Here is a 52588-nt window from a genome sequence, read left to right as displayed (position 1 = left end):
TGGTCTTGAGCGGTCCCTCGATCCGGGCGTGGGGCTTGCCGATCACCGTCTCGCGGTCGATCGGGTTGGTGCCTGCGGGGGTGTCGAACTTCATGGCCTCAACCCTTCTTCTGCGCCGGCGTGCCCGCCTGGTCGAGCACCGCGGCGAGCGCGCGCGTCGCCAGCGGCAGCTTGAACGCATTGTCCTTGGTCGGTGTGGCGCCCTGGAAGGCGCGCGCGGTCACCGCCGCGGCGCCCTGCGGCAGCAGTGCCTCTGCCGCCTCAACCCGCCACGGCTTGGGCGCGACGCCGCCGAACGCCACCCGACCGCTGCCGTCGCGCTGCATCACCGCCGCGACCGACACCAGCGCGTAGGCGTAGGACGCACGGTCGCGCACCTTCTCGTAGAAATGCTGGCCGCCGAGCGGCTTGGGCAGCACCACTGCGGTGATCAGCTCGCCCGGGCGCAGCGTCGTGTCCTGCTCGGGATGGTCGCCCCACAGCCGGTGGAAGTCGGCGATCGGGATGCTTCTGCGCTGGCCGTTCGCGTCGACCGTCTCCACCACCGCGTCGAGCACACGCATCGCCACCGCCATGTCGCCGGGGAAGGTGGCGATGCACGACGAGCTCACGCCGATCACGCCGAGCTGGCGCGAATAGCCGCCGATCGCGGCGCAGCCGTCGCCCGGCTTGCGCTTGTTGCACGCCATGTTGGTGTCGTAAAAATACGGGCAGCGCGTGCGCTGGAGCAGGTTGCCCGCGGTCGAGGCCTTGTTGCGCAGCTGGCCCGAGGCCCCCGCCAGGATCGCGCGGCTGAGCACGCCATAGTCGCGCCGCACGCGCGGGTCGGCGGCGAGGTCGGTGTTGGTCACCAGCGCGCCGATGCGCAGGCCGCCTTCCGCGGTCTTCTCGATCTTGTCGAAGCCGAGGTCCTGCACGTCGACGAGGTGCGTCGGCGTCTCGATCTCCAGCTTCATCAGGTCGAGCAGGTTGGTGCCGCCCGCCAGGAACTTGGCGCCGGGCCGTTGCGCCACCGCGCGCGCCGCGGCGACCGCGTCGGTGGCGCGCTCGTAGGTGAAGCTTCTCATGCGCGCTCTCCCGCCACCTCGGCCACCGCCTCGGCGATGTTCGAATAGGCACCGCAGCGGCAGATGTTGCCGCTCATCCGCTCGCGCAGCTCCATGTTGGTGAAGCGCGCCTTGGCGGTGAGGTCGTCCTGGACGTGGCTCGGCACGTCGCGCTTGATCTCGTCGAGCACCGCCACCGCCGAGCAGATCTGTCCCGGCGTGCAATAGCCGCACTGGTATCCGTCATGTTTCACGAACGCGGCCTGCATCGGGTGGAGCTTGTCGGGCGTGCCCAGCCCCTCGATCGTGGTGACCGCGTCACCGTCGTGCTGGAGCGCGAGGCTGAGGCACGCGTTGATCCGCCGCCCCTCGACGATCACCGTGCAGGCGCCGCACTGGCCGTGGTCGCAGCCCTTCTTGGTGCCGGTGAGGTGCAGATGCTCGCGCAGCGCGTCGAGGAGCGTCGTGCGCGGGTCGAGCGCCAGCTCGCGCTTCTCCCCGTTGACGGTGAGACGCACCGGCATGGTCGGGGTGGCGCTCGCGGGTGTCCGCTGCGGTGTCGCGCCGGCGGGAGCTGCGGCGGCGACCGCACTGGCGGCGCTGCCGGCGAGCACCCCGCGCCTCGACATTTCGATCTCGCTCATCATCGCCGTCTCTCCCGTCACAGCTTGTTGTATAAGGCGTCGGCGACTGGTTCGAGCCAGGTCACGGACGTGCCGTCCTGTGCCTCCGAGACCGCGACATGGGTCATCGCGCTTTCACGTGCCGCACCATGCCAGTGCCTGACGCCCGGCGAGATGAAGACGGTGTCGCCCGTCGCGATCGGCTTCGCCGCTTTTCCGTCGACCTGAACCCACCCGTGCCCCGCCGTCACGATGAGCAGCTGCCCCAGCGGATGCGTGTGCCAGTTCGTGTGAGCGCCCGGTTGGAACGTCACCGTCGCGCCGCCAAGGCGCGCATCGCCAGTGCTCTTGAAGCGCGACGCGATCGACACGCTGCCGGTGAAATACTCGGCAGGGCCGGACGTCGGGTCCTGACCGGGATGGATGATCTGTACGTCGGACACCGCGACAACCTCCTTCTGGGCGAACACCTTGGCCGCGACGTCGATGGCGGCGTTCGCCTTCGGCCACCCCGCGTAGAAGGCCAGGTGGGTCAGCGCCTCGACGATCTGCGGCTGTGTCAGCCCGTTCTCGAGACCACGTTGAACGTGGAAGGCGAGCTGGTTGCCATCACCGCCTGCGGCAAGCGCGGCGATGGTGACGAGGCTGCGGTCGCGCGGCGACAAGTCGGTGCGCCGCCACAGATCTCCGAACACGACGTTGTTGGTAAGCTCCGCGAGCTTGGGCGCGATCGGATCGAGCTTCCTGCTCACGGTCGCCGCACGCGCGGGATCGGAGCCGGGGAGCGGCGCGGTGGCCGGACGCATCGTCGCAAGCGACGCCAGATCGACGTGGCGCTCGGCGAACACCTTCTCGACCTCGTTCAAGGCCGACACCGCGTTCGGCCATCCGGTGTAGAAGGCGAGCTGCGTCACCATGCCTGCGACCTCGGACGGCTTGATGCCGTTATCGAGGCCACGACCGAGATGGCTCGTCATCTGCGCTGTTTTGCCGGTCGCAATCAGCACCGATAAAGTGACGATGCTCCGGTCACGCGGGGGCAGCTCAGGACGCACCCACACGTCGCCGAACAGCACCCGGTCGGTGTAGCCGGCGAGCGCCGGCGCGATCGCCTGCATGTTCCTGGGCGCAACCGACGCACGCTCCTCCGCTTCGACCGGCACCGCCAGCGCCAGCGCGGCGGCAGTTGCAGAAGCGACCTTCATCGTTTCGTCTCCCATTCCGATCCCCGGGCTGGATCAATCGCCGCCAGCGCTCGCCTTCACCGGACGAACGAGCCGCGAGAACGTGAGCTGAGCCAGGCGCCACTGCCCAGCCCGCCTGTTGTAGACCTCCGTAACCATGAACGGATTGGTGACGGTACGAGCGCCGACAACGGCCTCCAGGTCCAGGTCCTCGAGGACGATCGCGGTGTCACCGAACACCCGCACGTCGACCGCGTAGATCGATGCCTTCTTGTACCAGATCCCGCCGCTCTTGATGGTGGCGAGTTCCGTGGCCTTGCCCCACGTTCCGCCCATGTGGGTGAACATGGCCCGATCATCGAAGAGCGTCGCCAGTTCGTCGACCTTCTTATTCGCCATCCAGTCCCATTTGGTCTTCGACAGGTCGATGATCTGCTGCTCGGCCGCGGTATGCGTGGCGGCTGTCCTGATCGTCTCCGTCGGCGGTGCCGGCGTGTCCTGCGCGAGCAGGGGCTGCACCGGCAGCACCGACAGGACGACGGCGCCTACCAGGCGAAGCCGCTTCGTTCGCTGAGTCGATCGAATGTCCATCGCAACTGCTCCCGCATGAGGTCGAAGGTGGAAGGCCGACGCCGTGACATCGGCCAGGAGATCACATCAGAGCTTCCGTTCGCCGAGCCACTTCACCATCGCCGGGTCGCGGTGGTCGAAGAAGCTGCTCGCCTTCTGGTCTAGGGTCGCGATGGCGCCGAGATCCTCCGCGTCGAGCGCGAAGTCGAAGATCGAGATGTTCTCGGCCATGCGCTCCCTGCGTACCGACTTGGGAATGGCGACGATGCCGCGCTGGTTCAGCCAGCGCAGCACGACCTGCGCGATGCTCTTGCCGTGCTTCTCGCCGATCGAGCGCAGCACGTCGTTCGAGAACAGGCCGTTCTTGCCCTCGGCGAGCGGTCCCCACGCCTCGGCCTGGATCGCGTGCTCGCGAAGGATCGCCTCCGCATCCTCCTGGCTGTGGAACGGGTGGATCTCGATCTGATTGACCGCCGGCTTCACCTCGTTGTGGAGGACGAAGTCCACCAGCCGGTCAGGGTAGAAGTTGCTCACGCCGATCGAGCGCACCCGCCCGGCGCGCTGCAATTCGACCATCGCGCGCCACGCGCCATACACGTCGCCGTACGGCTGGTGGATGAGATATAGGTCCAGGTGGTCGAGCTGGAGCTTGTTCATCGAGCGCTCGAAGGCGGCCTTGGCGCCCTCGTAGCTGGCGTCCTGGACCCACAGCTTGGTCGTCACGAACAGCTCGGCACGATCGATGCCATGCTGCCGGATCGCCGTGCCGACGGCTTCCTCGTTGCCGTATGAGGCAGCGGTGTCGAGCAGACGGTAGCCGACATCAATCGCGTCGCGCACGCTGCGCTCGCACTCGGCCAGGTCGGGCACCTGAAAGACGCCGAAGCCGAGGCTCGGCATGCTGTTGCCGTCATTGAGCGTGACGGTCGGGACGGTGGTCATGTCGATGTCTCCCCGCGCGCTCAGCGGTTGATCAGGCGCTGGTGTGACGCCGGGTAGCGGTCGCCCTGGACCTCGATCCGGTCGAGCGCCCGAGCGATCCGCGCGAGATCTTCCGAAGTCAGCTCCACGTCGACGCCGCCGAGGTTCTCCTCGAGACGGTGCAGCTTCGTCGTGCCCGGGATCGGCACGATCCAGGGCCGCTGCGCGAGAAGCCACGCCAGAGCGACCTGCGCTGGCGTCCGCTTCTTCTCCGCGGCGATCGAGCTGACCAGGTCGACGAGCGCCTGGTTCGCGGCCAGCGCATCGGCCTGGAAGCGCGGTACGATGCTGCGGAAGTCGTCCTGACCGAAGGTCGCGGACGCATCGATCTTGCCTGTCAGGAATCCCTTGCCGAGCGGGCTGAATGGCACGAAGCCGATGCCCAGCTCCTCGAGGAGGGGCAGAATCTGCTTCTCCGGCTCGCGCCAGAACATCGAATACTCGCTCTGTAGCGCCGCGACCGGATGGACCGCGTGAGCACGCCGGATCGCGTCAGGCCCTGCCTCCGACAGCCCGAAGTGCCCGACGGAGCCCGCATCGACCAGCTCCTTCACGGCGCCCGCGACGTCCTCCATCGGCACGTCAGGATCGACGCGGTGCTGGTAGAAAAGGTCGATACGGTCCGTCCGCAGCCGGCGCAGCGACTCTTCCGCCACCTGCCGAATGCGATCGGGCCGACTGTCCGCTCCGTCGGCTGGCTTCCCGTCTCGGAACCCGAACTTGGTGGCGATCACGACCTCGTCGCGGAACGGCTCGACCGCTTCGCCGAGAACCTCCTCGTTGTGACCCGGGCCGTAGGCCTCCGCCGTGTCGAAGAAGGTGACGCCCCGGTCGAACGCGGCGCGAATGAGCTTCACGGCGTCGCCGCGGTCGGTCGCCGGGCCGTAGCCGAAGCTCAGCCCCATGCAGCCCAATCCTAACGCGGATACCTCGAGGCCCCCACGGCCAAGTTCTCGCTTCTGCATCTCGCTTGATCCTGTCGTTCGCGGATCAACGCTCGTTCGCGTCGCCATGACGATGATTTAGCGCATGTGAGGTCCGCGGATTAGACAGGCCAAATCGCTTGGGTCTATGACCTGACGTCATGAAACAGACCACGCGGGCGGGCGGATGAAGAGAGAGGAGCTGGGCAGCCTGGCCATGTTCATGGCCGTCGCGGAAGACCGCAGCTTCACCAGGGCTGCCGCGCGTCTCGGCATCTCACAGTCGGCACTCAGTCATGCAATGCGGCGGCTGGAGGCGCGGCTAGGACTTCGCCTGCTGACACGGACCACTCGTTCCGTCGCGCCGACCGAGGCTGGAGAGCGGCTGATCGAGACGTTGGGTCCGGCGCTCGACGACATCGAACAGAAGCTGGCGGCGTTGACGGAGCTGCGGGATAAGCCCGCGGGTACGGTCCGCATCACGGCGGGCGCTCACGCTGCCAGGAAGGTGCTTTGGCCGGCGATCAAGCGCGTGACGGCGGACAACCCGGATGTCAACGTCGAGGTCAACGTCGAGGCGGGTCTAGTCGATATTGTGGCCGACCGGTACGACGCCGGTGTGCGGCTCGGCGAGCGGCTCGAGCAGGACATGATCGCGGTGCCGATCAGCCCCAAGCTGCGCATGGCAGCCTTCGCGGCTCCCTCCTACTTCGCCGAACGCGGAACACCTTCGTCACCGTACGACTTGGCGCACCATTCATGCATCAATCTGCGCTTCCCGGGATCCGGCGCCCTGTACGCATGGGAGTTCGAGCGTGACGGCAAGGAGCTCAAGGTGAAGACGGAGGGGCAGCTCGTCTTCAACGATGTCGACCTCATCGCGCAGGCCGCTCTAGCCGGGAGCGGCATCGGGTTCATGCTGGAGGACCACGTGCTGGATCATCTGGCGAGCGGACGGCTCGTGCGCGTGCTGGACGAATGGTGCGAGCCCTTTGAGGGATATTACCTCTACTATCCCAGCCGTCGACAGCCCTCGCCCGCGTTCAATCTTTTACTCGAAGCGCTGCGTTACCGAGGTTGAAGCGTGATGCCGTAAATCACCATGTGCAATGCCTGACCTTTGCTGCAAGGATGCTAAAGCCGAAAGAGAGCAGGAGCTGGTGATGCCCGGCCATTGCTGCTCAAATTGCTATAGCAATCCGTACCTTCCCTCTGCCGGGTTGCGAGTGAACACCGTGACGCTGAGCCCGTCTAGCTCGCGATCAGGCGGATGCTGGTTCTCGACGATGATGATCTGGCTCTCGCTACCATGATGGGCTTTAAGGTAGGCGTAGAACCGTTCCTTTAAGTCAGTGCCTTGGAGCGCGCTGTCCTCGTCCCCTTCAGGCTTGAAGTAGGCGAGCAAGGGGGAGTCGAGGACGAGGAAGCCGGGATGCGGCAGCTCATGCTCTTGGCAGAACTCGAGCAGCGCGATGGAGACGGCTGCGTGGGTGATCGCGCGCAATCCCTGCCCGCGGCTACCTCGCGGCTTGCCGTCGATCACGAAGTCGCTCACGTCCTTGTCGAAGTATACGCGACATTCACCTGGGAAATTCCAAGCCCTCAAGATTTGCTCGAGCTTCATTGAGAATTGGTGTGCGACCGCATCTGTCAGACCAACAGCCACTCTCGACTGCTCAACAGGACCAGCGTCGGCCCCATCGATCTCGGAGCGCCGCCGCTCGAGCTTGGCCAGTCGATCGTATAGGTCAAGCGAACCTCGGACAACCGCACGAGCCTCGACGACGTCCGTGAAGAGCGACCTGGCCCCCTCGACCTCCGGCCCGATGGTCTGACGAATCTGGCCATCCACCCCTTGGAATGCCTGTTCTACCCCTTCCCAGATTTGTGCAAGCCTCTCACGTTCCTCGGCTAGATCGAGGATCGTCGAAGCCAGCTCGGTCTGGAGCTTGTCAATCTTCGCGATCTCCGCGGTCGCTGCCTCGACAATGACGGCGACATTCCCATCGCAATCGTCGTCAACGTGTTGGGCGTCGGGCGCCGCCCCGCACAAAGGACACGCGACCCGCTGGACGAATGCGAAGAGGGTACCGCTCTCCTGGATTGCTTTGAGCCGTTCAAGGTCAACCGCATAGTGCTCGCCGAGAAGCCTGAACCGCGCATCGACCTCTACGATCTCATCGAGGCGCTCGTCGATCTCGTGACGCCGCGCCACTAGCTCCCGGCGCCGGGCCAACTGCTCGTCAAGGTCGCGCTGTGCGCTTGCGACACTATCCCTATATAGCGCCGCGGAGGCATCCAGCAGCCTGAGCCGATCTTCAAGTTCGGGCCGCTCCTCGCCCATGTCAGCGATGTCCGAAACCAAATCCGCGATCAGCTCGTCCAAGAGTGCGATCTGGCTGGAATTGTCCGGCTCGTCGGAGGCGGTCGAAACCACGGCGGAGTCATCGATGCCTGTCAGGAGGAGCTTAATTGTCGCGAGTTCGGCGGTCTTGAGCGTGAACTGGCCACCCCAGAATGGCGATCCCTTCTGCTGGATCTCTCCCTCTTGGACGATGACGAGTCGCGCGAGGTTCCGGAAGCTGAGGCTGTTCGTTGTTCCCTTGCCGCTGCTTTTTAGGATGCGCCGTCCGAGTAGCCCGATCTTCTCCAGCAGGAACCCGGAGAGGTTGTCCGTCCGCTCGTGCGCGTGGGACTGCCGCAGCTTCTCCGATCCCTCTCCCCTCCGGAGGATGAAGTCTCCCCCGGTCGTCGCGCGCTCGAACGACCAGGCCGTTCCGTCGGTGCATGACATTCCGAGCTCGATGGAGCTGTAGCCCTCGCGCTCCGGTATCTCCTTCAGCTCGGAGCCGCCCACCATGAAGTCGATTGCCTCGGCGAGGAATGATTTGCCAGTCTCTGACGCGCCGCAAATGACGTTGACGCCAGGCCGGAACACGACCTCCGCCCTCTTCGCGGGGCCTTGGAAGCGCAACGCGTCGAGGCGCAGGTAGCCGTTCACGACGCGCGCCCGGGCAATTGTGTCAGTTGGAACTCGCTCGTCCATCTATCGAAGAAGCGGCTGGTGATCGCTCGGATTGCGTCCGTGTCCAGATGCCCGAAGGCCCCGATCACCCATAGCGCCCTTGCGCGAAGGCCCATCGAGTACGGCGCGCGGAGCGCGGCCATGTAGGGACTGGCTGCCTCGCCGGCGCGATAGCTGATGCCGCCGGGGCCAACGACACGTTCGACCAACCCGCGGCTGGCCATCAGGAGCAGGCCCTGCTCGATTATTTCCCGGCGTACCAGTAGTTCGCCCGCCCTCATTGGCAACGCCGCGTGTAGGCTGGCGGGCCCTCCGGCGTCCCCCGAGTGGACAACGAGGTAGTCCAGCTCGACAAGCCGGTGCAGGTCGCAGGCCTCCGGATGCGCCGCCTCGAGTATCGAAAGCGCCCGGATTCCGGTCTCCAGCGGGCTGTTGAAGGGGCTCGCGCGCCTAACCATTTGATCGCATCCACGTCAGCCGATCGTCGTTGGCGAGCTGGTGACAGATGCCTTGCCGGTCCTGGACGCGTGTCGTCGGCGCGAGCGGGTTCGAGGTCGACGAGACCTGCGCCGCTTGGGCGATGGTCGCCCTCATCCGGTCTAATCCGGTCGCGTGCGAAGCCTCAGAGACGTCTACAACGCCCTGAAAGATCTCCTCCTGCAGCGCGTCAAATGTCCCCTCCGGCACTGTATCGCGCGAGAAATTCCGCAACGCCTCGGCGCTGTAGAATCGCTCGCGCTGCCGGACGAAGTCCCGCTGTAGCGAGGCATGCGCCCCGAGCGCTGCCAGATCGGACAGCGGTGCCGCCAAGTGGTTCCCATAAGCGTCCAGCAGCTGGCGTATGTAGCGGCTCTCGTGCAGGCTGGGCTCGTCCGGGGGGGCAGCCACGGCCGGCCGAAGCGGGAGCCCGCCGCCAAAGCGTATTACGTGGTGACTGGTTGTCTCGTGCCGGGCGATCATCTCAAGGACGCTCGTCGAACCGAAGACCTCAAAGTCGAACGCTTCAAAGTGGCTCAGCAACCCTCCCTCCAGCGCAACGTCGGCCTTGGATGTAATTGCGTACCTGCATTGCTTCTCCCAGGCTTGCCTGACACTCGCCTTAAGCTTAACGGGATCAAGCAGGAGTTTTGCCGCGGTCGTCCCGACATCGCGGCTAGCTGCGAAGTAGTACTTTCGTGGAACGGTATATTCTTTAAGCCAAGTGTAGTAGACGATCTTGCCAATCTCGACGTGGATGTCGGCTGGCCTCAGCGGGTGGTCATACCGCTTGCATTGATAGTTGTCCCACGGCTTTGAAAAGCCTTCATTGCTGGTAAAGCAAGCCACGTCGATGCCCATGTCGCCGGCGCCTGCGAAGCGGCGGACCATGGCGTAGTTCGCCTTCAGCGAGCTGGTCCATTCCTCGACAAACTCCTCCCAGTCGTCGGGCGAGAAGACCTGTACGCGCGATACTTTCGGGATTGGCAAGCCGGCCTGGACATGATCGACCGACGCCACGTGGACGATCCCCTTCGGATTGACCTCCTTCAGGTCGGCACTCTCGACCAAGCTCTGTCCTAGCTCCCCGTTCGAACCATGGCGTAGCCAATCCGGGCGGTCTCGGACAGAGGCAATTGGAACCGAACGATCGGCCAACTTCGGCAAAGGACGACCTCACGCCATGAGCACGCTGCTTGTTGGACGACGCTATCCAACGTCAGACATCCGCTACCAGGGCGCTTACCTGCCGTCGTTTCCAACGATTAACCAAGGGGCAGGATAAGAAACCCTGATTGACGAGTTGGCAGCCGCTCTGCCAATCAGGGTTTACCCTTAACGACACTCAAGGCCGCTGTCGTTCTTCGGCAATAATCCGCATGTTTTCTAAGGCCTCATCCACGGAGAAGATGGGTAATGGGCGATCAATCGCCATTGTGGACGGAGATAAGGCCCATATTTGGTCCGCTGATACAAGCGGCGGTGGTGCTGATAGTCGGTGTCTGGACAATATGGTTTCAGTTACGACAAGCCCGCACGGCAGAACGAAAGCTGTTCACGGACCTACATGACAAGCGATTTAAGGCTCTTAGCAATTTCACTCGCGATATCATGGATATGGTCCTCACTGTCTTGGCGGAGGACGATAATCGTCCGCCTCAGAGCCCCCTCGAAGAACAAGCGCGCAGCCGTGACCTTTCAGCCCGCTTGGAGCAGCTGGCGTGGCTGTTTGGGAGTGACGTCATTTTTCATCTTACTCAGATGCTTGAACATGCGGAGCGGATCATGAGCACTGTCAGCAGGCTAAGGCACAAGCTAGACAGCGACGACGGGGTACAGCTTGTTCAAAGTCTGAACGTTAACAATGAGGCCTTGCACGCTGCACTAGCCAGCGTCAACGAGGCTGCGCGACATTACCTTTACGTTGGGCATATCAGGGCGCAGGCGCCACCGTCACCAGCCTTCACCCCAGAACAGCTGAAAGGGCATACGCCTCCGCGCCGCAATCGGTAGGTTGAAATTGCCTGCCAAGTCGACGATCTACGATCTATGGGCCCAGCAGCACACGAGACGCGGCATTCGTGGACGAAGCGTGTTGGTAGCTAGAAGGGTGATCCTGAAAGCTATAGATTAAGCCCTGGGTAGAAAGCCGTTTTCATCAACAGCATCGTTCCAGTACCGCTTAAACCATCGCCACTTAGCGACCACCGCCGGTATATTGTGTTTCTCGCTACAGTTCTGTCGAATGCACCGTGCGATAGCCGTGCCAGCGTCAAGATCAAGGATAGCCGACATACCGCGCTGCGCGGTGGCCGCAAAAAGAACAATGTTCAGCATCATCTGCCCATCATAGTCATCCTGGACGACAATCTTCGGCCACTTGTCGAGTAAGAGGCGGCTTTCTATTCCCTCTTCGACGACCTCTGGAGTTAAGAGAATCCTGGGCGGCCCACCTGTCGTATCGGCCTCGTACGCGGCGACGATCGCCGGGCCAAATGCAACCTGGCTAGTATGCATTACGTTTCCCAGCGCTATCCCACCTCGAACGAGCACACCCTCTTTTAGAAGGCGCGTCGACACCCGCACACATGCTTCGAAAAGATAGGTCATCCCCTGTTCTGTTCGCGGGGCACTTATTATGACGCTGTCGGAAAATTGGGAGAAGCGCAACTCAGTTGCGTCATAGCGCTCAAGTACCTCTCTGAATCCTCGTAGGCTGGCGAGAATTTTATCCAGCTCATCCCGATGACGATCAGCCTCTAATACAAGGGCCTTGAACCCAAGCACGTCAAGGAATGCGACATAACGCTCGCCATAACCTATCTCGCCCGATCCCTCCACTCGCACCTCCTTTTCCTGCATCTTCTGAGTGAGCTTTAAAACGAGCTAGATTGACAACTGCAAAGTCGGTCCTCGCGTGGCGAGCCGCGGACCAAGGTGAAAAACTTGAGGTCGTCCAAGAGCAAGCCGATCGATATGAAAAGTAGGGTTATAAGGAAATAATCTGAGCGAGGTCACGGGCTAGCCCTCAATCACGGCGTCGGCCGGATGCAACGCATGTGTCAGCCTTACGTAGGACTATCGGCAATAGCAGCCATTCTATGGAGTCCACTTCGCGGCAAACCAACCAATCGTAAGCGCTGCCGCCCAACCCAACCAGCTAAGCCGGTAGCCGACGATCCGCCACCTCTCGCGTCTATTTTTCAAAGCGACACTAAGCGCCTTGATCGTTGCGCGATCGTCAGCTCCGTCGTGAAGGCGCTGTAGAATGCGCGTGAGACTGGCCGGCATGTCGATCCTTCGGATCAAAGGCAACGTCGCCTCGTCGACCGTGGTCAGGTCCGAGACCATCATCGGTTCTGAGGGATAGTGCCGCACACCTGCCTCAATCGGGGGGGAGCGCCAACGGAAGCCGAAGCGGCCATAGAAGCCCGTCAGCTTCGCGAGCTCATGGCTCCACTCTTCATCGCTGCTATTCGCGGCACGCACCAGCGTGATCGGCTCCACTGCAGCGTCCCGGTGGTGCAGCTGGGCCCACCTAATCGAGGCATTCAGGACGAGGTAGCCGAGGCCACGCCCGCGCAGCGCGGCACGATGGATCATGACATCGCCCGTGGTAACCTTCACCCAACCTCGGCGCACTACCCTCCCCTCACCTGTCATAACGTGTGGGAGCTGCGGCGTTGTCTCCCCTATATCGACAACGAGAGCCTCGTGTCTGGGTCCAGAACTCCCTTCCGTTTCCGCCGTCCCGATCGCGATGAGCGTACGTCCCCAACGCGTTCCGTCCTTAGGCAGCAGCTCGAAGAACGTCCAAGCGAATGGCGACGCCGATCTGCCCGCATCATTGAGCAGCGTTGCGTCATCGTCGGATAACTCCATCTTCTGCTCCTAAGGGTCAGGCTTCCGCGGTCCACCTGGCATAGCCTATTTTGGGACAGGTTTTCTTACCGTTCGCATGTGCAAAAAACGCCTCTAGCCTTTAGTCCTAAGTGGCGGCACAAGAGTTGCTATCGTCAGTGTGGGAGGCTCAGGCCCCCCTTAGTAACCATAATGCCACACGACGGGTCGCCACAGTCGAAGGTAAGAGGTTGGGTCATGCAGGGTGCCGAGATGCTTCAGACACTGGAGAGGCATCATCAAACCATCAGAGCTGGCATCGCCGAGATACAACGGCATTGCGAAGAGGGCTGTCGGGACATGGCTGGTTTGAGCCGCGCACGCTTGGATCTCACGTCGGCAAGCCGCCGTAGGTCGAAGTTCATTAGCGATGTCGTCTCCCCGTTCCTGCTAGAGGGCGCCGACGAACAGAGCCGCTTGAGCCTTGCCGATTTTCTAGTCGCGTTCAGAGCACGGCGCCTCCTATCCGACGAGCATATTGCGACTTGGTCGGACGAACATATTCGGAGTGATCCGCAGGGCTACTGCATCGCGGCGAAGGCGATCTGGGCAATGATGGAAGACCAGATCGACCGTGAGGCCCGGATATTGGGCAGCCAGCTAGGACGGCACATGGAGACGGTCGCTCCCGCTCGATGACATCGATGTCTCTGTTTCGCGGTCACAAGCCCGACTGCAGCTGCCTACCGGATTAGCGCAATTACCGGGTAACTGCGGTAATCCGGTATAGGACACGGCTTACCCTTCGTTTCGGTTGAGGTAGAGCTCCCAAGCCTCTTCGATTATGACGCCCTGAGTGACACCCCGGCGCTGAGCCTCATTGGCGATCGCGTCGGACACGTGCGGCAATACCTTGGCGTGGATTTGACCAGTCCGGGGGCTTGGCTGGCGCCCTCTCCGTCCGGCCGGGCTTGTGCGCGCGACGAAGCCATGGTCTGCGGCAGTCGCGTCCGCGGCGGCCACGGTACGCTCGTCCGTCCGCTTACCCACGCTCTTCAGACGGGTCAGGTCGATGCTGAACGGGGCATCACTCATTGTTCAAGCCCTCCATCAGGCGCTTCATCACCGCTTTGGCGAACTGCTCGGCGTTGTTGCGGGCCGCGTCTGCGTTGCCCTGGGGCGGCATAGTGTAGAGATCACCGCCAAATTCGAACAGGCTTGAGAATGCTGCGCGTTCGAGAAGATCGGGCTCGATAACGTGAACACCCTGCCCTCTCAGCGATGCCGCGATGCCAGAGTGCTGCTTAGACTTGACAGTCTTCGTCATCGTGAAGACGACGGATAAAGGTATCGGTCGACCTAGTGCTTCCTCTTCCTCTTGTATCAGGGCCACCGTACGCGAGCCAACCGTGGCGTCGAGCGTCGTCGCCCTCATCGGCGTAAGAACCAAGTCAGCCTGAGATATGGCACGTGACATCAGGCGAGATGCCACGCCCTCCAAATCCACAACCACGATGTGCCCGTCACGATCATTTTCTTTGATCGTCTTGATGATGGTGGACTCGCTCACGTCAGCAATGACCTTGATACGCTCCGGCCGCTGGCCCCGAGAAGCCCACAGACTGACCGATCGGTTCGGGTCGCAGTCGAGCAGAGTCACCGGGACGCCGGCATGAGCCAGCTGTGTGGCAAGGATGACCGCTGTTGTGCTTTTCCCTGCGCCACCCTTCGGTGACGCGACGGCGATCGTCGGCATTCAACCTCCTCAAACCCAACGTATGCTAATCGGATGATTCTACTTACCCGATAAATAACCGGTGCGCGGCCGCACCGGATTAACCAGCATACCCGGTTCGATGTCGGACCGGGTAACATCGATAACCCGGTTATAGCGGGCACCCGGTTTTTATGGCAATCCGGTTTTTTTGCCAATCCGGTAATCTCCTCCATCTGGTTGGTTCTCGTACCTGATTATCGCGCTTATCGGATAACCGGGTAGGAGTATTTGGCGCAGATGGCCGCCATCGACGGGATGCCGGGATAGCTCCAGCTCGCTCCTCAGGATCTGCTTTTTAGCTCCTGCGCCTCAGCGCAGCTGCGGCGCTAAGGCCCAAGGCTTAACCGCTTACCGGATAACCATAATTACCCGGTGTTTCGACGAACCCGGTATCGGCTGATTAGACGCTGACACCCGTAAGCACCAGCACGAGGGCGAAGGCAGCGGCAGCCAGCTTGCCGGCGCCCATCACCTTCGCTGCTGTTCCATACCGGAGCCTACGCCAGGTCAAATCGACTCCCGTCCGCAAGGCTAGTATGCCGTCCACCGCGAGCACCGATCCAATCAGAAAAAGGAGCAGGGTGAACGCTTTGACAAACTCGCGAGTGGACGAAGGTATGACGATGAACGCCAGGATCAAGCTCAACGTGGCAACACCGTACAGTGACGCCCCGGCGCTCAGCAGACCAGTGACTAGTAGGCGGCTTGGTCGAGTCCAGGAAATCGTGATGAAAGCGGACGGCCGCTTGCACGATTGACAGGGCTCAATGATGCCCTCCGGTGGCCACGGCACAAAGGGCGTTCGGCAGTAGCCGCAAACTGGCGAGCTGAGGTGACGTACGTGCTGCATATGATTTTACGAGGACCTCCTCGCCGCGGCGTCTTCCGTCGACTGAAGGCCCTCATAGCAAGCCGGGTCACAGAAGAGCATAGGGCGGCCCCGGCACGTGAGATGTTCGCCTTCGATCATAACTGGTCGATGGGCGAGCCGGTGACAGGGGCGATTATCTTTGGCGGTGAAGCCGCACGGTATGGCGATGGGCGGAGCTGGCCACTCCGGCGCCTTCGACACCGCGCCATCGCACCAGCTATCTGCCGTCGATTGAAATAGATCGTGCTGGCGGATCTGCGGCTTCATCGCTGCGCCTTTGGATTGGAGGAGAGGGGAGGGTGATCCGGATGGCACATCGACCATCCGTCCTTTCCTCTCCCCCCTCTCTTCACTGCCTCGGGGCGATTGTGGCCGGGACCGTCTGGTTGGCGGCAGGTTGAGACGTTCCCGTGGTCGGCGCTGCTGGAGCAGGGGCTGGTGCAGCCGCGGGCGCGATGCGCGATTGCGCCTGCGTCGTCAGCTTCCGGAAGGCGTCGAGCATGGCGAGCGACGTGATCTTCCCCATGTCGGTGCTGGTGTAGGTTCCGCCGAGTGCGCCGACGCCGGCATTATTGAGGAGGCCCCCACCAAGTACGGAGATGTCCTTCTTCCGAGCCGACCCGGTCGCGATCGCCTGCTGAATGCCGGTTTTCACCTCGACCAGTGTCAGCATGGTCTGGCTTGATTTGACCTTCTGCTTGAAGCCGAGGCCGCCGGGGAACATCGACCCGAGCCCACCTCCGCTGCCTCCGGAGTCGTTGTCCGAGTAGAGCACCTTCGCCTGGAGCAGGTAGTCGGCGGCCTTAAGCGTCGCCTGGTTGTTAGCTCCGGCAACTGAGCCGCCGGCAGCGAGCTGGCGCTCGCGTTGGAGAGCGTCGAAGCCTTCACCGCGGTCGACCACCTGGAAGCACCCTGACTGCGCTACGAGCAGCTTTAAAAGGGGGAGGGGGTCGACACGCTGGCTGCCCCCATTTTGCGCCTGCGCCATCCGCATCATCGCGGCGAGACCGGGCGGTAGACCCTCCTCGGGGCCACCTGCGGCACGTTCCTCAACCAGCGCGATCGTCCCAAGCGAACGGTCGCATCGCGGCACCTCAGTGGTCTCGTCGATGCCGATGCCGCCCTTGCCGGTTCTCTGTGCCAGCGCCGGCGCCGTTGTCAGCGCCAGCAGCGATATGAGTGCGAGTGTCCTGTGCATTGTACCCTCCCTTGGTTCAATTCAGTGGCTTCGGATCTTTGATATTGATGCTCGTATGGAGAGTGCCGGCCGGTGATCGATGAAGATCGATCCCGGCGCCGCGCCGGCGGGTGAAGACCATCGGTCGCACGACCGTCTCATACGTCGTCGACGGGCCAAAGTAGCTCGTCGTGCCGTGCCATTTGTCCCCCTCGATGATCTCCATCCGGTAGGTGCCAGGAGGCACGGGGACTGTGACATCATCGTTACGGTGAACATAGACCGAGATGACGTGAGCGTCTGTCTCGCGCTCGAAAAGCTGGACGACTGCGTTCGCCTGGTCGGTTGCGACCGTCATCCGCGAGGTCGCACTGCGCGGGTTGACGTCGGTGCTCACGGTGACGGTACCGGTTGCAGGGAACGCGATCTCTGGTGTTCTGTCCGGGAACCAGCCGGCCCGCTTTGCCTCACGATAGGCCGGGATGAGGATGCCGACCGCTGACAGCAGCAGCACCAATCCCTGCAACGGGTGCGGCTTGAAGAGGGGAGGGGGAGGGCGGAAGCGCCCCTTCTGATAGTCGAAGCCGCGGTTCTTTGCTGCGAACCAGGCACCGCCTCCGCTCCCGCTGCTCTTCGTCTTGATCGGCTTACCGATCCAGCTGGCGCTACCGAGCGGCACCGCCTTCTTGTAGCCGGCGCTAGACTGCTCACGCCGTGCCTTCTTGTCGTTCCAGGTCGTCTCGTCTTGGTCGAGGCCCTGACGCTTTCGGTAGCGCTCGCGCATGTAGTCACGGTCATCGAGCCCCATCGAGCTGCTCCTCCTGTCGAAGGTGTTGCAGACGCCTGCGCCGGTGGATCGCGGCCAGCTGAGCGGCGAAGGCCGCGACTAGCTCACCGAAATAGTCCGCGACCTCGCGCTCCTGCTCACACTCGGGCGCCAACGTGGCAGCGGCGAGGACGAGGTGAGCCGCGGCGACGTTCGATCTCTCCATGATCTTGAAGGCGAGGGTACGATACTCGACCGCCAGCTCGGCCAGGTCGGCACCGCCTTCAGCGACATCGTTGGCAACAACGCGCGTCACGCGGGCTGACCATCGAGGGTCGGCGAGATCGGAAGGCGGAGGTGGCCTACGATCGCGACGACGTCGTGGTAGTTGGGTTGGACGCGGCCGGGGATGCGGATCGTCCGGTAACCCGCATGCCCGGTCATCTCGTCACGTACGCGGTCGCGCCCGGCATGGTGACTGCGGTCGTCGACCTCGATCAGAGCTAGGATCGCGCCAGTCGCTCGGTCCTGTGCCACGAAGTCGACGATCTTCTGCGAGAATGCGTTGCGATCGGACAGCTTGCGCTTGCGCAGCGGGTTGGTCGGCACCTGCAGCAGCGCGCCCATCGCAACCTGGGCGTGGATGCGGCAGTGGGGCAGGGCACGTTCCAGCGTCGACAGCATCGCTGTCTCGCGCGCCGTCAGAAAGCGCTTGGCAACCGGTCGCGGTGGGCCGAACAGGTTGCCCGCGCCGAGCGCCTTCAAGATGGCGATCACGCATACGATGGCGACAAGGACAGCTATCGACCGGTCCATTGGCTACCTCCGGTCACCTGCAGGGCGCGTCTTGCCTCGATGTTCTGGCCAGTCTCGTCCGGCTTTCCAGCGAGATGAACGGTGCGACCGGCAGCTGCCTCCAACTCGACGATGCACGCGATCGCCGCTGCAATCATGGGATCGCGCCCTCCTGGGCCGCATGCCATGAACAGGATGCTGCCGGGCACTCCGGCCAACCAGCGCCGAAGCGAAACGCGAGGCCGCTTGCCCTCATACGGACCAAAGCTGCAGCTCAGGATGAGGTAGGCGAGCACAGAGAAGGACAGGCGATCCGCCTCGTCACCGGATGCAAGCTCGAGGCGTTCGAGCCACGATCTCACCTGAAGGGGTTGAGTCGACAGGGCCCGCTGCCGCACGCCGGCGAGACTGCCGCTCGGCTCGCCGGCTTCGCTGCAGAGGAACTCCTCGACCAGCAGCGCGGTCACGTGATGGAAAAATAACCCCCCGTTTGGCGAGGCCGTGATCGCCTCTGCCGCCCGCGCGAAATCCTCATTCGAGAGATGGTCGGCAAAGAAGTCCCAATTTCCGGACGCTGGGTCGAGCAGGATGTCGAGCTGCGGATCGGCAATGGTCGACGGCAGATCGTGGCCATTGTCGATGATGACCAGGCGCTCGCCATCGCGTCGCGCCAGCTCGACTAGGTCCCGGAGCACCGCAGCGGGGAGAGTGTCCAGGGTGCCTTCAACGATAAGGGTCATGGCGGTCCTCACATGTACAGGCCAAAGTTCTTTGAGGGGAGATCTGCCACATCATTCGTGCTGGTCACTGCTGAAGAGAGCATTGCGCCCACGGGCATGACACGAGATGAAGACCGCTCAGGCGTAATCTGCGAGAATCGAGAGATCTGTTGGTGTTCTGCGTCGCGCTTCAAAAGGCTTCGGTAAAAATGCACGCCGGCTATAACCATACCGATAAGCGTAATGATGGCGATAATCCCTTCAGCGACGTCTCTCGTCGATGGAGCGTTTTCGCGATGCCTTATGTTACCCGCGACGATGTCTAGGTTCTCGCAAGCCGCTTCCAGCATCGGCCGCAAACCAATCATCTCGGGTACAAAGGCACTAAAGAGCTTCTCGAGCTCCTCGTCCTCATCAATCTCGCCGAGCGTTTCGAGGTAATAAAGGATTCGTGCGGAGGCGTCTCGCAGTCTGCTACTAGCGATAAGGAGTGCCTCTCGGTCGGAAAGGTGGGCCATCACTATCTCACATGTCCAGGCCAAGGTGCTTCTGGGGCAATCCGGGTATTTGGTCGGCAATAGCGGGCATCGCGGGCAGGGCGCTCAGATCGTCCATGTTGAGCGGCCGCAGACCGAGCTCGTCATCCTTCCGCAATTCGGCCGGTTTTTCGCGTTCCTCGCCATCCTTACGATCCAGCGACGGAGCGTCAGCGTCGAACTGCTTCGGATCGGAGTAATCGGTCTCCGACTTGCCCATGTCGGGCAGGTCGGTGAGATCGAGACTGGCGACATCGATCAGCGCCTTCCCGGCATCATCATGGTCGAGCGACGCGGCCGCGGCGCTCAAGGCATCGTCTGCTGCCTGGTTGCGTGAGGAGGTGCCGTCGATTTCGAGGCGACCCAGGCTCTCCAAGGCCGCAGTCTTGTCACCGCGGTTGCGATCGAGCTGCCGTTCGAGCTTCTGCTGGTTGTCGACGACCATCGTCAGGTCGAATCGGATGCGTGTGACGCCGACGTTGAAGAGGCGCTGATTGGAGAGGTTGCGCTCATAGCTGAGCATCACTGTGATGGCTTTGTTGGTCGTCACACCCTGCGCCATGTGCATGTTGAGCGAGTAGGCGAGGTCCATCCGCTGCATCATCGGATCGCCTTTCTCGAGCGTCAGCCTCTCCTTGTTCGCCAGCTCGACGGTGACCTTGCCGCCCTCGATCCCCGTGATGGTCGCAAGAGAGGCATTGTCGATGCCGCGTTCCTTGTCGTTGTCGGTCCAGCGGATGCGGTCGCCTTCGTGGATCTTGATCGTCTCGAGCGTGGCGAGCGACATGCGATCCCGGCCGATCATGGGATCGATCTTCTGCGGATCGAACCTGATCCGTTGGCCGTCTTTGACAATCTCGACCTTCCCGTTCGCGAACACGCGCGTCACCTCTGCCGAGCCACGTTTGAGGTCGAGCTCGGCGACGTAGCCCTTCACCTCGAGCCGCTGGCCCTTCGCGTAGGACTGGGCGTAGCGGAGGTCCTCCTTCGGCAGGTTGACGTTCTGAATGACGGTCACGAACAAGCCGTCGCCCTTGAGCGTGCCCTCATTTAGCAAGCCTTTCTGGACCGCCTTGTTGATGGCCGCTCGGGTGGCACGGCCGGAAGCGAAGATGGCAGTTTCTGCCCGCTCCGCGGGTGTCAGCTCCAGCCACAGCTCGGACGCCTTCGCTGCGGGATCCTCATGCTCGACCACCTTGTCGCCGAGCACCTTGATCGCCTGGCCGGAGCGGCCGACATTGGCGAGGGCGGCCACAGTCTTCAGCTGGTCAGTCTGCTGACGCAGGTTCTCATCCATGCGCGTCATGCCGATTTTGGCCGCCTGCATCATCGCGAACGACTTGCCGGCGTTGATGGGGAGGAGCTGCTGGCGATCACCGATGAGGGCGATCTTCTCGATGCCGAGCGCTTCCGCGATCGTCAGCATCTTCAGCATCTGATCGTTCGACACCATCGACGTCTCGTCGACGACGATAACCGTGTCCTTCAGCTCGTCGCGCCGAGCCTGCGCTGCGGGCGTGTTCGGGTTGGTGGCGTGCTTCTCGTTGTGCCAGATGAAGTGAGCGATCGTCTCAGCGCTGACGCCGACCGCCTCCATCTGATCGACCGACATCTCGCGCGTGGGAGTGGAGTCCGGTCGCGCCATGCCCTGCTTCATGTCGGTGACCATCTTGTTCTGAAAGGCGAGGCCAAGCACCGACTTGCCCTCGGCCTCCACGACGCGCGCGACCGCCTGCAGCATGGTCGACTTGCCGGCACCGGCGATGCCCTGGACGGCGACGACACGATCCGTGGTGGAGACGATCAGCGTGGCGGCTGCGAGCTGTCCCTCGTTAAGCGGGTGAGGGGAGGCGGCCTGCAGGCGGTCTGGAGCCTCTGAGGGCGCCACCAGCGCCTTTCCGCTGTCCTTGCCTGCCTCGACCCGCTCAAGGATCTTCTCCTCGGTCCTGAGCGCCTCCGGCGTCGTCACGGCTTCCACCATCCGTCCTTCGTGGCGGATCTCTCCCGGAAGCAGCTTGCCCTTCTCGATCAGCTGCTCGATGCGGGCCTCGACCTGTTCGATCGTGACTCCGGATATGTTGTAGTTGAGCGCCTTCTTGGCGATCTGGTTCTTCTCGATGGCAGCCTCGTTCTCGCTGAGGCTGCGGATTGCTGAGGCGACAGCGATCTGCGCGCCCGCCTGACCGGGGGTCTGCGACAGGCGAACGATGCCGCGATCAATCAAAGGATCCGGCGAGCGCAGCATCCCGGACACGGTGTCGCGCGCGACCTTCACGGCGTCGGCGATGGCGTGGTAGCTGCGCGCGATCGGCCCGGCGCCTTCGCGCTGCTCCATCTTGGCAGCGAGCCGCATCGCGTTGTCGAGCAGCTCCTTGCCGTCGAACCCCTTCTCGGCCGCCTCGTTCATCCACTCGAGCACCAGGCCATCGCGATCCTCGATGCTGAGCTTCGGATCGCGGGTGGTGACGGTGACGCCGTCGCGTCCCTTGGGAGAGACGATGCCGAGCTCGGCCGCCTTCTCGAGGATTTGTTCGCGGCGCTGGCTGAAGGTGTCGAGCACCTCCTTCGGCACGCCGACGATCTCGAACGTACCGTTCTTCCCGCTGGCCACCAGCTGGTAGCCGAGCTTCTCTAGCTCGTTGCGGAGATAAGCGTGGTAGATCGCGCCGATGAGGGTGTTGTTGGCCCAGATCTTGTCGGCGTGCAGCGCGTGCCACTCGCCGTCCGGCCCCATCGTCATGTTGGCCGTGATCGCGTGGATGTGGGCCTGCGGGTCGAGCGCGCGGCTCGTGTCGTGCTGGAAGAGCGCATAGACCAGGTTGCCGGTCTTCACCGTCTCGGTCTTGCCATCCTTGGTGATACGGGTCTCGGCGAGGTTCTTCTCGACCCAGCGCATCGTCTGCTGGACCGCCTTGGTGTGCGCGCCGTCGGGACCGAGGATGCGCTTGTCGCCAGCGATGTAGGCCATGATCGACACCGACTTTGGCGCCGAGAAGGTGAGGTCGTAGCCGGTGCGGCGACCGGCGCGCTGGTCGACCTTCTCGCCCGACGGCAGCTCGCCGTGCAGGACCTTGCTGAACGCCTCCTGCGTGACGGTGCCGGTGAGGCCGGCTGCGGCCGCGCCTTCACCGCCCCACAAGCTGACCTCGCCGGCTTTCTCGTCGGTGTAGTAGGCGCCGGCGACATAGTCGTCCTTGGTGAAGTATTTCGCCGCGCCGGAGGCCGACTTCACGCTCGCGATGGAGTGCATGTCAGTCGCCCATCCCCAGGCCGTCGTCGATCTCATCGGGGAAGGCGTCGCGTGCCTCCCGGATCGACAGATCCTCGGAACGGTCGTCGATCGACAGGCGGTCGCCGCGATCACGATGCTCGGGCTGCGGCGTGACGCTCTGGCCGTTCATCGACTGCGCGCGCTCGTCGCGATCGTCCTCGCTGGAGCGCTCGCTGGAAGACGCGGCACGCGGGTCGCCACTGCCCCTTGCAGTGGCATCGAGCGACAGGCCGTCGTTGGACCGGTCCAGCTCGCCCTCGGTCGGCTGCGAGAGGATGCTGGCGGCGAGGTTGTTCGCCTCATTCGCCGGCGTCACCTCGTCCTCCGTCAGCGCCAGCGACTCCCCACGCCCGCCTTCGTCATCACCACCTTTCGGCTTGCCTCCACCTCCGCGCACACCAGACCCGGCGTCGTCCGGCTTGTCCGGTTTGCGGGGCACGAAGCCCTCGGCGACCTTGGGATAATGCTCCCATTCGAGCTGGATGCGCGCGGCGGGGAAACCGTCGGGAAATTTGATGAAGCCGTGCATCGACGGCAGGTTCGTGATGTCGTCGGGAATGACGAGCGGCTCGATCTGCTTACGGGGGGTCAGGGTCGAGGCGTCGCGGGTGCTGTTATAGCCGTAGCTATACCCCTCATCCATCTGCCGGATCTCGCGGTTACCGATGTATCGTGCGCACTGCTCGGCGGTGTCGAGATCGGCTGCGGCGAGGATCAGCTTGGTGCGCGCGAGCGACGAAAGGTTGCGCGCGTTTTCCTCGCCGTAGACCTGCACCAGCTTGTCGAAGGAGTGCAGGCCAAGGATCATCGCCCCGCCGTAATTTCGGGCGGTCTGGAGGCCGCTTTCGATCGCCGGCAGGCGGTGTAGCGCGCCCAGCTCGTCGAACATGAACCACGTCCTGAGCGACCGGGTTTTCGCCATCGTCATGAGCGAGTGGATCGCGAGGTTGGACCACAGCGTGAGGAGCGCGCGGTTCATCTCGAGGTCGGTGTAGTTAGAGGTAATGAAGAGGATCGAGCCGGGCTTTTTCTCGCCCGTCATCCATCCCCTGATCGAGTAGCTCGGTCCCGTGTCGGGGAGGAAGCGCAGCACCTGCGCGTTGGTGTTGAAAACGGCTCGGATGGACTCTGCCATCTTCGCGGCTTCCGGGGCCGTGATGGGGTCGGCGATGGTCTTGGCGAGGTGCTTGTGGACCTGCTTCAGGTCGGCCGTCATGAGGTTGTCGGCCAGCGCCTGGTTCGACATCATGTTCTTCTCGATGAGCTTCATGCACATCTCGATGAACAGGGTGCGCGCGGCGAGCGCCCAGAAGGGCTCGGCCGCCCCGCCGTCGGACGGGATCAGGGCCGCGGCTGCGGCGGTGAACTCGCTGTACGTGCTGCAGTCGTTGAAGATCGACCAGGCCGGGCAGCGGGCGTCGAGCGGGTTCAGGATTGTGTCGCGCTCGGGGTCGTAGAAGGCCTCCACATAGGCACCCGTCAGGTCGAAGATCACGGCGCTGTCCTGGCGCTCGCGCATCTGTTGGATGTGCTTGCGCAACGCCGTGGTTTTGCCCGAGCCGGTCGTACCGAGCAGCATCGTGTGCGACTGCTCGAGGCGGTGCGGGTAGGGGATGCCGGCGATGTAATAGGGGTGGTGGATGCCGCCCGCTTTTCGCGCCCCGAACGGCAGCTTCAGCACCTCTTTTGCGGTCTTACCCGGGAAGAGGGTCTGAGCCTCTTTCACAAACTCGATTTTGTTGTGCTGGACGATCTCGGCGTACAGCAGATTGCGCTCGACCAGCATGGCGCCGCGCTCGTGGCGTTCCTGGATCATCGCCTTGCCGCGACGCTTCGAGAAATCGACGAACCAGATCGCCAGCGGCACCGTCACGCAGGTGGCGATCATCATCGATCCGAGCACCCCGCGGACCGCCTTGTCCCATGCGCGAGCGACCTCCGGAACGTAGGGCACATACCCCATGATCGTGCGGTGCAGGCTGTTGTCCGGCATGCGGAGATCGACCTGCTTCAGATTGTCGAGAGCGACCCAGTTCCAGAGGCTCGAGAGGATCCGCATGCAGATGAGCTGCACGTTATTCTCGTCGAGAGTGATGGACAGGATGATGACGTAGGCGAGACCAAACACGCCGAGCCACATCAGGACCGGCAGTTTGGCCCCTTGCAGCCACATCAGCACCTGGGTGTTCAGGAGCTGCGAACCGCGGGTGAAATTGCCTGAGTTGCGGGGTGTATCGCCACGCGAGGAATGGTGCTCCTGCGGAATCGCCAGGCGGTTGTTGCGGATGTCGCGCCGCATGCCCTTGGGGTCATCGCGCGCCATGGTATCGCTCCATGCGGCGGTCCGTCTCGAGCACCAGCGTATCGCGCAGCTCCGGGTGTTCCTCCCGAATGATCGCGTCGAGCGCGACCTGCGTATATTCGGCGACGCGAAGGTGGCGCAGCTCGCTGGCCGAGAAGCGCTGGTGGCCTTCGAGATACTGAATGATTGCAGACCGCAGGATCTCGGCCATCGATCGGTTTTGATCGACGGCTAGCTGTTCCAGTCGCTGCAGGTGCTCGGGTTCGAACCGGACGGTCCGAGCGAACTTTGAGCGTTTCAAACCAACCTCCTAGCAGGGAGGATGGTGGGCACTTCGACCGTTTTGCTATATTCTCTCTCGGCCGGTCTGGCAACAGCCGTCGTAGGCTACGCTCAGAATACGCACCGGTGAGAACCTGTTAAAACGGCGGAAATCTGCCAATTCTCAAACGGGTTCAACCCGGTGCGCAAACGAGTTCAACCCGGTGCGCCTTCCAAACGGGCAGAAAACCGCAGAAGTCCGGGAAAAACGGCAAGCGAAGCTTGCGTAGGGTGTGCACTACTGTAGTCCCGAATCCTCCGTGCTGCTTTGACCCCCTAGGTTCTTCGAGGAGGCTCCGGGCGTGTCCCGGTCCTCCGCCGGGATCTGCCCCGCCGTGAGGCGGAATGGCAGGTTCTGAAAGGCGCTGCGCGCCGGGTCGCTCAAGCAAGGCTGAGGCTTGTACATGGGTCGTGTCCGAGGTTGACCGCAGATGCTGCGAGGTGGCTTCCAGATCGCGATCGTGGCCGGTATAACCGCCCCGTTCAGAAGCCGATGAGCCTGACCGAAAGGCAAGACTATGGCGAAGTCACTGGACGCTGAAATGGCCGCGATCGAAGCCGACGAGCGGAAGATCGCCGAGCGCCGTCAGGCGCATGCGGCGAGGCTCCGCGAGGCGGCTGTCGGGACGGTCGAAAGGGCGGGGCTCCTGAAGCTCCCGCTCGATCGACTTGAGGGGCTGATGAAGGTGGTGAAGACGCTGGGCGTTGACGAGGTGGAGAAGCGGCTCATGGCGACAGCCTGAGCCGGTTCGAGACCGATGGTCACGGCGATGGCCGCACGGGGCTGCTACCCTGTGCGGCCATTCTCTTTTCGGCGAGGGTCGAGGCGCAGCCGGCTTGAGATTGTCAGGCAAAAAAAGGGACGCGCCAGCCGTCAGGCTGGGCGTCCCTGTGGGTTGCTGTCAGTGCGAGCAGGGCCGTCAGGCCCATGCGAGATGATACTCGCCGTCGACGGGTTTTAACGCGGCCATCGTGGTCAGCGCTTCGACGTAGCGGGTCATGTGCGGATCGTCGTCGAGCCGTCGCCGGGTGCGCGGATCCATGAGCCGCTCGCGCACCTCGGACATGGACACGGCACCGCAGCTTTCCTCGTCCAGACCGAGGCTGGCGAGGATCGCAAAGGCATTGCCGTTGGCGACCTCCAGCTCAGGTGCGGCGTCCGGGTTGAGGCCGAGGCCGAGCTTGATGTCACCGCCCGGTTCCGACTGCCAGATGCGCGCGCGGCGGCCGAGGAATTGCGCCTCGTCGACAACAGTGATGACGGCCGGGTCCCAGTCGAAACAGCGGGCGATCGACGCCAGCGCAAGCGGGCAGACCCGGACCTCGATCTCGAACGATCCGGACGCTGGATCGCCGTGGACCGGCACGACCATTGCGACGCCGATACGCACGACATGGCGGCCGAGCAGATCGCGCAACGCGCCGAGCTGGTCGGGCGTGATGACGGCAGGGGAGGGCGACAGGATATTGTGGCCGTCGTCGACGCGGAACGTGATGGTCATCTCGACCTCCTTCGTTGAAACCGCGTCTCTCTTTCTCTCTCCTCTCCGGCGAGGATGTACCGCCCGCTGATCGGGGCGTGACGGCAGTCTGCGGACCCGCCGGGCCGTCTGCGGCGATGGCCGCGCGAGCAGCGCCAGGGCGGGCTCGATGCCCGCACTGGCGCTTCCCGGCCGAGGCGTAGCAAGGGCGGCCCGGCGGGGCCGACCAATGCGAGCGAGCCGGGCCGGGGCAGGAGCCAAGCGGGCAGCAAAAAGGGCCACCCGGTCGCCCGAGCAGCCCTTGTTTTCGAAGGCAGGTAGCGGAGCCTCGCGGCCCCGCTCAATTACTTGACCAGCTGCACGTAGCTGGCGATGCCGACCAGTGCGGTGCCCTGTAGGATCAGGAACCACTTGAGCCCGTCGATCGAGGTCTGCATGCCCTTGAGGCCTGCTTCCAGCTTCGCTTCCATAGAGCCGAAGCGCGCATCCATAGTGGTGCGCATCGCTGCGATCTCGGCCTGCAGTGGCTTGATGGCGTATCCGACGTTCATGTCGATGTGTTCCTCGACAGCGGCGACTGCGCGCGCAGCCACATCCTCGGCGATATTAGCTGAAATCAGGGCCTGAAACAACGTGACCTGCATGTCTGTTCCTCCTTCGTCTCTATGACGAAGCTCACGCGTCGGTCGGGGCGGCGAGGGTCAAGGACCGCGTAGCGGCCGCGTCAGCGGCGGTGGGGGTCACGATTTTGCGTAGCAAAATGGTGGGGCCCCGCCGTCCTTGAGGCTCGCCGCCCCGGCCGACAGACTGGGACGACTTGAGAGAGAGTTTACCCCCGCGGCAGCAGCGCCGGGGCGGGCTCGATGCCCGCTCCGGCGCTTCCTCGGCCGAGGCGTAGCATGGGCAGGCCGAAGGGCCTGACCGTGCGAGCGAGCCGGGTGCCGCCCGGGCCTTAAGCTTCACCCCGGCGAGGGGCTTGCCGCGAGGATCATCAGCGCCGCTTCGTCGGTGCGGCCCTGTGCGATGATGATCCCGCGCGCGTTCCCGCGTGCTGCTTCGGCCGCGATGCGCTCGGCGAACTTGTGAGCGTCCTCGTAGTCGTCGGAGCAGTCTCCATCGACCACCATCTCCTCCAGCTCCTGATCCCAGTAGCCGGTGTATCGGCCGGCCCATCCGTCCCGCTCCCGGAGCGCGTCTTCCAGTCGCTGGATCGTCTGGAACCCGTGGCGCTGAGCGGCGAGATAGCCGGCTTCGTGCGTGGCGTAGATGCGCTGCGTGTCGATGCTGTTCATGACCGTCTCCTTCATCTCGATGACGGTGTCCTCGCGTTGGTCGGGGCGGCGAGGGTCAAGGACCGCGAAGCGGCCGCGTCAGCGGCGGTGGGGGTCACGATTTTGCGTAGCAAAATGGTGGGGCCCCGCCGTCCTTGAGGCTCGTCGTCCCGGCCAACACACTAGGACGTCTTGAGAGAGAGTTTTTCCCGCGGCATCAGCGCCGGGGCGGGCTCGATGCCCGCTCCGGCGCTTCCCCGGCCGAGGCGTGGCAAGGGGAGGCCGAAGGGCCGAACCGAAGCGAGCGAGCGGGGTGGGGGCGGGGTTGTCCACGGCCGACCCGAAACCCCTTTCAGCGGGGAGACGGTCGCCAATATGGCGGTGGCAGATCCCGGGTGCCGCTCGCCAGCTGGCCGGGCCGTCATTCCCCGGTCGGCCGTGGACGATGCCGCTCTAGCGGACACCTCCTAACAACATGCGGTTGATCTCGGCGCATCTCGAAGGCGCCGCGGGCATGCGGCAGCGCCTTACCGGAAGGGGGAAGGTGATCGGGCGCGCGGCGACCAGGTGCGGCCCGCCGGGGCCGCGCCAAGGCGTCGCGCGCCCGATCACCTGGCGTGGGGGAAACCAGTGGGTTTCCCCCACTAAGCGACGCTGGCGAAAAGAGGCCAGCGCCGGGGCTCGCCCGACGCTGGCCTAGTGGTTTCCTGCCAAGGAAAGGGGAGGGCGGCGCGAGGGGGAGCGCGCCGCCCGATGGATCAACCGAACGCGGCGCGCTGGGTTGCGACGGGGGCGGGGGCCTGTCCGTCGATCCGCAAAGCGTGGGTGGGGATGCGGGCGGTTTTCAGTACCTGCAACAGGTTGGATTGAAGGCCGGAACCCTGACAGACAACCGCCTCAACCGGGTTGAGGTTGGCCAGCTGCTCGTTGCGTACGAACCCGGCGCGCTTGCCATAGCGGGCGGTGTTCGGCGTGAACGCGATCAGGGTAACGTCGCGGCTCGCGGCCCAAGAGGCGGCGATAGCGTCTGCGCCTTTGCGCTGCGCGGTGGTGCACAGGGTCATGTGCGGCACGCGCGCCTTGATCTGGTCGAGTTTGGCCCAAAGCTGCTGCCAGTCGTGCCACTCCTGACCGCCCGAGAAGACGACAAGCGGGCCGGTGGGGTTGCGCTTCTCGCGGTGGTCGGTCGCGCGCGCTTTCAGGAAGTCGATTGCGGCGATCTGGCTGGCCGTTCCGCCGCTCGACACCTTCGAGCCGCGCGCCGGGGACCATGGGTGGCCTGACTGCGCGCGGTAGCAGTCGGCGGCATAGTCGCGCATGCATTCGATAGCGGCGCGCTGCTCGGTCTTGGTCTGGGCGCGAAGCTGCAATTCTTCCATCTCCACCGCGAAGATTTCGGAAGGGTCCATGCGCCGGGTCATGTCGGAAAGCTCGGCGCAAAGCCGGTCCTCCTCGCGCTCGAGCTTCTGCGCCTCGTAGTGAAAGGAATTCACGAAGCCCCACGCGATGGCCTGCGCGCTCGCCTCTAGGCGGGTGTCGCGGAACAGGTCGAAGAGGGTTGCCATGATCGCCGCGCAATCGTGCTGCGCCTCGATCGGCTCGGGCATGTCCAGTTCCTGCCGCTCGCCGCCCAACTCCACGATGGACAGCGCGCCGACGTCGCCGAACGCGTCCTGAAAGTTGGTGGTGGCGGTCGCCTCGGCGTGGCTCGCGGCGGCATCGTCGGCCGCGTCGCTCGCGCTCTGGTCGTGCTCGGCGCTGTCGTCTCGCGCACTGCAATCGGGCGTGTCGTTGCGGGCAGCGGGGTTCAGGGCTTCGCCCATCGCGGCAAAGCTGGTAAAGCGGCGGGAGGTCGGGCCGTTCGTCATGGGTGCTATCCTTTGGCAGGGTGGTTTCGGCTAGGGTCGGGGGAGCGGTTCCAGCGCTCTCCCCGCCCGTCTCGGTGGGGATTACATCTGCGGGACGTAATCCGGGTCGTTCACCTGCTCGTCGGTGATCTGGCCATCGTCGGTCGCGTTGCCCGCGAAGTCGTCGGCGTTGGCGGTGCGGGCGGCGCGGCGGTTGCTGCGGCTGCCGTCCAGATTGGACTGGCGCGGCTCGGGGCGGTTCCACACGACGCGGTAACCTTCCTCCATGTTGCCGAAGAGCATGATCTGCAGCGGCTCGCTCAGGCTGGGGTCGTCGAGCTTGCCCTGAAAGAACACTTCGCCGCTGCTGTTGCTCTTAAGCTCCCACAGCGCGCCGATCTGCACCCAGCGCTTGGCGACGTTCAGCACCATGATCTCGAACGCGGGCGCGCGCTCGTTGGTGCTGTTGGTCGCGCGCAGGCCGAGGCGCGGCAGGTCGATGGTGGCGGTAGCGATCGAGCCGAGAAGCTGACCCTTGACGACGGCGAACTGACCGATGTTCATAGCACTTACTCCATCTAGGCGGGGGCCTGTCCCCCTGTTGTCTGGGCTTGGGGCCTTTCCCCTCCCGACATCTTTCTTTTACCCCCTCCCCTCTAAGTATTGAAGCGTATTGATTTCTTGACACCTTAGTCATCGTGCCTGGTGAGTCCGAGCACAAATAGCTCCCGACTAGGGAGCGTAACTAATCAAATAAAAGACGCATTGATCGCGATAGCGAGCAATTCTGATGAACAGGAACGATGTTTGGGGGGCGTAGCCCCGGCCTGTGATCTCATCGCACCCGGAGCCGTCCTCGCAGGGGCTCAAGAGGCAGGCACGGCCGGCGGGGTCAACACGAATCACGGAGTGTCTGCCGCTTTAGCGGTAGAAACCGTTATTCTTGTTGAGGCGTCTTCAAACAAACAAAAGCATTGCCAGCTCTGCTGGCAATTCTCCTTTGACGCCGACCCCGTCGGACGGGTCTGGCACGCAGAGACACTGAGAGACGGCGAAGGGGGCGATGAGATCATTGGCCCAACAAACAATCATCATGCGCGCAAGCGCATGATTCCCCAGCCGCAGGCTGCCTGCGGTGCCCGCCGAGCTGGATAGGCCGCGCGAGGAGAGGGCAGGGGCAGCGCTGCGCATCCGCGTCAGAAGCCGCAGGAGCGCCGTGGAGGCGTCCCGGGACCCGGACAAGGGATCGTGACCGCTTGCGGCGGAGACCCGCTTCAGCGGGGCTCCGGTCGGCTTTAGCCGACTAGAGCCCGACCCCGCCCGACGGGCGGGGTGGCCCTATTAACTGCCTTGCATTGTATCGGAGCGTGAGACAGGCTGAACCCTGCGCGAAATCTCATCGCGAAAACACGGGGACCAACCTCATCGCCTTGAAGCGGATCTTTGTCAGCTACTCCCATGAGGACAAGCTCTTCGTAGATGAGCTGCTAAGCGCGTTGTCCAATCGGGTAGGCAATGAAGTAGAGTTCGTACGAGATGTGCATGTCCTACGCGCCGGTTCCCCTATTGCCACCGAGCTAACATCTCAGATCGAGGCAAGCGACGGTATGCTCGCGGTGCTCCCCAAAAATGATGAGGGCGCCTGGTTTTTCGCTGAGCTAGCAATCGCTTTGAATAAGGCTAGCAAAGATCCCGGGTACCGAATCATTCCGGTGTTGGCCCATTCGACAACTAAGGTGCCGTTCGTCCTGAGAAGTCGCCTCTACCTGAATTTGGCGGAAGAAAAAGACTTTGAAAGCGGAGCTCTGCAGCTAGCCAGAGTCTTATTGAGCCAAACTGAGCCCTCGTATGACATAGACCCCGCCCTAGCCGAGAAGGCATCTATCGATGCGAGGAGAGCGTTTCTTCATCTCGCGAAAGCCCAGCATGAACTTGAGAAGGCTTATAGCCGAAAGTCGTATGCCTTTGCGCTTACCGCCTCCTTGGCCGCTAGCGTCACAACGGCAGCGCCTCTTGTGTACTTAAGCGGCCTTTCCGAGCGGCAACTTTGGTCGATATTTTCCGCTGTCACAATCCTCGCACTCGGCGTCTTTTTAGGACGTTTATCAACAGTCTGGAGCCCAGGAAAGTCACCAATCCCCCCCACTAAAGATCTCAACAAGTGAGCGGGGCTCTCACTCCTATGTCGCTCGCGCGCGAAGAGGAGCAGCTTAGGCAGGAGGTGCTAGCGTTTAATCAGCTAGCGAAGAAGGACCTGCTTTGGTTCTATCTTAGATTAGTTGTCGGTGGTGCCTCTGTTGCGTTGCTTATCGCGGTCGTTGTGATTTGCTGTTACATATTCTTCAATGCGCAGAGGTTTCCTGACTTCATCCAGAAGGCTGCGGCTGGGGCGTTCTTCGGTGATGTGGTAGGTTTGCTCGCGCTTGTTTGGAAGGTTATTATCAATCCCGCAGAGACGAAGGTGCTTGCACCGGTAACGAAGGTTTAGCCGCAATCAAGACCTTGTGTTGGCGTCAGCGGGTATCTTACCTGTTACCTGTTTTTTAAAAGAGGGTCGACAGGGGTTGCTTTAACCCGTTGCACGAACTCCGGCCGCAGCGCGATCTTAGCGCCCTCGAGGGGAACGGCGGTAACGCCGTCGAGGTTGACTACCCAGACGCGATTATGGTCCTCGGCTAGCGGCACGCCGCGGATCGCGGGGCCATCCTTGGGTTGGTAGTCGTAGCAACAGCCTGCCTTCACCCGACCGAGGATCCAGGCCTTCTGTTGCTTCGCGGCGAAGGTGCCAGCTGGGGACGCGGCCAGCAGCGCAACCCCGATGATGCAGGCGGACACGATGTAGTGCGGTCCGGCGCCGTCAAGGCTCACGTCAATTGCACGTGATGCCCAGCTGACGCCGCGCCCACCGCGTTTCACTCCAACGCCAATCGTGATCGCCAGCGCCGCCCCGACAAGGACCAATGGTATGGAATGCCAGACGTAAGCTGGAAGGGCATCGAACAGCGCGGCGAGCACGACGTTGAAGCCCAAGCTCATTACCTCGACCGTACTCGTCTCCGTGGCGGCGAACCCGATACCGAAGCCGGAGCGCAGGCTATCGAGATAGCTGTAGCCGGCGAGACAGAGGAAGGCGGTGCCGGCGACCGCGAGGGCAGGGACAAACGACAAGAAACCCCTGAGGAGCGCGCCCGTCATCACTCCGCGAGGCTGAGCGGCGTCCATCAGCGCCGCGGCGCCGGCCGGCGTAGGTGTTGGAAGGCCTGCACGTCGGGGAAGAGCAGGCGAGGGAGGTCGAGGAGCCAACCCGACGCGGTCCAGCATCCGACCGCCGCGAGTAGCCAGACGCCGATGTAGGATTGGCCCGCGACGTCGTCGACGAGGGTGTCATTGGAGTTCATGAGCCAGACGAGCAGGGCGCCGAAGAGGAACATGCGCTTCCAGGTGTAGCGATCGGTGATGCGCCGCAGGCTGCGCTCGAGATCGACCACCGGATCTCGGCCGAGATGTTCGCGGTGCTGAACCATGCTTCCGTTCTCCCCGCAATCATCGATAGCGTAGGCTGCAGACCGAGGAAACCCGATCGCCTTCACGCTTGCTCCAAATCAGTGGCGGAGCTCCTAAATAGGCGGAATGGCCTCCAACGACACCGGCGCCTTGCGCTGCCTCATCTATACCAGCCGCGCGAACGATCACGACCTGGTGGACATCCAGCGGGTGAGCCGCGCGAACAACGGCATCGACGGGATCAGCGGCCTGTTGCTGGCAAAGCAAGGCGTGTTCATGCAGGTGCTCGAGGGCCCACCCGAGAGCGTGGCAACGACGTTCGAGCGGATCCGTCGGGACGACCGGCACTCGCACGTGGAGGTGCTGAGCGACACGGCGGAGACGGAGCGCGCCTTCGGCCATTGGGCAATGGCGGGGCTGCCAGGCGAGGACGACGTATCGGTGCGCGAGCGCCTGGCGGTGCTGACGACGGGCGCGCCGGCGCCGGTTAAGGCAGTTTTTCATGGCTGCTGACGCGATCAAGCAGCCGAGCCGAGCACAGAGGGGGCAGGAGATGGCGGGTGGAGTGAACCTTCGCGAGAAGCTGGATAGCTTCTCGGACCATTGGTCGCCGCGCATCGTCGCGGACATGAATGGCCATGATGTGATGGTGGTGCGGGTCGACGGCGAGTTCACCTGGCACAGCCATGCTGAGTCCGACGACTTCTTCCTCGTGCTCGAGGGCGAGCTAGACATCGACCTGCGCGATCGAACCATCACACTTGGGCCGGGCGAGCTGTATGTCGTCCCGAAGGGAGTGGAGCATCGTCCTGCTGCGCGCAGGGGCGAGGTGAAGATGTTGCTGATCGAGCCTACCGGCATGCCGAACACCGGCGACGAGAAGACAGCGGCGACGAAGGTGCGGATCTAGCGTCGCTGCCGATGCGCCGGCCGGGCCGCGATCGGCGGACAAAAAAAGGGGCCGGCGAGCCGACCCCTGAAAGTCATTAGGAGAGGATGCCTGAAAGGCTCGAAAATGCTGCACCTGCGAAGACGCGTTCGCAAGCGCAAAACGGGAAACGCAGCGGTTTAGTTAATTGCCGCTCGCGAGGTTCCAGGAATCGATGTCTCGTCCTGCCGCCTCGCGGAGCGCACGCATGTCGCCTGGGCTGAGACGGCCGTCGGACCAGGCTGCGCGATAGGCGGCAGCGCCCCGCGGGCCGGTGCGTGCAAGCACCGTTGCAGCGTGCTGCTCCGAGCGATCGACAGGTACGAACTCGGCATATGCCCAGAGGCTCAACGCGGCGACCGACGCGCAGGTTATCGTCGTCACGGCACTGCTGGTGAGACTGCGCGGCATAGCTCAGCTACTCCGCAGGACGCCGAGGCGGGCGCGCAGGTATCCGAGCCCGAAGATGTAGATCGGCAGGACGATGATGGCAGAGGCGCCCCACACCCAGAGGTCGACGCCGGTGTAGAAGAGGATCGCGACCACCGCACACCAGTAGGTCCATTCGATCAGATGCATGACCGCATTCAGGTAATCGCGGCGCGTCGTCTTGGGGATGGTGTGAGGTCCTCTGTCCCGCCCGGCCATGATCGTCGCTCCCCGATAAGGTCACCGAACATAACAAAGCCGGCTTTGAAGCCAAGCGGAGTTACCCCCGATCAGACAGCCTTCCGCAATGGCTCGGGCTTTTTGCCTTCTGGCATCTTCTCACGAAGGTGCTCGTGCACCAGTGCGGCGGAGAACGGCTTGCCGATAAAGGTGGCCTTCTCCGGCATATCACCGGGCGCGGGCTTCACGTTGCCGCTGGCGATGACGATCTCGATCCACGGCCAGTGCGTCGAGACGTGATGCGCGAGAGCGAAGCCGTTCGTGTCGCCGGGCATCTCGACGTCGGAGAAGAGGAGGGTGATGCCGTCTGCATGGCCCGGGAGCATCTCCTTGGCCGCATCGCCGTCGTCTGCCGAGTGGCAGCGGAAGCCGACGTTCTCGAGGATATCACAAGCGTCCATGAGGATGATGGGATCGTCGTCGACCACAAGCGCAAACGGGATGGTAGAAGTCTCCATCCAGCAAGAACCTTTGATGGCGATCAAGGTCCCGCGAAGATGGGATTTTCGTGGCTCACCGCTGTCCCGGTGTGCCTCTTTGCGACGCTGCACCTACCGTCCGGCTTGGTCGCGACCGCGAAACCAGACGTGCGAGCGTCGCCGGTTCCGCACTGCCATCACCGCGAAGGCGGTCGACCATCCACACAGCACGGCGAGGAGGGCGTTGGTCGGAGCTTGGACAAGCGATAACACGACCATTGAGATCGAGGCTGCTACGCCGAGGACGAGGAGCTGCGAGCCGTTGGCCGGCTGTGGCAACCCAGCTCGATCGACTCGCCAGTCATGCGGCTGCGAGGCATGCCGCCACGCAGCGATGGCGTTCCAGATCGCAATTGCCAGCGCGATCAGCGTGCCGGCGATCAAGACGTTGGTCATGCTGACATCCCCGCGTTCATGCGCGACATTGATGGTATGCTTGGGCAGGGGTCAAGCTGGGAAGCCGGCAAGCCGCTCTAGGCATCAACCAATCTGCCGATGATGAGAAAAGGACTTGCGCACCCCGTTCACGTTATGTTCAATGCGCGCCACAGGAGGACGGCGATGAAGGTACAGGACGTGATGCGCGGCTATGATTACGATCTGCCGCTGATGGACGCGTTGAGCGATCCCGAGCTGTCCGTCGATAGGCGCGTGCTCGCGGGCGCCACGGTCGGGATCGGTCTTGATACCGCCTACCTGTCGGTGTGCCAGCTCGAGGAGGCTTTCTCGGCGCTGGCGTCGGATCACGCCAACGGTGTTGAGCAGGGCAGGGGCTACGAGGATCTGGCCGATATTTTGAAGGACCAGAGCCCGTATCAGATGCGGGTCTGGCACCTGCTCGACACGACGCCGCTCCAGCTCGCGCTCGAGGATCTGGCTTGGCTCAAGAGCCTGACCTATCGGCGCGCGCGAATGGCGCGGGTGGTGCGTGAGGAGAAGCTGATGCTTCGCTACGTGACTGACGAGGCGCTGTGTGAGGGCGTGACTGCGTCGCAGTTGATGGCGCGGGTCTCCGCGGTCGACTGATCGCGAGCCGTCAGGCGACCTGGGCGAGCATCGTCTCGGGCGCCTGCGGCCGGCGACGCGAGACGCGGAACGGCTGGATCGGGTTGCCGGTGCGCACCACGAACTGATCGACGCCGGTGGCCTCGCGCAGCTGCACCGCAACCGCATAGGCATTGTCGAACGAGGCCAGCGTGCGCGCGGCGGGTACGATGATGCTCATGGCGTAATCCTTGGTGGTGCGACGATGGGACGCGGGCATGCGCCGGCGTTCATGGATTGTTGAGCCGGATCGATATAGCAAGGTGAGCGGACCGGATTCGACGCGCCTGCGTTCTTCCAGTCCATCCGCCGTTTCGACGGAGGATCCTTTGGATGACGGGGTCGGGGCCGCTGCTATCGGCTTCGGCCCTGTTTTCGTTTCAGCGCCTGCCGTCGAAGAGGTCGGTCCTGGGAGGGAGCTTGCGCGCCAAGGTCGCCGATACGCCCAGTAGGGCCAGCGCGATAACCTGAGCCACGCCGGCCTGCACCTCATCATCGAGCAGCAGCGACGCCAGCGCGAAGGCAAACGCGCCGAGCGCCGGCACGACACCAATGACAAGATGATGAAACGTTCGCGCGCGAATGAATGTGAGCAGGAGCGCCGCAACAAGGTTGATTGATGCGACAAGCATCGTTGTGCTATAGAGCGCTGTCTCGAAGCTCATAAGACACGTCCTCTATTTAACATAAACAGTATTATCGCTCTGGCCGCGATCGGTTACTCTGTGCGAGACACCACCTTTACTAGCCTCTGATCGACAAGCTCCAGCCAGCGATCCCGAACCTTGTTGTAGAGCGCCTCCGGCAGCTGTCCATAGACGATCGTCTCCGGCTTGGAACCGGGTACGACCCGCGTGTCCTGGTTCGGCCAAGGAGTGCGGTTCAGCTCCGACAGGATGATCCAAGACCGCTCGTCGTCGAGCTTGAGACGACGCTTCACGGCCTGCGGGATCTCGATCGCGAGCGCGGGTTCAGTCGGCGGGCTGTGCGTGATGGGAAGGACGAAGACCTCGGTACGGCCGTCGCGCATCTGTTGCGACAGCAGCAGCGCGCACGGCCGCTCCTTGCGGCCGTCCTCGGCGCCGCGGTCGGCCTCGCGCTTCCAGAGGTATTCGTAGCGGATGACCTGGCCAGGACGCGGCGTCGGTACGTCCACCCTCAATCCAGCTCGTGGTTGAAGGCCTTGGACTCCTCAGGCGCCTTCGAGGCGGCGACAGCGTCGCGCATCTCCTGCGTGACCTCGTCGAGAGACATCGCTACGCGGTCGCGGCTCTTCAGGCGGGTATATTCCTGCATCGACATGAGGACCAAAGCCTCGTCGCCGCGGTTCGTGATGGTGAGCGGCTCGACCAGCGCCCGCCGGCTGAAGCGGCCAAACGCCTTCGAGACCTCACCGGCTGTCGCTGACTGCACCATGGCCGATCTCCTCATCCGTATAATACGGATCTCACCCTCTCCTTTCAACTGCTCGTCGCTCCCGCTCACCGCGCAGCCGGTCGACCAACCCGGTGTCGGCGTGCGACTGGATCAGCCGCTCGAGAGCGTCGTCGGGCAGGCATCGCGGGTCCATGCGCGGGCCTTTCGGCTTCGGCGCCTCACGGCCGAGCGCCAGCAGCTGGCGTCGATTGCGGACTTCGACCAACAGGTTGCCCCGCTCCGCGCGCGTGAAGGCACGATCGAGGCCGTAGAGCCACCCTGCCCGCGCTTCCACAAGCATCGCCTCGCACCGGGCCAGGTCATCATCGTGGCGGCATTCACGGATGCGCTCCACGGTCAGCGCGCGAGCGGTCTCTCGCGTGCGCCAATAATGCTCGCTGCTCGGCGCCTCGAGGGCGAACAGCCGGTGCATGAGGCGGATCCAGGCGCCCATGCTTTCCCATGCGAAGGGCTTTGCGGCCTTACGCGCCGCGGGCCGAAAGCTCTTCACCGGTGGAAGCGTGCGTGGCGGCTGCTTGTCGCCGTAGAAGAGGTCGGGTTCGCGCCAGCTCACTCGACCGGTTCCAGGTCTCGCAGCTCGGCGAACTCAATCTTGGCGGTGCGCTCCCCGCCGACGGCGTCGAAGAAGACGTAGCAATGATCGTCGAGGGGAGCGCCGCACAGACGCCACACGACGCCTTCGCGCCCGAGGTAACGCTGGATGCCAAAGGCAGGGTCGACCGAGCCCGGCGCGTCCACCAGCCGCACGCGCCGGCGTACGCCGAGCCAGTTGCTGGCCTTGCGGACGATCGCGTCCCTCTCGGCGCGTGTCAGGATCGACGGTCGGTCCGAGCGCGGCGGACCGAAGGTGGCAAACGGGTCGCCTTTGATGCGCTCGAGCTTCTGCTCGATCGTCTCGAGCGGCGCGCGCGCCCACTCCGGCGCGGCCGGGTTGCGACGATAGTGTGTCATTGTCGTCGAGGAGAAGAGATCTTGCTGGTAGCCGATGATCCGGCGCCGGCGTTGGGCCTCGGCATAGTCGGCGCGCCAGCGATCATCATCGGTCACCGGCCTGGGTGGCTCGTCGCCCAGTCGCGCGAGCGCGAGCAGCTCCTCGAACTCGTCGCGGGACACCGTCGCGATCCGAGGGTCGTACCTCATCGCAGCACCCGGGCGACGTGACCGGCATAGACCGACACGACCTTCCAGTATGCGGCCATAGGTGCCTTGTGGCGGCGCCAGCAGTCGTCGGCCCGGACCTGTGCATCGCCGCGTAGCTCAAGCAGGAGCTGGCGCAGCTCGGCGCGTGCGGTCGGCGAGAGCGATTGAAGGCGCGTGACGCTGGGCAGCGCCAGCACCGGGTTGCGGACATGCGGATGACTCGACCGCGGCCGAGTTGGGCCCGAGTGCTGCATCATGCCTCTCCCCAGTCGAGATCCTGCCGATGGGTGATCGCTTCGATCGGCGCATGGTCGACCGCGAGCGCCATACGCAGCGGCGAGACCCAGATGGCCTTGTCGGAGAGCGTGAAGGTCTCGCCGAGCTTGGCGAGGAGCAGCGCCTCGCCGATCTCCTCGGCCATGCCCTGCGCCGCGGCCGAGGGGACGGCGTTGCCGATCCACTCACGTTTCTGCGCGTCGGAGCTGCCCTCGAGCTCGAACGGCTGTACCATGGACCAGGCATCTCGTTCGCCGTCGAAGCGGAAGACCTGCTCGGGATCGAACAGCGATTGAAGCGCGGCGAGCTCGAGCGTGGTGAAGGGCCGATGCCACGTACCGTCCACGGCGATGATGCGCGCGACGACGCGATCGTTCGGCGCCGGCAGCGCGACCAGCGGCTCGGGCTCTGGTAGTCGAGGATCCGCGACCGACCACTTGCCGCGGTCGTACTTGGCATAGCCGGGTACGGCGACGCTCGTGTCCTCCCAACCGAGGACGCCGTAGTGCGCCTGGCTGTTGTAGCCGTGCTGGTCACGCCCGCCCGCACTGAGCCCGATCGGACGGGGATCCGCGACCGACAGTGCGCCACCTGCAGGGTGGACCGCGCCCGTGACCACCTTGGCCGCGTCGCTGAAGTCGGTGACGGCGAGGATGTTGCGGTGCGTGCCGGCCGCGTAGCCGGGCGTCGGGTCGGTGACTGGCTCGCCGGCGTCGTCGATGGGCACGATGCGAAAGACATTGCCGAGCTGGCCCGCCGCGGCCGCGCCGCGCGGATCTGAAATCGCGTACGGCCCGGTACCGACTGACACGTCGGCCTTGATGCACGGAGAAGGCGCCGACCATGGCCGAACACCGAGCTGCACGCTCTTCGGATGCGCATCGAAGCGAGGGTCTGCGACCGCATGCGCGCCGGCGCTCGGCTTGGGACTCCCGCTGACCGTGGCAGCGCTCTCGCTCCAGCGCTTCACGCCGAGCACGTTGCGATGCGTGGCAGGACCATAGTCCGGCCTCGGGTCGGCGACGCTGTGCGCGCCGTTGGTCGGGCCGTTGCGCCCGGTGACGGTGCCGGCATGCTGGTGCCAGTGGCGGACGCCGAGGACGTCGGCGTTCCAGTCGGCCGAGACGCGCACGTCGGCGACCGAGAAGCGGCCCTGCGCCGGCGCGCGCGCGGAGGTGAGGGTCGGCGCCGTGTCCGACCAGTCGAGCACGCCGAGTGCGTTCTCGCGCAGCGCCTGGTCAGGCACGATGCCGAAATCACGCAGGCGCCCGTCGATTACCGCCAAATCGTTCAGCGCGCGCCAGTCGCGTCCCGCGGGCACGAAGGCGAGCCGCACCCACGTCTTCCACTGTAGCGCCGGCACACGGTGCATCACGCCCGCGGCCGGATCTCCCGGCATCGGCAGCTTGCCGATCACCTCGCCGACGCCGCGCAGCCGCTTCTTGGCAGGCTGATAGATGAAGTTCGGCACCTTGGACGGATGTCGGAAGAGCCGCAGGAAGCGCTTGCGGCGCTGCGCAAGCCCGCCGATCACGCCGCAGTCGTGGATGCTTTCCTCGACGTCGCTGACGACATAGCCATAGGCACGGTACAGCGCGTCGATCTGAGCGAGGAAGCGCGCGCCCCGCGCTGTCGCGATGCGCGGCACGTTCTCGAAGGCGACGATCGCGACCGGGTCATCGCGGTAGGCCTCGAGGCTCAGCATCATGCCGCGCGTCGTCAGGTCGTTGAGCGCCTGGTACTTGGCAGTCTCCGCCGTGCGCGCCGACAGCAGGCCGGAGAAGCCCTTGCACGGGTAGCTCGCGAAGAGGACATCGAGGCGGCCGAAGACGCGGCGGATGTCGAGCGGCGTGGCCTCGCGCCAGCTCGGGTCCGGCGCGCGTTGATGGAAGGCGCGGTATTGGGCCTCGGAGAAGAGGTCCATCACCGTGCCCTTCACGCCCGTGAGACGCTCGAAGTTGCGGATCGCCCCCTCATCGACGTCGATCCCGCCTGCACACTCGAAGCGGCCGCGCAGCGGCCCTACGCGAGGGTTGGCCGCGTTCATGCCGGCAGCGCCGGCGCCGAGCCCGCACGCCATGTGGCCATGGCGGATGACCACCTCGGCGGTCGCTTGACTGAATGCGTTCATGGTGAGGCTCCCGGATCCGCATGATCCGAATGCCCCTTCCCCCCTCCCCTTCCCGCGCCGGGGAGTCTTGGGTGAGCTTGGCAGCTAAGTCAGCGGCGGGGCGGCTATCCGCTCCCGCCGCTTTTAGGTCAGCGCTTCATGCCCGACATATCGTGGCCAGTATGGTCGCCGTGCTCACCGGCCTTCATGCCGGCGCAGCAGTCGTCCTTCTTGCCATCCCTTTCCTTGCAGCAATCAGCGCCGTCCTTGCAGCAGGCCATGTCAGCGCAGCAGGATCCCGCTGCGAACGCGGCGCCAGGGATCGCCAGCGCCAGAGCGGCGCCGATCAGCTTGAACTTGGTCATCAGTATCTCCGTCGATTGACTATGTGTGACTGGGGAAGTCACGCACGTCGCGGAGGCGGTGTGGCTGGCGGTACCGGCGTCCCGGTAAGGCCCTCAACAGGCAGGGGACGAAGGGTCGTTCGCAGTGGCGGAGCGACTTCGACCGGTGCCATCGCGTCCGGTTCGACGGCGGTGCACGGTGTCGAGCAAGCCGCTTGCTGCGCGGCCTTCCCAGGTATCGACTTGCCGCCACAATCGGCCATCTCAGAACCGACCGGCGCCGCGTTCGCGACGGCCTCACAGATCGGACCGAGACGCATGACCAACACCACAGCCAGCACAGCTAGCGCCGTGAGGCGAAGCATGGCGGCAAGACGTGGTAGTCGGCGGGTCACGTTCGCTACCCGCCCGGATTGAGGAGCAATGTCAATGCGTGATCGAGCGCGCTAAGCGCCACCTGGCCATAGTCAAAGCGGTTCGATTGATGTTGGCAAACCAATCGCGCGGTATTGACGGGATCGTGCCAGCTGCGCCCTTATGCGGGCAACTGACGATCTCATCCTGGGAGGTGAGCTTTGCCCGACCTGGCTGCCGTGACGACCCACACCTCGCCCTCGGCGCGGCGGTCGACCATGCCATCGCTGTGGCTCGTCGCCGGACTCCTGATCGCGCATCAGGCAGCACTCACCCTGATCCATTACATTGTCGGACCTGCCATGGGGTTCGACCCGGCCTCGGCAGCGCTTACCGCAGCGACGATCGTGCTGGCGGCACTGCTGGTCTTCGGCCTTGTCGCGCTCGACACGCGGCGAGCAGGCCGCGCGCGCGCCGTGCTGCTCACGGCACCGACCTGGAACGGGCGCACCGCGGTCACGATGGTCATCGGCCTTGCCGTCGCGCAGATCCCTCTTGGGATCCTCGCACTGCAGGGAGCAACCGTGTGGCAGTCGGGTGTCGGCAGCAATCTCGAGGTCGGCCGGGCGCTCGTCGCGTCGCTGTCCGGACCTGCAGGTCTGGCCCTCCTGGTCACTACGGTGATCGTCGCGCCGATGGTCGAAGAGCTGCTCTACCGCGGCTACCTGCTCGGCACGCTGGTTGACCGCGGTTGGCGCATCGCCGCGGTGCTGGTGTCAGCCTTCCTCTTCGTGACCCTGCACTTCGAGCCGGCGAACCTGGTCGCCTCACTGTGCCTCGGCCTCGGAACTGGCATCTGTGCGCTTCGTACGCGCTCGATAGTGCCGGGCCTTCTCGTCCACATCGCCAGCAACGCCTTCGGCATGTGGTACGCGACATTGGGCTCCTAGGTCGCGCGGTAGGTCGGCCGAAACAGGCGCTACAGATCTTCGCGCGTCATGATAGTCAGCACACGCCTTGTGACCGCCGTGTCTGCCGGGTCTTCCGACCCGTACTCAAGCGCGAGGTCGTAATAGTCGATCGCGAAATAGACGGTGTGTCCCCGCAACTCGAACTCGCCTCGGTTTCGCTCACGATCCTCGCTGTCGAAGGTGTGCGCCCGCAACGCGGCCATGATCTCGATCTGCCCTACCAGGGTCGACACGCCGGCCTCGGCGAAGGTCGCGAGGCAGGCGCGGGTCATGACGATGCGTCCCCGGCGGTCCAGCCCCTGTCGGCAGCGGTCATTGAGCGCGCCGATGATCTCGGTGCGCGATGGGCGAACAACGTTGTCCATGCTAAGTCCCTTCGGTAATCGGGTGGGATGCAGATCTTCGCGGTCATCATCGCGCTGGTCGGCGCGGCCGCGTTCGAGGGCATGGCCCTGCTCTACCGGCGCCGCATCATTCCGGCTGGGCCTCTCATCGCCTTGGCGACCAGCATCCTGCTCACGATGGTGGGCCTGACGATCGTCGGCCTCGCGCCGGGACAGCTCGTTATCGTCAACCAGGCCTCTGCCACGAGCGACCAGTGACCTTCACGCGGCGAGCGGCTCGCCCGTTTGCCGCGTCATCAATCCGGCATTGAAGCGCTCGAGCCAGCTCTGCATTGTCGGCCGCTCGCCAACCGGCACCATGGCAGCGACGTCTTGGAAGCGGATCAGGTCGCGCGGCGCGTCGCGCCAGATCCGATCGATCTCGCGCGACGGCAGCAAGCCTTCGGCGCGGATGAAGTCGGTCATTCGGCCGGGGCGCGCCTTGGTCGACCGGCGCCACAGTCCCTCGACCGTATGCAGCCGCGGTGCGGCGCGCGCCTCGACGAGCACGATGAGGCGCAGGCACCAGCGCGGCAGCTCGCGGATCTCCTCGGGCCGGTTGGCGATGCACAGCCAGCAAGCTGACTTCGGGGGCACAGGCAGGCCTTCGGCGACGATGCGCGCCACGCAGGCGTCCCGGTCCCAGCCCCACTCGCGGAGTGGGGAGCGGCAGTCGTATAGCGGATCCTCGATCGACAGCGCGTGGTTCGCCCGCAGCGTGTCTCGCGGTCCAGCATCATAGCCGATCAGGCGAATAACGCGCTGGCCACGCGCCCAGGCGTCTTTAGCCGGCTGCCAGCCTGCGAGAAATGCGTCCTGCGGCGCCTTCTTGTATTTGAGGCTGCAACTCGAGCCGCCCAGGCTTTTGCTCGGCAGCGTGGCGTTGGTCAGGCACATCTCCAGCAGGCCATAGTAAGGCGGCCAGTGCTTGAAGCGCTTGGGCGTGTACGAGACCAGCTCGTGCCGGATGCCGTGTGCGTCCATCCACGGCCGGATCACGTCGAGGTAGGCGTAGGTCGCCGGCTTCTCGACCCCGGTGTCGGCGCTCAGCACTAGGTCGGGCTTCTGCCCGCGCGCGACCAGCTCGACGAGAAGCGCGGTACTATCCACGCCGATGCCGTAGGCGAGTACGATCGGAGGGGGTGGCATGTCCATGTCAGATCCCCCGGCCATTGAAGGTGGCGACGACGCCGGCGAGTGAGGCGACCTCGGCCAGCGCAGCCCTGACCACGGCCTCGGCGATCGCGGGCATGCGGAAGGTGATGGAGGTGCCGCGAGCAATCGGGTCGGGCGAGATCGCGATTAGGCGTCTGCCCGTCCACGCCGCGGCGGTGATGTGCGCGCTCCAACCTTGATGTGCGGCACGCGACCAGGAGCGGACGATTACGTCGCGCCCGGCGAGGCTGAAGATGCCGAAGCGCGGCAGCGGGTGAGCGAAGATCGAGCCGGGCTCGTCGAGCCCGCGGCCGTCGTCGCTGAGCTGTAGCAGCTGGTCGCCGGCTGCGCCGATCACTGCGACGTCGACGCGGGCGGCGCCGCTCGCGTGCGCTGCCTGCAGAAGCTCGAGCAGGACGTCGGTGATGCTGTTGGCAAACAGCTCCTGCACCGTAGCGACCGCGCTCGGAGCGGCTGTGGGTGCGATCGAGGCGGGGAGCATGGCGGTCTCCTTCTCGCGGGCCCAATCCCGCGACCACCTGCTCCCCTCTCCTCTCTCGTCGCTCAGGGCTGAGCGGCCTCGGTCAGCTTAAGCCGAGCGGCTTCCAGCCGACGCACGCTCTCGGCCAGAAAGAGGCCTTCCGACTCAAGCGGCGACACGGTCTTCCGCCGCTCGGCCAGCTCGACCAACCGGCGATCGATGGCGTCAGCGGTCACCGTGATCTCGTCGACGGTGAAGTGGATGGCGGAAGGTGGAGGCGGCAACCGCAGCGGCTGGCGCACCTCAGGCCGGCTCTCGGTAGACGCGAAGATGCTCCAGAGGTGCGCCTCAGCGTCGAAGAGCTCGTTGAAAGCCTGGCTGGAGTTGCTGACGTTCACGATCCATCGCTCGCCGTCCCGCTCCATGAAGCCGGCCGCGTAGATCCGTCCCGGGCTGTCGCTATCGTCGACCCTCCCCAGCTCCTCGCCAGCAGCGGCGAGGCCGTCGACGTCACCGGTGGTGAGGCGCCAGGCGTCGAACCGCTCGCCCTCATCGGAGGCGGTGAGATAGTGCGCCGTCGCGATCTTCCACGCCGCGTTCACGCGCTCGAGATCGTCGCCGAACGTGGCCGGCTCAACGGTCGGCAGCAGAGGATGCCCGCGTTCGTTCGTCCACGCGGCGAGCATCACCATGTTGGCATCGACGAAGTCGTGCGAGGCACACGTGCCTTGCGGAGCGACCCGGTTGCGCAACCGCATGTCCTGCCACTGTGCAGGCGTAAGCTCGAGCGCAAGCCCGCGCGCGAAGGCGCAAGCGAGCGCCTCGATCGCGGCCAGCGTCAGCACCTCGTCCCAGTCGGCGCCGGCGTAGATGGTGGTCAGCTCGCCCACTGCGTCGCGTCGGCTAAAGCTGAACCGCGGTGCCTCCGGAAACTCGCGCTTCGACGGATCGGCATAGTCGACCCAGACCTGCGCGGCCTCGCCCATCGGTCCCACACAGGGGCCGAAGCTGGGCGCGGTGTCGTGGTGCCAGCTCATCTCGGACCAGCGCTTTGGGATCGGCATCATGGTCGCGACCGGATAATCGGGGAATTGCCACGGCCAGTTCCGGTCCACGGCCTCGGTGGTGAAACGGTTCGCGAGCGAGACCATGCTGCCGCCTGCCATCTCGCGATAGGCCGCGATCGTCTCGGCATCGCCGTCGGCGCCGGCGATGAGCGTCCGCAGAACGTAAGGCCATGTCGCCATGCTGACGGACACGTTGAGGAAGCCGTTCCAACGGGTGTCGTCGGTGTAGCCCGGGAAGGTGGGACCCTCTCCGAACGTCCAAAGTACGGGCCGCATGAGGTGATTAGCTGACGCGGGCACAAGATCAGGCATGAGGTAGCTCCTCGCCGGCTCATTCCGGCGTGCCCGCTCCCTCCCCTCTCCTCTTCCGCGGCTCGGATCAGTGCGGCTACGCCGCGCGCCGAGCCGTGGCTGCCATTATCGTCGTGGCGGCCCCGAAGCGTCGCAGCGTGGTGGCCATTTCGGACCGAAGCTTGGCCTTGCTCGAGACGACGATCTCGGCCGCGATCGGCGTGCCGTCGGCATCGGCGTAGCCGGCCGCGAGTTGCCCGTCGGCGACCTCGACCCGGATCAGCTGCCCGCGGACGGGGGCAGGCCCGACGTGTCGCACGGTGAACTCGCCGAGCTTGCCGACCAGACCCTGGATCAGCTTGCCCCAGCGGATATGGCCCGCTGCCATGTTCTCGTCGTCGCCATAGCCCCGATCGAGCCATGTACGCAGGTGGGTACGCTGCTGCAGCTTGGTGTTTCGCGTCCGCTCCATCGACCGGCATAGCGGCAGCGCGCCGGCGACCCCATCGAGCAGCCGCAGGTCCTCGTCCTGCAGCGCGACCAGAATGTCGTCGATTTCGTGGCCGGACAGCGCTTCCATCAGCTGCTGGCGTAGGGCGGGGCCGGCGACCTTCCGTCGTCCGCCTAAGCTCGCACTCAGCGTGTAGTCACCAGCGTGAACGAAGCCAGCATCCGTGAGGATCAGAAGCATCATGGCCTCGGCGCCGGCCCGATCACGCACGATCCGCAGGAAGTCCCACTTGGCGCGCGTGGGATCTCCGCCGGCAAGATCGGCATCGCTGAGGATGGCGAGACGGCGCGACCAGCGCGCCGGTCGTGCTTCATCACCGGGCTTCGGCCAGCTGCTCGGCAACGGCCGCGCGGACGCGACAGCGACGACGCTAGCCGGCATGTTGCTCTGCCGGTGCAGCGCCAGGTTCGCGCGCCGCGCCGCGTCGAACAGGTCGGTGCGGTCACCGCCCCCGTCCGTGAAGCCCTGGTCATAGGCCGCACGGCGGGTCTCGAGCGGCGCATTGCACGGGATTCCGTCGGGGTAGTGGTGCGGCCATCCGACGTGCGCCGCGTACCAGCCATCGGCGTAGCGGTTGGCGACGTCCCAATCGTAGCCATACCGATCGCGGCCGTTGAGGATGGCAAGCTCACGTTCGTTCGCCTTGCCCTCGCGTGCCTCGTTCTCGGTGAAGGCGAAGTTCTTGGCATGGCGCTCGGCTTCGGCCTCGACGCGCATCTCCTCAAAGACTGGGCGGGTCGCGATCACACGCGCGTGGCTGCGGGCGTGGCGATCGGCGAGCGGAGCGCTCGCTGGCAGATCGGGATAGTCGCGCCACGCCTTGGCGAGCGCCTCGGCGTGGGCAGGGCTGCGGCCACGTGCCAGCCACGTTGCGGCATCGGTGGGGTTGAAAGCGGCATCAGGCATGGTGGCCTCGCTGGTCGACGCGCCCGCGGGCGCGAGCAGGTGGATCAGGCGGCCGCGAGGCGCGCGCGCGCGGTCTCGGCCTCGTCCGGGAAGGCGGTGGCGAGGTTCGTGTGCAGCGTCTCGAAGTCTGCGACCGGGAACGTGCCATCCGGTCTGGGCCGCGTGGTCTGCAGCGCGCCGATCACCAGTTCGGTGACATCGGGTCGGTGGATGGTGGCGACGCTGCCCTCGTAGCTGATCGGCGGAGCAAAGCCGCCGTCGAGCCAGCGGGCCAAGCCGTTCTCGACCGCTTCAGCATAGGCCTGGACAGCCTCGTCTTCCTCGTCGTCGATGCGGAGCGACAACGTGCGGTACACACCGAAGTCGTGACGATTGGCGAGCGGCTTTAGGCGGCAGCCTGCGGGCGGCTGGCCGTAGCGTGCGATGATTGCGAGCTTATAGGCGAACACCTCATAGGCATTTACCGCATCGAAGTCGGGCGTGTGGCCCAGCTGCGCGCAGTCTTCTTCGGCGGGTGCACCGCCAAGGTCGATGACGTCGGACATGGGAGGATCTCCTTCGATCCGCATGGATCGGCACTCCCCTTCCCCCTCCTCTCCGCACCGGCTGGCGCAGCAGTAAGCCACGGAAAGAAACATGGATTATCGAGGGGCGTTAAGATCGGCTGCGCGTTCAGGCCGCATGAAGTCGATCCTTCCGCTGTTCGCGATCGTCACCGCCGGGCTCATCACCGCGCTTGAAGGGGCGACCAACGGCTGGGTCACGAAGAGCGCGAGCAGCCTCTACTTCGCCATGGTGGTTGCGTTCGCCATGAGCGCTATCATTCTGCTTCTCGCGGCGCCGTTCCTTCCCTTCCGCCCTGCATGGAGCGAGCTGCGCTCTCTTCCGTGGTATGCGTGGCTAGGTGGCGCGTACGGTCTCGCCACGATTGCGCTTGCGGCTTGGGCAACGCCGAAGCTCGGTGCCGGACCGGCGCTCATCGCTGCACTGTTGGCTCAAACGGCACTCGGGCTAGCGCTCGATCATTTCGGGGTGCTTGGGCTCGAGCGGTCGCCGGTGACGTGGTTGAAGGTCGGCGGCCTGGTTGTGATGCTTGGCGGTGCAGGCATGATCGCCGTTAAGTGAGAGCGTCACGAACGATTGCTGACGCCCTAAGAGTCTTAATTCATTAACCAAGTTTGGTTATCCGCCCGCGACCGCCGGAGAAGCGTGTCTGCGCAGGACGGGACCTGCGTGTCGCAGGGAAGAAACATGCAGAACCCCTATAACGAAGGGCTGGCGCACGCGCGTCGGAAGGGATCGACTGTTGCCGACTGCCCCTACAGCTCGGTTCTGATGGCGCATGAGCGCCAGCAGTGGCTCTCCGGATTCACATCTAGACAAGTCCGCGCGCGTGGCACCTCGGCGATCGAGGAAGGCAGCCGGGAGCTACCCGTCCTTGCCGATGTCTACGCCTGATCCTTTTCAGGGCCAGCGTTCGGGAAGCGCTCTTCGATCACCAGTGTCTGCCATTGCAGCCGCTCGCGCCCAAGCGCTTCGGACCGATCGACCATCTGCTCGAGAGTGGCACTTAGGCGGTTGAGCGAAGCCGCGTAATCTGTGTCGAGCTCATCGGCCTGCTTCGACGTCGGTGAGACCGTGGCCCGTGCCTTGCGGTGAGCCCGGGTCAACGCAGGCATGTGCCGCTGTTCGATCCCTTCGAGCTCGATGGTGGCCTCCTCGCGCAACTCTTCAGGTACGGCCTTGAGGCGGGCGAGCAGCCCGGTAATCCGCGCCTCTGCCATTCGTGCGTCGATGTTCATCGGCAGGGTAGCCAAAGGCTTCGGCCGCGGGGCGTTCCCTTTGGAAGGTCCAGCCAGCTCGATGTATCCCATACCTGTCGCGTACAGCATTCCGCCTACGAGGATCAGCACAACGGCGAGCGGTTTCACGACATCGCCGCTGAGCAGATCGGCTATCTGCTGCAGCGGGCTTCCGTGATCGGTGCCAAGGCCCTCTCCGAACTCGGCAAATTGCGATGTCACGAAGTTCGCCGCTGAAAGAAAGACGCCAAGGAGCGCGGCATTGAGTCCAACATCGAAGCCGCCCTTTGGCGACGTGGGCTGACGGTGGTCGTCCATGTTGAAGCCCCTCCGTTACAGATCGCGACCAAAGCGCTGACGCTTCATGGCCGCCTGCGCGGGTCCATCGAAGCTACCGAGCGTCTTCAGCCGGTCGGTCTCGAGCGTGCTGCCGAGATCGGCAGGCAGCTCGGCATGGGACGCTGCAACGGCGATCGCCGCGGCCGCGGTAGGGAGCTCGCGCGGGCTCGTGCCTTCCCAAACGAAGGTCTCTCGCTCGCCCTCGTCCTCCGGGTCCGGGCGCGAAACCTGGACGTAGAAGGTGTCGAGCGGGCGGTCCCATCCGATCGCGACGGAAACGCCGGCGGTTCCGGCGAAGGTATGACGGCTCATCGTCCAATCTCCCTCGAGGGTTAGTCGGCCAGCGTGATCCACTCAGCGTGCCACGGCCGCGGGTGAGGCGCAAAGCGCAGAGCGCCCGGAACGGTGGGGTGCGAGGCGAGCCGTTCGACCAGCCAGTCGACGTAGTGCTGGCCCTCGGCCATGTCCTCGGCGAGCAGTTCATCTAGCATCGCAGACTGGCGCGCTTGAGCGTCGGACAGCATCGACCAGTCCAGCGCGTCGAGAAAGCGCTCACGGCGCTCGATGTAGCGCGCAATGCGCGCGAGGTCGGCCCGCGCGATGGCGAGCGCATCCTGGATCCACATGGGTCGTGCTCCTCAGGCGGCGATCAGCGCGGGCTCGGCGCCGGCGATCGCGGGGGCGGTGAGGTCGAGTTCGCGCGTGAGGCGCTCGGCGAAGCGGGCGGTGTTCAGCAGCTCGGCCATGCCGGCATACCGGGTGACCTGGTGAAGCCCCTCGACAACGGAGCGGTAGGCGACCTCGCGGCCCTCGTAGCGTCCCCCTACCCGAACGACGACGGCGACGTCGGGCGCAGCGAGGATGACGTAGCCGGACTCGGCGGTCGTGCCCTGCGACGAGATGACGGTGTAGCTCCCGTCGATGAGGTGCAGCGCCATCGCCAGCTTCTGCAGCTCGGCACGCGCGTCCATGTGGAAGCGCTCCTTGGCGACTTGGTCGTACCCGACACCTCGGATCGCGAGGGAAAGCAGTGTCGGAAAGCGCCGCAGCGCATCGATCCGGCGCTTGCAGGCATGCAGAAGCACCGAGCGCGGCGCGCGGTTGGTCGAGACGACCGCCATATGGCGCGCCAACAGGACCATGGCGGGATCGCTGTCAGGGTCGACGCCGGCGTTGCGGCAATCGGCCAGCGCCTTGGTCATCGCCTGCAGGGTGACGGTGATCGTCGGCAGCGAGGCTGCATCCATCGCCTGATGGTGGCGGAACGGCACGTCGAAGGTCATGGCGCCTAGCTCCATGTGAGAGGATAGGCGCGACACCTCACGCCCGCCTCCCACTCCCCCCTCTTCTCCGCGGCTCTGGACGCTCCCGTGATCGTCAGCCCCTCGGGGCTGGGCGCTTCAACAAGGGCGTGATCGGCCCCCTCGTCCGCCTTGGCGTTCGGGAAGATGTTGCCCGATAGTGGGATCGTCCTTCCGGGTGGCCGGCCAAGTGGTTCGAGCTCCCGAAGGTCCATTCGCGCGGGTAAACCGGATTATCAGGATTACCGGATTAGCAGCTGCGCCTCGGGTTAGTCTCGCTTCTCGCATGAGAGGCGTTCACCGCGCCGCCACTTGGCGGGGTCAATGAAGTAGCCGGCGTGCGCGCCGACCTGCCGGCGCTGCGCCGTCTCAAAGGCGGCGACGTAGCGCCCGGCGCGTGCAGGATCGCCCTTCAGGTAGTTGGTGGCGGGCACCGCGAGGCCGGAAGCGATCATCGCCTCGCCGAGGTCTTGCCCCCCGACATCGACCGTGCCGATAGGGCGGCCGTAGCTCTGCTTGCCCGTCAGCCGGATTGTTGCCGGGTTCGCCTTGAGCAGCTTGGAGGCATAGTCCTGAGCGGCCTTGCCGCAAGGCCAGCAGCCAGACGTCATGCGGCACATCTGGCGCTTCTCGAACGCGTCCGCGCCGAACAGGCGGATGTCGATCGAGACCGTGTCGCCGTCGATCGCGCGGCCATCGGCGGTGATCGCGCCGCTCTGATCCGACCGCGGCGCAGCACCGGTGCAGGCAACTGCGATGAGTGCGAGCCCGAGGATCATGCGCATGCGCTCACCTCGTCGATCGGTGCATCCGCGCGCTCCATCACGCGCCAGGGCTGCATCCTGTCGCCGGTGAGCAGTAGCACGACGTCGAGCCCTTCGGCCTGCATGCGCTGCGCGACACGCCGGGCGTGGAGGGCGCTGCACAGTCGCCAGCGCAGCGGGGAAAGGGGGGCGTTTTCCATTTCTAGCTCCATCAGGCGGGCATTGCAGATGCGGGCGGCTTCGCGAAGACGGTCGTGTGGACTTTCGTCACCGGCACCACGGTCCACGGCAGGTCGCGGAAGTTGCGGATGCGGTAGTGGCCGAAGCCCGAAGCGCAGCGAACGGTGATCCGGGCGCCCCGCTTCACGACGATGAACTCCGTCGCGTAGTGGCCGTCCTCGAAGCGGATCGGTTCAGGAAAGCGGACGCGCATACCATCGGTGACAGGCCGCACGCGCTGGCGCAGCCGCGTGCGGCATCGCTCGCGCCAGTCCAGCGCGCCTTCGTCCTCTGTTGGCGACAGGAGGCG

At 64.5% G+C, this 52588-nt stretch carries 69 protein-coding genes (1 of these 69 cut by a window edge); 13 read left to right on the top strand and 56 right to left on the bottom strand.

The genetic code is table 11. The features are described from left to right. From paoC to FHY02_RS19490, 7 genes are all read right to left on the bottom strand, one after another. Positions 1 to 94: the start of an aldehyde oxidoreductase molybdenum-binding subunit PaoC gene (paoC, locus tag FHY02_RS19520; protein ID WP_183925412.1), read on the bottom strand. Its footprint begins 2165 nt before the window's first position; the window shows 94 of its 2259 coding nt (coding positions 1-94); its start codon is at positions 92 to 94; its stop codon lies beyond the left edge, outside the window. 4 nt (positions 95 to 98) lie between these two features. Further along, positions 99 to 1067: a xanthine dehydrogenase family protein subunit M gene (locus FHY02_RS19515; RefSeq protein WP_183925410.1), complete on the bottom strand. Its 969-nt coding sequence runs from the start codon at positions 1065 to 1067 to the stop codon at positions 99 to 101. After that, on the bottom strand, positions 1064 to 1693 hold the full coding sequence (gene paoA, locus FHY02_RS19510) for an aldehyde dehydrogenase iron-sulfur subunit PaoA (protein ID WP_409322767.1): 630 nt from the start codon (positions 1691 to 1693) through the stop codon (positions 1064 to 1066). The genes FHY02_RS19515 and paoA overlap by 4 nt, the downstream gene beginning before the upstream one ends. 14 nt (positions 1694 to 1707) lie before the next feature. Beyond that, positions 1708 to 2874 carry a carboxymuconolactone decarboxylase family protein gene (locus FHY02_RS23130; RefSeq protein WP_183925387.1) on the bottom strand — a complete coding sequence of 389 codons (1167 nt, stop codon included), beginning with the start codon at positions 2872 to 2874 and terminating at the stop codon, positions 1708 to 1710. Positions 2875 to 2907: 33 nt separating this feature from the next. Further along, positions 2908 to 3444 carry a nuclear transport factor 2 family protein gene (locus FHY02_RS19500; protein ID WP_183925385.1) on the bottom strand — a complete coding sequence of 179 codons (537 nt, stop codon included), beginning with the start codon at positions 3442 to 3444 and terminating at the stop codon, positions 2908 to 2910. A 66-nt stretch (positions 3445 to 3510) separates the two neighbouring features. Then, positions 3511 to 4365, bottom strand: a complete 855-nt coding sequence (locus FHY02_RS19495) for an aldo/keto reductase (protein ID WP_183925383.1) — start codon at positions 4363 to 4365, stop codon at positions 3511 to 3513. Between the two features lie 20 nt (positions 4366 to 4385). Continuing rightward, entirely contained in the window at positions 4386 to 5369 is a 984-nt protein-coding gene (locus FHY02_RS19490; protein ID WP_183925381.1) for an aldo/keto reductase, read from the bottom strand. 145 nt (positions 5370 to 5514) lie between these two features. Here FHY02_RS19490 and FHY02_RS19485 point away from each other — a divergent pair, with 145 nt between their 5' ends. Continuing rightward, entirely contained in the window at positions 5515 to 6408 is an 894-nt protein-coding gene (locus tag FHY02_RS19485; protein ID WP_183925379.1) for a LysR family transcriptional regulator, read from the top strand. 108 nt (positions 6409 to 6516) lie between these two features. On the opposite strand, the gene FHY02_RS19480 is transcribed toward FHY02_RS19485, so the two are convergent. The 3 genes from FHY02_RS19480 to FHY02_RS19470 are packed head-to-tail and all read right to left on the bottom strand — an operon-like array spanning position 6517 to position 9900. Then, positions 6517 to 8328, bottom strand: coding sequence for a hypothetical protein (locus FHY02_RS19480; protein ID WP_221198739.1), 1812 nt, complete (start codon positions 8326 to 8328; stop codon positions 6517 to 6519). Further along, complete coding sequence (locus tag FHY02_RS19475) at positions 8325 to 8810, bottom strand: ABC-three component system middle component 2 (RefSeq protein ID WP_183925375.1); 486 nt, start codon at positions 8808 to 8810, stop codon at positions 8325 to 8327. The genes FHY02_RS19480 and FHY02_RS19475 overlap by 4 nt, the downstream gene beginning before the upstream one ends. Beyond that, positions 8803 to 9900 (bottom strand): ABC-three component system protein, encoded by a 1098-nt coding sequence (locus FHY02_RS19470; protein ID WP_183925373.1) that lies wholly within the window; start codon positions 9898 to 9900, stop codon positions 8803 to 8805. Before FHY02_RS19470 ends, FHY02_RS19475 begins: the two co-directional genes overlap by 8 nt. A gap of 345 nt (positions 9901 to 10245) precedes the next feature. On the opposite strand from FHY02_RS19470, the gene FHY02_RS19465 reads away from it, so the two are divergent. Further along, the gene (locus tag FHY02_RS19465) at positions 10246 to 10842 is read left to right on the top strand and encodes a hypothetical protein (RefSeq protein WP_183925371.1); all 597 of its coding nucleotides are present in this window, start codon (positions 10246 to 10248) and stop codon (positions 10840 to 10842) included. A 117-nt stretch (positions 10843 to 10959) separates the two neighbouring features. Here FHY02_RS19465 and FHY02_RS19460 read toward each other — a convergent pair whose 3' ends face one another. Beyond that, positions 10960 to 11691 (bottom strand): hypothetical protein, encoded by a 732-nt coding sequence (locus FHY02_RS19460; protein ID WP_183925369.1) that lies wholly within the window; start codon positions 11689 to 11691, stop codon positions 10960 to 10962. A 237-nt stretch (positions 11692 to 11928) separates the two neighbouring features. After that, on the bottom strand, positions 11929 to 12432 hold the full coding sequence (locus FHY02_RS19455; protein WP_183925367.1) for a hypothetical protein: 504 nt from the start codon (positions 12430 to 12432) through the stop codon (positions 11929 to 11931). A gap of 495 nt (positions 12433 to 12927) precedes the next feature. On the opposite strand from FHY02_RS19455, the gene FHY02_RS19450 reads away from it, so the two are divergent. Then, positions 12928 to 13368, top strand: coding sequence for a hypothetical protein (locus FHY02_RS19450; protein WP_183925365.1), 441 nt, complete (start codon positions 12928 to 12930; stop codon positions 13366 to 13368). A 388-nt stretch (positions 13369 to 13756) separates the two neighbouring features. On the opposite strand, the gene FHY02_RS19445 is transcribed toward FHY02_RS19450, so the two are convergent. The 11 genes from FHY02_RS19445 to FHY02_RS19395 form a co-directional block, all read right to left on the bottom strand. Further along, entirely contained in the window at positions 13757 to 14425 is a 669-nt protein-coding gene (locus FHY02_RS19445) for a ParA family protein (protein WP_183925363.1), read from the bottom strand. 421 nt (positions 14426 to 14846) lie between these two features. Continuing rightward, positions 14847 to 15092 carry a hypothetical protein gene (locus tag FHY02_RS19440; RefSeq protein WP_183925361.1) on the bottom strand — a complete coding sequence of 82 codons (246 nt, stop codon included), beginning with the start codon at positions 15090 to 15092 and terminating at the stop codon, positions 14847 to 14849. Between the two features lie 574 nt (positions 15093 to 15666). Next, complete coding sequence (locus FHY02_RS19435) at positions 15667 to 16515, bottom strand: CsgG/HfaB family protein (protein ID WP_183925358.1); 849 nt, start codon at positions 16513 to 16515, stop codon at positions 15667 to 15669. A gap of 16 nt (positions 16516 to 16531) precedes the next feature. Next, on the bottom strand, positions 16532 to 17302 hold the full coding sequence (locus FHY02_RS19430; protein WP_183925356.1) for a hypothetical protein: 771 nt from the start codon (positions 17300 to 17302) through the stop codon (positions 16532 to 16534). After that, a complete protein-coding gene (locus tag FHY02_RS19425; protein ID WP_183925354.1) occupies positions 17289 to 17576 on the bottom strand; it encodes a hypothetical protein in 288 nt (95 codons plus the stop codon). The genes FHY02_RS19430 and FHY02_RS19425 overlap by 14 nt, the downstream gene beginning before the upstream one ends. Further along, the gene (locus FHY02_RS19420; RefSeq protein WP_183925352.1) at positions 17573 to 18076 is read right to left on the bottom strand and encodes a DUF2726 domain-containing protein; all 504 of its coding nucleotides are present in this window, start codon (positions 18074 to 18076) and stop codon (positions 17573 to 17575) included. The genes FHY02_RS19425 and FHY02_RS19420 overlap by 4 nt, the downstream gene beginning before the upstream one ends. Beyond that, entirely contained in the window at positions 18061 to 18795 is a 735-nt protein-coding gene (locus FHY02_RS19415; RefSeq protein WP_183925350.1) for a type IV secretion system DNA-binding domain-containing protein, read from the bottom strand. Before FHY02_RS19415 ends, FHY02_RS19420 begins: the two co-directional genes overlap by 16 nt. An 8-nt stretch (positions 18796 to 18803) precedes the next feature. Further along, positions 18804 to 19292, bottom strand: a complete 489-nt coding sequence (locus FHY02_RS19410; RefSeq protein WP_183925348.1) for a hypothetical protein — start codon at positions 19290 to 19292, stop codon at positions 18804 to 18806. A gap of 7 nt (positions 19293 to 19299) precedes the next feature. Further along, positions 19300 to 22560: a MobF family relaxase gene (gene mobF / locus FHY02_RS19405; protein WP_183925346.1), complete on the bottom strand. Its 3261-nt coding sequence runs from the start codon at positions 22558 to 22560 to the stop codon at positions 19300 to 19302. Between the two features lies 1 nt (position 22561). After that, the gene (locus tag FHY02_RS19400; RefSeq protein ID WP_260173011.1) at positions 22562 to 24904 is read right to left on the bottom strand and encodes a type IV secretion system DNA-binding domain-containing protein; all 2343 of its coding nucleotides are present in this window, start codon (positions 24902 to 24904) and stop codon (positions 22562 to 22564) included. Beyond that, entirely contained in the window at positions 24891 to 25184 is a 294-nt protein-coding gene (locus FHY02_RS19395; RefSeq protein WP_183925344.1) for a ribbon-helix-helix protein, CopG family, read from the bottom strand. Before FHY02_RS19395 ends, FHY02_RS19400 begins: the two co-directional genes overlap by 14 nt. A gap of 562 nt (positions 25185 to 25746) precedes the next feature. Here FHY02_RS19395 and FHY02_RS19390 point away from each other — a divergent pair. Continuing rightward, on the top strand, positions 25747 to 25947 hold the full coding sequence (locus FHY02_RS19390) for a hypothetical protein (RefSeq protein WP_409322736.1): 201 nt from the start codon (positions 25747 to 25749) through the stop codon (positions 25945 to 25947). A 177-nt stretch (positions 25948 to 26124) separates the two neighbouring features. Here the strand turns inward: FHY02_RS19390 and FHY02_RS19385 are convergent, their stop codons facing one another. From FHY02_RS19385 to FHY02_RS19365, 5 genes are all read right to left on the bottom strand, one after another. Next, on the bottom strand, positions 26125 to 26706 hold the full coding sequence (locus tag FHY02_RS19385) for a hypothetical protein (RefSeq protein WP_183925340.1): 582 nt from the start codon (positions 26704 to 26706) through the stop codon (positions 26125 to 26127). A 323-nt stretch (positions 26707 to 27029) separates the two neighbouring features. Further along, complete coding sequence (locus tag FHY02_RS19380) at positions 27030 to 27329, bottom strand: hypothetical protein (RefSeq protein WP_183925338.1); 300 nt, start codon at positions 27327 to 27329, stop codon at positions 27030 to 27032. Positions 27330 to 27644: 315 nt separating this feature from the next. Beyond that, the gene (locus tag FHY02_RS19375; protein ID WP_183925336.1) at positions 27645 to 27977 is read right to left on the bottom strand and encodes a hypothetical protein; all 333 of its coding nucleotides are present in this window, start codon (positions 27975 to 27977) and stop codon (positions 27645 to 27647) included. Positions 27978 to 28714: 737 nt separating this feature from the next. Beyond that, positions 28715 to 29824 (bottom strand): DUF2493 domain-containing protein, encoded by a 1110-nt coding sequence (locus FHY02_RS19370; protein WP_183925334.1) that lies wholly within the window; start codon positions 29822 to 29824, stop codon positions 28715 to 28717. An 81-nt stretch (positions 29825 to 29905) separates the two neighbouring features. After that, positions 29906 to 30367, bottom strand: a complete 462-nt coding sequence (locus FHY02_RS19365; protein ID WP_183925332.1) for a DUF736 domain-containing protein — start codon at positions 30365 to 30367, stop codon at positions 29906 to 29908. A gap of 803 nt (positions 30368 to 31170) precedes the next feature. Between FHY02_RS19365 and FHY02_RS19360 the strand changes: the two genes are divergently transcribed. Then, on the top strand, positions 31171 to 31968 hold the full coding sequence (locus FHY02_RS19360; protein ID WP_183925330.1) for a toll/interleukin-1 receptor domain-containing protein: 798 nt from the start codon (positions 31171 to 31173) through the stop codon (positions 31966 to 31968). After that, positions 31965 to 32291, top strand: a complete 327-nt coding sequence (locus FHY02_RS19355) for a hypothetical protein (protein WP_183925328.1) — start codon at positions 31965 to 31967, stop codon at positions 32289 to 32291. Before FHY02_RS19360 ends, FHY02_RS19355 begins: the two co-directional genes overlap by 4 nt. Before the next feature lie 44 nt (positions 32292 to 32335). Here FHY02_RS19355 and FHY02_RS19350 read toward each other — a convergent pair whose 3' ends face one another. Both FHY02_RS19350 and FHY02_RS19345 read right to left on the bottom strand, forming a co-directional pair. Beyond that, entirely contained in the window at positions 32336 to 32998 is a 663-nt protein-coding gene (locus FHY02_RS19350; RefSeq protein WP_183925326.1) for a hypothetical protein, read from the bottom strand. 26 nt (positions 32999 to 33024) lie between these two features. Continuing rightward, positions 33025 to 33327, bottom strand: coding sequence for a hypothetical protein (locus FHY02_RS19345; RefSeq protein WP_183925324.1), 303 nt, complete (start codon positions 33325 to 33327; stop codon positions 33025 to 33027). Between the two features lie 106 nt (positions 33328 to 33433). Here FHY02_RS19345 and FHY02_RS19340 point away from each other — a divergent pair, with 106 nt between their 5' ends. Together FHY02_RS19340 and FHY02_RS19335 are read left to right on the top strand one after the other, a co-directional pair. Further along, the gene (locus FHY02_RS19340; RefSeq protein WP_183925322.1) at positions 33434 to 33820 is read left to right on the top strand and encodes a BLUF domain-containing protein; all 387 of its coding nucleotides are present in this window, start codon (positions 33434 to 33436) and stop codon (positions 33818 to 33820) included. Further along, positions 33810 to 34217, top strand: coding sequence for a cupin domain-containing protein (locus tag FHY02_RS19335; protein WP_260173010.1), 408 nt, complete (start codon positions 33810 to 33812; stop codon positions 34215 to 34217). The genes FHY02_RS19340 and FHY02_RS19335 overlap by 11 nt, the downstream gene beginning before the upstream one ends. 162 nt (positions 34218 to 34379) lie before the next feature. Here the strand turns inward: FHY02_RS19335 and FHY02_RS19330 are convergent, their stop codons facing one another. The 4 genes from FHY02_RS19330 to FHY02_RS19315 all read right to left on the bottom strand — a co-directional run bounded on the left by FHY02_RS19330 (position 34380) and on the right by FHY02_RS19315 (position 35779). Next, entirely contained in the window at positions 34380 to 34646 is a 267-nt protein-coding gene (locus FHY02_RS19330; RefSeq protein ID WP_183925320.1) for a hypothetical protein, read from the bottom strand. Positions 34647 to 34649: 3 nt separating this feature from the next. Next, entirely contained in the window at positions 34650 to 34883 is a 234-nt protein-coding gene (locus FHY02_RS19325; protein WP_183925318.1) for a hypothetical protein, read from the bottom strand. A gap of 71 nt (positions 34884 to 34954) precedes the next feature. After that, a complete protein-coding gene (locus FHY02_RS19320) occupies positions 34955 to 35389 on the bottom strand; it encodes a response regulator (RefSeq protein ID WP_260173009.1) in 435 nt (144 codons plus the stop codon). A 66-nt stretch (positions 35390 to 35455) separates the two neighbouring features. After that, positions 35456 to 35779, bottom strand: a complete 324-nt coding sequence (locus FHY02_RS19315; RefSeq protein WP_183925316.1) for a hypothetical protein — start codon at positions 35777 to 35779, stop codon at positions 35456 to 35458. 165 nt (positions 35780 to 35944) lie between these two features. On the opposite strand from FHY02_RS19315, the gene FHY02_RS19310 reads away from it, so the two are divergent. Further along, the gene (locus FHY02_RS19310; RefSeq protein ID WP_183925314.1) at positions 35945 to 36409 is read left to right on the top strand and encodes a hypothetical protein; all 465 of its coding nucleotides are present in this window, start codon (positions 35945 to 35947) and stop codon (positions 36407 to 36409) included. 10 nt (positions 36410 to 36419) lie between these two features. On the opposite strand, the gene FHY02_RS19305 is transcribed toward FHY02_RS19310, so the two are convergent. The 9 genes from FHY02_RS19305 to FHY02_RS19265 all read right to left on the bottom strand — a co-directional run bounded on the left by FHY02_RS19305 (position 36420) and on the right by FHY02_RS19265 (position 41755). After that, positions 36420 to 36608, bottom strand: a complete 189-nt coding sequence (locus FHY02_RS19305; RefSeq protein ID WP_183925311.1) for a hypothetical protein — start codon at positions 36606 to 36608, stop codon at positions 36420 to 36422. A 199-nt stretch (positions 36609 to 36807) separates the two neighbouring features. Next, positions 36808 to 37092 (bottom strand): hypothetical protein, encoded by a 285-nt coding sequence (locus tag FHY02_RS19300; protein WP_183925310.1) that lies wholly within the window; start codon positions 37090 to 37092, stop codon positions 36808 to 36810. Between the two features lie 53 nt (positions 37093 to 37145). Then, positions 37146 to 37583 (bottom strand): hypothetical protein, encoded by a 438-nt coding sequence (locus tag FHY02_RS19295; RefSeq protein ID WP_183925308.1) that lies wholly within the window; start codon positions 37581 to 37583, stop codon positions 37146 to 37148. A 2-nt stretch (positions 37584 to 37585) separates the two neighbouring features. Next, positions 37586 to 37843 carry a type II toxin-antitoxin system Phd/YefM family antitoxin gene (locus tag FHY02_RS19290; protein WP_132911182.1) on the bottom strand — a complete coding sequence of 86 codons (258 nt, stop codon included), beginning with the start codon at positions 37841 to 37843 and terminating at the stop codon, positions 37586 to 37588. 31 nt (positions 37844 to 37874) lie between these two features. Next, on the bottom strand, positions 37875 to 38417 hold the full coding sequence (locus tag FHY02_RS19285) for a hypothetical protein (protein ID WP_183925306.1): 543 nt from the start codon (positions 38415 to 38417) through the stop codon (positions 37875 to 37877). Then, a complete protein-coding gene (locus FHY02_RS19280) occupies positions 38414 to 39004 on the bottom strand; it encodes a hypothetical protein (RefSeq protein ID WP_183925304.1) in 591 nt (196 codons plus the stop codon). The genes FHY02_RS19285 and FHY02_RS19280 overlap by 4 nt, the downstream gene beginning before the upstream one ends. Continuing rightward, a complete protein-coding gene (locus tag FHY02_RS19275; protein WP_260173008.1) occupies positions 39001 to 39201 on the bottom strand; it encodes a hypothetical protein in 201 nt (66 codons plus the stop codon). Before FHY02_RS19275 ends, FHY02_RS19280 begins: the two co-directional genes overlap by 4 nt. A 56-nt stretch (positions 39202 to 39257) precedes the next feature. After that, positions 39258 to 41411 (bottom strand): DNA cytosine methyltransferase, encoded by a 2154-nt coding sequence (locus tag FHY02_RS19270; protein WP_183925300.1) that lies wholly within the window; start codon positions 41409 to 41411, stop codon positions 39258 to 39260. A 128-nt stretch (positions 41412 to 41539) separates the two neighbouring features. After that, on the bottom strand, positions 41540 to 41755 hold the full coding sequence (locus FHY02_RS19265) for a hypothetical protein (protein ID WP_183925298.1): 216 nt from the start codon (positions 41753 to 41755) through the stop codon (positions 41540 to 41542). A 554-nt stretch (positions 41756 to 42309) separates the two neighbouring features. Between FHY02_RS19265 and FHY02_RS19260 the strand changes: the two genes are divergently transcribed. Next, positions 42310 to 43038 carry a CPBP family intramembrane glutamic endopeptidase gene (locus FHY02_RS19260; protein ID WP_183925296.1) on the top strand — a complete coding sequence of 243 codons (729 nt, stop codon included), beginning with the start codon at positions 42310 to 42312 and terminating at the stop codon, positions 43036 to 43038. 29 nt (positions 43039 to 43067) lie between these two features. Here the strand turns inward: FHY02_RS19260 and FHY02_RS19255 are convergent, their stop codons facing one another. Then, the gene (locus tag FHY02_RS19255; RefSeq protein WP_221198737.1) at positions 43068 to 43424 is read right to left on the bottom strand and encodes a DUF3768 domain-containing protein; all 357 of its coding nucleotides are present in this window, start codon (positions 43422 to 43424) and stop codon (positions 43068 to 43070) included. A 27-nt stretch (positions 43425 to 43451) separates the two neighbouring features. Between FHY02_RS19255 and FHY02_RS19250 the strand changes: the two genes are divergently transcribed. Further along, positions 43452 to 43661 (top strand): hypothetical protein, encoded by a 210-nt coding sequence (locus FHY02_RS19250; protein ID WP_132910637.1) that lies wholly within the window; start codon positions 43452 to 43454, stop codon positions 43659 to 43661. 3 nt (positions 43662 to 43664) lie between these two features. Here the strand turns inward: FHY02_RS19250 and FHY02_RS19245 are convergent, their stop codons facing one another. The 5 genes from FHY02_RS19245 to FHY02_RS19225 all read right to left on the bottom strand — a co-directional run bounded on the left by FHY02_RS19245 (position 43665) and on the right by FHY02_RS19225 (position 48398). Continuing rightward, positions 43665 to 44615 (bottom strand): hypothetical protein, encoded by a 951-nt coding sequence (locus tag FHY02_RS19245; protein WP_260173007.1) that lies wholly within the window; start codon positions 44613 to 44615, stop codon positions 43665 to 43667. Continuing rightward, positions 44599 to 45099 (bottom strand): hypothetical protein, encoded by a 501-nt coding sequence (locus FHY02_RS19240; RefSeq protein ID WP_183925294.1) that lies wholly within the window; start codon positions 45097 to 45099, stop codon positions 44599 to 44601. Before FHY02_RS19240 ends, FHY02_RS19245 begins: the two co-directional genes overlap by 17 nt. 62 nt (positions 45100 to 45161) lie before the next feature. Beyond that, positions 45162 to 46421, bottom strand: a complete 1260-nt coding sequence (locus FHY02_RS19235) for a hypothetical protein (protein ID WP_183925292.1) — start codon at positions 46419 to 46421, stop codon at positions 45162 to 45164. A gap of 112 nt (positions 46422 to 46533) precedes the next feature. Continuing rightward, the gene (locus FHY02_RS19230) at positions 46534 to 47853 is read right to left on the bottom strand and encodes a hypothetical protein (protein ID WP_183925290.1); all 1320 of its coding nucleotides are present in this window, start codon (positions 47851 to 47853) and stop codon (positions 46534 to 46536) included. Between the two features lie 44 nt (positions 47854 to 47897). Next, on the bottom strand, positions 47898 to 48398 hold the full coding sequence (locus FHY02_RS19225; protein WP_183925288.1) for a hypothetical protein: 501 nt from the start codon (positions 48396 to 48398) through the stop codon (positions 47898 to 47900). A gap of 136 nt (positions 48399 to 48534) precedes the next feature. Here FHY02_RS19225 and FHY02_RS19220 point away from each other — a divergent pair, with 136 nt between their 5' ends. Both FHY02_RS19220 and FHY02_RS19215 read left to right on the top strand, forming a co-directional pair. Further along, positions 48535 to 48978 carry a DMT family transporter gene (locus tag FHY02_RS19220; RefSeq protein WP_183925286.1) on the top strand — a complete coding sequence of 148 codons (444 nt, stop codon included), beginning with the start codon at positions 48535 to 48537 and terminating at the stop codon, positions 48976 to 48978. A 126-nt stretch (positions 48979 to 49104) separates the two neighbouring features. Then, positions 49105 to 49311 (top strand): hypothetical protein, encoded by a 207-nt coding sequence (locus FHY02_RS19215; protein ID WP_183925284.1) that lies wholly within the window; start codon positions 49105 to 49107, stop codon positions 49309 to 49311. Here the strand turns inward: FHY02_RS19215 and FHY02_RS19210 are convergent. From FHY02_RS19210 to FHY02_RS19180, 7 genes are all read right to left on the bottom strand, one after another. Continuing rightward, on the bottom strand, positions 49302 to 49973 hold the full coding sequence (locus FHY02_RS19210; protein WP_183925282.1) for a hypothetical protein: 672 nt from the start codon (positions 49971 to 49973) through the stop codon (positions 49302 to 49304). The genes FHY02_RS19215 and FHY02_RS19210 overlap by 10 nt on opposite strands. A 15-nt stretch (positions 49974 to 49988) precedes the next feature. Beyond that, positions 49989 to 50306: a hypothetical protein gene (locus FHY02_RS19205; protein ID WP_183925280.1), complete on the bottom strand. Its 318-nt coding sequence runs from the start codon at positions 50304 to 50306 to the stop codon at positions 49989 to 49991. Positions 50307 to 50326: 20 nt separating this feature from the next. Next, positions 50327 to 50620, bottom strand: a complete 294-nt coding sequence (locus tag FHY02_RS19200; RefSeq protein WP_183925278.1) for a hypothetical protein — start codon at positions 50618 to 50620, stop codon at positions 50327 to 50329. A 12-nt stretch (positions 50621 to 50632) separates the two neighbouring features. Then, positions 50633 to 51277, bottom strand: coding sequence for a hypothetical protein (locus FHY02_RS19195; RefSeq protein WP_183925276.1), 645 nt, complete (start codon positions 51275 to 51277; stop codon positions 50633 to 50635). A 287-nt stretch (positions 51278 to 51564) separates the two neighbouring features. After that, entirely contained in the window at positions 51565 to 52074 is a 510-nt protein-coding gene (locus FHY02_RS19190; protein ID WP_311731888.1) for a thermonuclease family protein, read from the bottom strand. Next, a complete protein-coding gene (locus FHY02_RS19185; RefSeq protein WP_183925273.1) occupies positions 52071 to 52259 on the bottom strand; it encodes a hypothetical protein in 189 nt (62 codons plus the stop codon). The genes FHY02_RS19190 and FHY02_RS19185 overlap by 4 nt, the downstream gene beginning before the upstream one ends. An 11-nt stretch (positions 52260 to 52270) precedes the next feature. Continuing rightward, positions 52271 to 52588: DUF6927 domain-containing protein (locus FHY02_RS19180; RefSeq protein WP_409322725.1), on the bottom strand; the 318-nt coding region annotated here is incomplete at its 5' end.

The organism is Sphingomonas sp. BK069 (genome assembly GCF_014193405.1).
Lineage (GTDB): Bacteria > Pseudomonadota > Alphaproteobacteria > Sphingomonadales > Sphingomonadaceae > Sphingomonas.
Note: the sequence above shows the minus strand (reverse complement) of the source record. Positions and strands in the feature narration are given on the sequence as shown.

Bases quoted from the DNA above. Each gene is read 5' to 3' on its own strand.
- FHY02_RS19515 (WP_183925410.1), bottom strand. From the start codon at position 1,067: ATGAGAAGCTTCACCTACGAGCGCGCCACCGACGCGGTCGCCGCGGCG.
- paoA (WP_409322767.1), bottom strand. From the start codon at position 1,693: ATGATGAGCGAGATCGAAATGTCGAGGCGCGGGGTGCTCGCCGGCAGC.
- FHY02_RS23130 (WP_183925387.1), bottom strand. From the start codon at position 2,874: ATGAAGGTCGCTTCTGCAACTGCCGCCGCGCTGGCGCTGGCGGTGCCG.
- FHY02_RS19500 (WP_183925385.1), bottom strand. From the start codon at position 3,444: ATGGACATTCGATCGACTCAGCGAACGAAGCGGCTTCGCCTGGTAGGC.
- FHY02_RS19495 (WP_183925383.1), bottom strand. From the start codon at position 4,365: ATGACCACCGTCCCGACCGTCACGCTCAATGACGGCAACAGCATGCCG.
- FHY02_RS19490 (WP_183925381.1), bottom strand. From the start codon at position 5,369: ATGCAGAAGCGAGAACTTGGCCGTGGGGGCCTCGAGGTATCCGCGTTA.
- FHY02_RS19485 (WP_183925379.1), top strand. From the start codon at position 5,515: ATGAAGAGAGAGGAGCTGGGCAGCCTGGCCATGTTCATGGCCGTCGCG.
- FHY02_RS19475 (WP_183925375.1), bottom strand. From the start codon at position 8,810: ATGGTTAGGCGCGCGAGCCCCTTCAACAGCCCGCTGGAGACCGGAATC.
- FHY02_RS19465 (WP_183925371.1), top strand. From the start codon at position 10,246: ATGGGCGATCAATCGCCATTGTGGACGGAGATAAGGCCCATATTTGGT.
- FHY02_RS19460 (WP_183925369.1), bottom strand. From the start codon at position 11,691: ATGCAGGAAAAGGAGGTGCGAGTGGAGGGATCGGGCGAGATAGGTTAT.
- FHY02_RS19455 (WP_183925367.1), bottom strand. From the start codon at position 12,432: ATGATCCATCGTGCCGCGCTGCGCGGGCGTGGCCTCGGCTACCTCGTC.
- FHY02_RS19450 (WP_183925365.1), top strand. From the start codon at position 12,928: ATGCAGGGTGCCGAGATGCTTCAGACACTGGAGAGGCATCATCAAACC.
- FHY02_RS19445 (WP_183925363.1), bottom strand. From the start codon at position 14,425: ATGCCGACGATCGCCGTCGCGTCACCGAAGGGTGGCGCAGGGAAAAGC.
- FHY02_RS19435 (WP_183925358.1), bottom strand. From the start codon at position 16,515: ATGCACAGGACACTCGCACTCATATCGCTGCTGGCGCTGACAACGGCG.
- FHY02_RS19430 (WP_183925356.1), bottom strand. From the start codon at position 17,302: ATGGGGCTCGATGACCGTGACTACATGCGCGAGCGCTACCGAAAGCGT.
- FHY02_RS19420 (WP_183925352.1), bottom strand. From the start codon at position 18,076: ATGGACCGGTCGATAGCTGTCCTTGTCGCCATCGTATGCGTGATCGCC.
- FHY02_RS19415 (WP_183925350.1), bottom strand. From the start codon at position 18,795: ATGACCCTTATCGTTGAAGGCACCCTGGACACTCTCCCCGCTGCGGTG.
- FHY02_RS19410 (WP_183925348.1), bottom strand. From the start codon at position 19,292: ATGGCCCACCTTTCCGACCGAGAGGCACTCCTTATCGCTAGTAGCAGA.
- mobF (WP_183925346.1), bottom strand. From the start codon at position 22,560: ATGCACTCCATCGCGAGCGTGAAGTCGGCCTCCGGCGCGGCGAAATAC.
- FHY02_RS19400 (WP_260173011.1), bottom strand. From the start codon at position 24,904: ATGGCGCGCGATGACCCCAAGGGCATGCGGCGCGACATCCGCAACAAC.
- FHY02_RS19390 (WP_409322736.1), top strand. From the start codon at position 25,747: ATGGCCGCGATCGAAGCCGACGAGCGGAAGATCGCCGAGCGCCGTCAG.
- FHY02_RS19385 (WP_183925340.1), bottom strand. From the start codon at position 26,706: ATGACCATCACGTTCCGCGTCGACGACGGCCACAATATCCTGTCGCCC.
- FHY02_RS19380 (WP_183925338.1), bottom strand. From the start codon at position 27,329: ATGCAGGTCACGTTGTTTCAGGCCCTGATTTCAGCTAATATCGCCGAG.
- FHY02_RS19375 (WP_183925336.1), bottom strand. From the start codon at position 27,977: ATGAACAGCATCGACACGCAGCGCATCTACGCCACGCACGAAGCCGGC.
- FHY02_RS19370 (WP_183925334.1), bottom strand. From the start codon at position 29,824: ATGACGAACGGCCCGACCTCCCGCCGCTTTACCAGCTTTGCCGCGATG.
- FHY02_RS19365 (WP_183925332.1), bottom strand. From the start codon at position 30,367: ATGAACATCGGTCAGTTCGCCGTCGTCAAGGGTCAGCTTCTCGGCTCG.
- FHY02_RS19350 (WP_183925326.1), bottom strand. From the start codon at position 32,998: ATGACGGGCGCGCTCCTCAGGGGTTTCTTGTCGTTTGTCCCTGCCCTC.
- FHY02_RS19345 (WP_183925324.1), bottom strand. From the start codon at position 33,327: ATGGTTCAGCACCGCGAACATCTCGGCCGAGATCCGGTGGTCGATCTC.
- FHY02_RS19340 (WP_183925322.1), top strand. From the start codon at position 33,434: ATGGCCTCCAACGACACCGGCGCCTTGCGCTGCCTCATCTATACCAGC.
- FHY02_RS19335 (WP_260173010.1), top strand. From the start codon at position 33,810: ATGGCTGCTGACGCGATCAAGCAGCCGAGCCGAGCACAGAGGGGGCAG.
- FHY02_RS19330 (WP_183925320.1), bottom strand. From the start codon at position 34,646: ATGCCGCGCAGTCTCACCAGCAGTGCCGTGACGACGATAACCTGCGCG.
- FHY02_RS19325 (WP_183925318.1), bottom strand. From the start codon at position 34,883: ATGGCCGGGCGGGACAGAGGACCTCACACCATCCCCAAGACGACGCGC.
- FHY02_RS19315 (WP_183925316.1), bottom strand. From the start codon at position 35,779: ATGACCAACGTCTTGATCGCCGGCACGCTGATCGCGCTGGCAATTGCG.
- FHY02_RS19310 (WP_183925314.1), top strand. From the start codon at position 35,945: ATGAAGGTACAGGACGTGATGCGCGGCTATGATTACGATCTGCCGCTG.
- FHY02_RS19305 (WP_183925311.1), bottom strand. From the start codon at position 36,608: ATGAGCATCATCGTACCCGCCGCGCGCACGCTGGCCTCGTTCGACAAT.
- FHY02_RS19300 (WP_183925310.1), bottom strand. From the start codon at position 37,092: ATGAGCTTCGAGACAGCGCTCTATAGCACAACGATGCTTGTCGCATCA.
- FHY02_RS19290 (WP_132911182.1), bottom strand. From the start codon at position 37,843: ATGGTGCAGTCAGCGACAGCCGGTGAGGTCTCGAAGGCGTTTGGCCGC.
- FHY02_RS19280 (WP_183925304.1), bottom strand. From the start codon at position 39,004: ATGAGGTACGACCCTCGGATCGCGACGGTGTCCCGCGACGAGTTCGAG.
- FHY02_RS19270 (WP_183925300.1), bottom strand. From the start codon at position 41,411: ATGAACGCATTCAGTCAAGCGACCGCCGAGGTGGTCATCCGCCATGGC.
- FHY02_RS19265 (WP_183925298.1), bottom strand. From the start codon at position 41,755: ATGACCAAGTTCAAGCTGATCGGCGCCGCTCTGGCGCTGGCGATCCCT.
- FHY02_RS19255 (WP_221198737.1), bottom strand. From the start codon at position 43,424: ATGGACAACGTTGTTCGCCCATCGCGCACCGAGATCATCGGCGCGCTC.
- FHY02_RS19250 (WP_132910637.1), top strand. From the start codon at position 43,452: ATGCAGATCTTCGCGGTCATCATCGCGCTGGTCGGCGCGGCCGCGTTC.
- FHY02_RS19245 (WP_260173007.1), bottom strand. From the start codon at position 44,615: ATGGCCGGGGGATCTGACATGGACATGCCACCCCCTCCGATCGTACTC.
- FHY02_RS19240 (WP_183925294.1), bottom strand. From the start codon at position 45,099: ATGCTCCCCGCCTCGATCGCACCCACAGCCGCTCCGAGCGCGGTCGCT.
- FHY02_RS19235 (WP_183925292.1), bottom strand. From the start codon at position 46,421: ATGCGGCCCGTACTTTGGACGTTCGGAGAGGGTCCCACCTTCCCGGGC.
- FHY02_RS19230 (WP_183925290.1), bottom strand. From the start codon at position 47,853: ATGCCTGATGCCGCTTTCAACCCCACCGATGCCGCAACGTGGCTGGCA.
- FHY02_RS19225 (WP_183925288.1), bottom strand. From the start codon at position 48,398: ATGTCCGACGTCATCGACCTTGGCGGTGCACCCGCCGAAGAAGACTGC.
- FHY02_RS19220 (WP_183925286.1), top strand. From the start codon at position 48,535: ATGAAGTCGATCCTTCCGCTGTTCGCGATCGTCACCGCCGGGCTCATC.
- FHY02_RS19215 (WP_183925284.1), top strand. From the start codon at position 49,105: ATGCAGAACCCCTATAACGAAGGGCTGGCGCACGCGCGTCGGAAGGGA.
- FHY02_RS19210 (WP_183925282.1), bottom strand. From the start codon at position 49,973: ATGGACGACCACCGTCAGCCCACGTCGCCAAAGGGCGGCTTCGATGTT.
- FHY02_RS19205 (WP_183925280.1), bottom strand. From the start codon at position 50,306: ATGAGCCGTCATACCTTCGCCGGAACCGCCGGCGTTTCCGTCGCGATC.
- FHY02_RS19200 (WP_183925278.1), bottom strand. From the start codon at position 50,620: ATGTGGATCCAGGATGCGCTCGCCATCGCGCGGGCCGACCTCGCGCGC.
- FHY02_RS19195 (WP_183925276.1), bottom strand. From the start codon at position 51,277: ATGACCTTCGACGTGCCGTTCCGCCACCATCAGGCGATGGATGCAGCC.
- FHY02_RS19190 (WP_311731888.1), bottom strand. From the start codon at position 52,074: ATGATCCTCGGGCTCGCACTCATCGCAGTTGCCTGCACCGGTGCTGCG.
- FHY02_RS19185 (WP_183925273.1), bottom strand. From the start codon at position 52,259: ATGGAAAACGCCCCCCTTTCCCCGCTGCGCTGGCGACTGTGCAGCGCC.